The sequence below is a fragment of the Crossiella sp. S99.2 genome (assembly GCF_023094165.1).
Taxonomy (GTDB): Bacteria; Actinomycetota; Actinomycetes; order Mycobacteriales; family Pseudonocardiaceae; genus Crossiella.
Genome location: NZ_JALMDK010000026.1, coordinates 1 through 57,671, shown reverse-complemented (window position 1 = coordinate 57,671; position 57,671 = coordinate 1). Strand labels below are relative to the sequence as shown.

49 protein-coding genes are annotated in these 57,671 nt (G+C 67.5%); 38 read left to right on the top strand and 11 right to left on the bottom strand.

Features of this window, described 5'->3' with window-relative positions; all coding sequences use genetic code 11:
* Positions 1-1,241: 1,241 nt before the first annotated feature.
* A complete protein-coding gene (locus tag MZC64_RS46310; RefSeq protein WP_247766046.1) occupies positions 1,242-1,589 on the top strand; it encodes a hypothetical protein in 348 nt (115 codons plus the stop codon).
* Positions 1,590-2,060: 471 nt separating this feature from the next.
* On the top strand, positions 2,061-2,474 hold the full coding sequence (locus MZC64_RS46305; protein ID WP_247766045.1) for a hypothetical protein: 414 nt from the start codon (positions 2,061-2,063) through the stop codon (positions 2,472-2,474).
* Positions 2,475-2,688: 214 nt separating this feature from the next.
* Here the strand turns inward: MZC64_RS46305 and MZC64_RS46300 are convergent, their stop codons facing one another.
* Together MZC64_RS46300 and MZC64_RS46295 are read right to left on the bottom strand one after the other, a co-directional pair.
* On the bottom strand, positions 2,689-3,138 hold the full coding sequence (locus MZC64_RS46300; protein ID WP_247766044.1) for a hypothetical protein: 450 nt from the start codon (positions 3,136-3,138) through the stop codon (positions 2,689-2,691).
* Complete coding sequence (locus tag MZC64_RS46295; RefSeq protein ID WP_247766043.1) at positions 3,135-3,392, bottom strand: hypothetical protein; 258 nt, start codon at positions 3,390-3,392, stop codon at positions 3,135-3,137. Before MZC64_RS46295 ends, MZC64_RS46300 begins: the two co-directional genes overlap by 4 nt.
* 572 nt (positions 3,393-3,964) lie before the next feature.
* Between MZC64_RS46295 and MZC64_RS46290 the strand changes: the two genes are divergently transcribed.
* A complete protein-coding gene (locus MZC64_RS46290) occupies positions 3,965-6,139 on the top strand; it encodes a hypothetical protein (protein ID WP_247766042.1) in 2,175 nt (724 codons plus the stop codon).
* Positions 6,136-6,606 (top strand): hypothetical protein, encoded by a 471-nt coding sequence (locus MZC64_RS46285; protein ID WP_247766041.1) that lies wholly within the window; start codon positions 6,136-6,138, stop codon positions 6,604-6,606. The genes MZC64_RS46290 and MZC64_RS46285 overlap by 4 nt, the downstream gene beginning before the upstream one ends.
* 207 nt (positions 6,607-6,813) lie before the next feature.
* On the opposite strand, the gene MZC64_RS46280 is transcribed toward MZC64_RS46285, so the two are convergent.
* Complete coding sequence (locus tag MZC64_RS46280) at positions 6,814-7,458, bottom strand: GNAT family N-acetyltransferase (RefSeq protein ID WP_247766040.1); 645 nt, start codon at positions 7,456-7,458, stop codon at positions 6,814-6,816.
* A 158-nt stretch (positions 7,459-7,616) separates the two neighbouring features.
* On the opposite strand from MZC64_RS46280, the gene MZC64_RS46275 reads away from it, so the two are divergent.
* From MZC64_RS46275 to MZC64_RS46245, 7 genes are all read left to right on the top strand, one after another.
* On the top strand, positions 7,617-8,975 hold the full coding sequence (locus tag MZC64_RS46275; protein WP_308301144.1) for a helix-turn-helix transcriptional regulator: 1,359 nt from the start codon (positions 7,617-7,619) through the stop codon (positions 8,973-8,975).
* Between the two features lie 61 nt (positions 8,976-9,036).
* Positions 9,037-10,281: a hypothetical protein gene (locus MZC64_RS49045; protein WP_247766038.1), complete on the top strand. Its 1,245-nt coding sequence runs from the start codon at positions 9,037-9,039 to the stop codon at positions 10,279-10,281.
* Positions 10,278-13,601 carry a hypothetical protein gene (locus tag MZC64_RS46265; protein WP_247766037.1) on the top strand — a complete coding sequence of 1,108 codons (3,324 nt, stop codon included), beginning with the start codon at positions 10,278-10,280 and terminating at the stop codon, positions 13,599-13,601. The genes MZC64_RS49045 and MZC64_RS46265 overlap by 4 nt, the downstream gene beginning before the upstream one ends.
* A gap of 29 nt (positions 13,602-13,630) precedes the next feature.
* The gene (locus MZC64_RS46260) at positions 13,631-16,435 is read left to right on the top strand and encodes an RNaseH domain-containing protein (RefSeq protein WP_247766036.1); all 2,805 of its coding nucleotides are present in this window, start codon (positions 13,631-13,633) and stop codon (positions 16,433-16,435) included.
* A gap of 142 nt (positions 16,436-16,577) precedes the next feature.
* Positions 16,578-17,453, top strand: a complete 876-nt coding sequence (locus tag MZC64_RS46255; RefSeq protein ID WP_247766035.1) for a hypothetical protein — start codon at positions 16,578-16,580, stop codon at positions 17,451-17,453.
* Entirely contained in the window at positions 17,450-18,058 is a 609-nt protein-coding gene (locus MZC64_RS46250; protein WP_247766034.1) for an AAA family ATPase, read from the top strand. Before MZC64_RS46255 ends, MZC64_RS46250 begins: the two co-directional genes overlap by 4 nt.
* Positions 18,058-19,530, top strand: a complete 1,473-nt coding sequence (locus MZC64_RS46245) for an ASCH domain-containing protein (protein WP_247766033.1) — start codon at positions 18,058-18,060, stop codon at positions 19,528-19,530. The genes MZC64_RS46250 and MZC64_RS46245 overlap by 1 nt, the downstream gene beginning before the upstream one ends.
* 270 nt (positions 19,531-19,800) lie before the next feature.
* On the opposite strand, the gene MZC64_RS46240 is transcribed toward MZC64_RS46245, so the two are convergent.
* Entirely contained in the window at positions 19,801-20,484 is a 684-nt protein-coding gene (locus tag MZC64_RS46240; protein WP_247766032.1) for a hypothetical protein, read from the bottom strand.
* Between the two features lie 702 nt (positions 20,485-21,186).
* Between MZC64_RS46240 and MZC64_RS46235 the strand changes: the two genes are divergently transcribed.
* The gene (locus MZC64_RS46235; protein WP_247766031.1) at positions 21,187-21,591 is read left to right on the top strand and encodes a hypothetical protein; all 405 of its coding nucleotides are present in this window, start codon (positions 21,187-21,189) and stop codon (positions 21,589-21,591) included.
* A 68-nt stretch (positions 21,592-21,659) separates the two neighbouring features.
* On the opposite strand, the gene MZC64_RS46230 is transcribed toward MZC64_RS46235, so the two are convergent.
* The 3 genes from MZC64_RS46230 to MZC64_RS46220 form a co-directional block, all read right to left on the bottom strand.
* Positions 21,660-21,962 (bottom strand): hypothetical protein, encoded by a 303-nt coding sequence (locus MZC64_RS46230; RefSeq protein ID WP_247766030.1) that lies wholly within the window; start codon positions 21,960-21,962, stop codon positions 21,660-21,662.
* 96 nt (positions 21,963-22,058) lie between these two features.
* On the bottom strand, positions 22,059-22,778 hold the full coding sequence (locus MZC64_RS46225; RefSeq protein ID WP_247766029.1) for a GntR family transcriptional regulator: 720 nt from the start codon (positions 22,776-22,778) through the stop codon (positions 22,059-22,061).
* A gap of 30 nt (positions 22,779-22,808) precedes the next feature.
* Positions 22,809-23,342: a GntR family transcriptional regulator gene (locus MZC64_RS46220; protein ID WP_247766028.1), complete on the bottom strand. Its 534-nt coding sequence runs from the start codon at positions 23,340-23,342 to the stop codon at positions 22,809-22,811.
* 425 nt (positions 23,343-23,767) lie between these two features.
* Here MZC64_RS46220 and MZC64_RS46215 point away from each other — a divergent pair, with 425 nt between their 5' ends.
* From MZC64_RS46215 to MZC64_RS46105, 23 genes are all read left to right on the top strand, one after another.
* Positions 23,768-24,064: a hypothetical protein gene (locus MZC64_RS46215; protein WP_247766027.1), complete on the top strand. Its 297-nt coding sequence runs from the start codon at positions 23,768-23,770 to the stop codon at positions 24,062-24,064.
* Positions 24,065-24,643: 579 nt separating this feature from the next.
* A complete protein-coding gene (locus tag MZC64_RS46210) occupies positions 24,644-26,692 on the top strand; it encodes a radical SAM protein (RefSeq protein WP_247766026.1) in 2,049 nt (682 codons plus the stop codon).
* Positions 26,693-26,718: 26 nt separating this feature from the next.
* Entirely contained in the window at positions 26,719-27,753 is a 1,035-nt protein-coding gene (locus MZC64_RS46205; protein WP_247766052.1) for an aldo/keto reductase, read from the top strand.
* Positions 27,754-27,769: 16 nt separating this feature from the next.
* Positions 27,770-28,324 carry a class IV adenylate cyclase gene (cyaB, locus tag MZC64_RS46200; RefSeq protein ID WP_247766025.1) on the top strand — a complete coding sequence of 185 codons (555 nt, stop codon included), beginning with the start codon at positions 27,770-27,772 and terminating at the stop codon, positions 28,322-28,324.
* 647 nt (positions 28,325-28,971) lie between these two features.
* Positions 28,972-29,631 (top strand): HAD family hydrolase, encoded by a 660-nt coding sequence (locus MZC64_RS46195; RefSeq protein ID WP_247766024.1) that lies wholly within the window; start codon positions 28,972-28,974, stop codon positions 29,629-29,631.
* 38 nt (positions 29,632-29,669) lie between these two features.
* Positions 29,670-30,845 carry a helix-turn-helix domain-containing protein gene (locus tag MZC64_RS46190; RefSeq protein ID WP_247766023.1) on the top strand — a complete coding sequence of 392 codons (1,176 nt, stop codon included), beginning with the start codon at positions 29,670-29,672 and terminating at the stop codon, positions 30,843-30,845.
* Positions 30,846-30,942: 97 nt separating this feature from the next.
* Positions 30,943-31,254, top strand: a complete 312-nt coding sequence (locus tag MZC64_RS46185; RefSeq protein WP_247766022.1) for a hypothetical protein — start codon at positions 30,943-30,945, stop codon at positions 31,252-31,254.
* Positions 31,255-31,409: 155 nt separating this feature from the next.
* Complete coding sequence (locus MZC64_RS46180) at positions 31,410-31,883, top strand: hypothetical protein (protein WP_247766021.1); 474 nt, start codon at positions 31,410-31,412, stop codon at positions 31,881-31,883.
* Positions 31,841-32,458 (top strand): RNA polymerase-binding protein RbpA, encoded by a 618-nt coding sequence (locus MZC64_RS46175; RefSeq protein WP_247766020.1) that lies wholly within the window; start codon positions 31,841-31,843, stop codon positions 32,456-32,458. The genes MZC64_RS46180 and MZC64_RS46175 overlap by 43 nt, the downstream gene beginning before the upstream one ends.
* Positions 32,452-32,844: a hypothetical protein gene (locus tag MZC64_RS46170; protein ID WP_247766019.1), complete on the top strand. Its 393-nt coding sequence runs from the start codon at positions 32,452-32,454 to the stop codon at positions 32,842-32,844. The genes MZC64_RS46175 and MZC64_RS46170 overlap by 7 nt, the downstream gene beginning before the upstream one ends.
* A gap of 323 nt (positions 32,845-33,167) precedes the next feature.
* Positions 33,168-36,284: a hypothetical protein gene (locus MZC64_RS46165; protein WP_247766018.1), complete on the top strand. Its 3,117-nt coding sequence runs from the start codon at positions 33,168-33,170 to the stop codon at positions 36,282-36,284.
* Positions 36,275-36,817, top strand: coding sequence for a hypothetical protein (locus MZC64_RS46160; RefSeq protein WP_247766017.1), 543 nt, complete (start codon positions 36,275-36,277; stop codon positions 36,815-36,817). The genes MZC64_RS46165 and MZC64_RS46160 overlap by 10 nt, the downstream gene beginning before the upstream one ends.
* Positions 36,818-36,966: 149 nt before the next feature.
* Positions 36,967-37,788, top strand: a complete 822-nt coding sequence (locus MZC64_RS46155; protein WP_247766016.1) for a hypothetical protein — start codon at positions 36,967-36,969, stop codon at positions 37,786-37,788.
* Between the two features lie 230 nt (positions 37,789-38,018).
* The gene (locus MZC64_RS46150; RefSeq protein WP_247766015.1) at positions 38,019-39,338 is read left to right on the top strand and encodes a hypothetical protein; all 1,320 of its coding nucleotides are present in this window, start codon (positions 38,019-38,021) and stop codon (positions 39,336-39,338) included.
* Positions 39,339-39,629: 291 nt separating this feature from the next.
* Positions 39,630-40,439 (top strand): hypothetical protein, encoded by an 810-nt coding sequence (locus MZC64_RS46145; RefSeq protein WP_247766014.1) that lies wholly within the window; start codon positions 39,630-39,632, stop codon positions 40,437-40,439.
* 69 nt (positions 40,440-40,508) lie between these two features.
* Entirely contained in the window at positions 40,509-41,240 is a 732-nt protein-coding gene (locus tag MZC64_RS46140; RefSeq protein ID WP_247766013.1) for a DUF3558 domain-containing protein, read from the top strand.
* The gene (locus tag MZC64_RS46135) at positions 41,240-41,833 is read left to right on the top strand and encodes a DUF3558 domain-containing protein (protein ID WP_308301143.1); all 594 of its coding nucleotides are present in this window, start codon (positions 41,240-41,242) and stop codon (positions 41,831-41,833) included. The genes MZC64_RS46140 and MZC64_RS46135 overlap by 1 nt, the downstream gene beginning before the upstream one ends.
* 309 nt (positions 41,834-42,142) lie before the next feature.
* A complete protein-coding gene (locus MZC64_RS46130) occupies positions 42,143-45,085 on the top strand; it encodes an ATP-binding protein (RefSeq protein WP_247766012.1) in 2,943 nt (980 codons plus the stop codon).
* Positions 45,086-45,323: 238 nt separating this feature from the next.
* Positions 45,324-47,510, top strand: coding sequence for a tetratricopeptide repeat protein (locus tag MZC64_RS46125; protein WP_247766011.1), 2,187 nt, complete (start codon positions 45,324-45,326; stop codon positions 47,508-47,510).
* Positions 47,511-47,515: 5 nt separating this feature from the next.
* Positions 47,516-49,735: an ATP-binding protein gene (locus tag MZC64_RS46120; protein ID WP_247766010.1), complete on the top strand. Its 2,220-nt coding sequence runs from the start codon at positions 47,516-47,518 to the stop codon at positions 49,733-49,735.
* A gap of 156 nt (positions 49,736-49,891) precedes the next feature.
* On the top strand, positions 49,892-50,392 hold the full coding sequence (locus MZC64_RS46115) for a hypothetical protein (RefSeq protein WP_247797803.1): 501 nt from the start codon (positions 49,892-49,894) through the stop codon (positions 50,390-50,392).
* A gap of 185 nt (positions 50,393-50,577) precedes the next feature.
* Positions 50,578-51,216, top strand: coding sequence for a DUF3558 domain-containing protein (locus tag MZC64_RS46110; protein WP_247766008.1), 639 nt, complete (start codon positions 50,578-50,580; stop codon positions 51,214-51,216).
* Complete coding sequence (locus MZC64_RS46105) at positions 51,216-51,815, top strand: DUF3558 domain-containing protein (protein ID WP_247766007.1); 600 nt, start codon at positions 51,216-51,218, stop codon at positions 51,813-51,815. The genes MZC64_RS46110 and MZC64_RS46105 overlap by 1 nt, the downstream gene beginning before the upstream one ends.
* Before the next feature lie 244 nt (positions 51,816-52,059).
* Here MZC64_RS46105 and MZC64_RS46100 read toward each other — a convergent pair whose 3' ends face one another.
* Complete coding sequence (locus MZC64_RS46100; protein WP_247766006.1) at positions 52,060-52,902, bottom strand: hypothetical protein; 843 nt, start codon at positions 52,900-52,902, stop codon at positions 52,060-52,062.
* Positions 52,903-53,172: 270 nt separating this feature from the next.
* Between MZC64_RS46100 and MZC64_RS46095 the strand changes: the two genes are divergently transcribed.
* The gene (locus MZC64_RS46095; RefSeq protein WP_247766005.1) at positions 53,173-53,751 is read left to right on the top strand and encodes a PolC-type DNA polymerase III; all 579 of its coding nucleotides are present in this window, start codon (positions 53,173-53,175) and stop codon (positions 53,749-53,751) included.
* A gap of 200 nt (positions 53,752-53,951) precedes the next feature.
* Here the strand turns inward: MZC64_RS46095 and MZC64_RS46090 are convergent, their stop codons facing one another.
* Together MZC64_RS46090 and MZC64_RS46085 are read right to left on the bottom strand one after the other, a co-directional pair.
* Positions 53,952-54,362, bottom strand: coding sequence for a hypothetical protein (locus MZC64_RS46090; RefSeq protein ID WP_247766004.1), 411 nt, complete (start codon positions 54,360-54,362; stop codon positions 53,952-53,954).
* Between the two features lie 508 nt (positions 54,363-54,870).
* Positions 54,871-56,154, bottom strand: coding sequence for a hypothetical protein (locus tag MZC64_RS46085; protein ID WP_247797802.1), 1,284 nt, complete (start codon positions 56,152-56,154; stop codon positions 54,871-54,873).
* 233 nt (positions 56,155-56,387) lie between these two features.
* On the opposite strand from MZC64_RS46085, the gene MZC64_RS46080 reads away from it, so the two are divergent.
* The gene (locus tag MZC64_RS46080; RefSeq protein WP_247766002.1) at positions 56,388-56,729 is read left to right on the top strand and encodes a hypothetical protein; all 342 of its coding nucleotides are present in this window, start codon (positions 56,388-56,390) and stop codon (positions 56,727-56,729) included.
* Between the two features lie 69 nt (positions 56,730-56,798).
* On the opposite strand, the gene MZC64_RS46075 is transcribed toward MZC64_RS46080, so the two are convergent.
* Complete coding sequence (locus MZC64_RS46075) at positions 56,799-57,314, bottom strand: DUF6283 family protein (protein ID WP_247766001.1); 516 nt, start codon at positions 57,312-57,314, stop codon at positions 56,799-56,801.
* On the opposite strand from MZC64_RS46075, the gene MZC64_RS46070 reads away from it, so the two are divergent.
* A complete protein-coding gene (locus tag MZC64_RS46070; RefSeq protein ID WP_247766000.1) occupies positions 57,300-57,479 on the top strand; it encodes a hypothetical protein in 180 nt (59 codons plus the stop codon). The genes MZC64_RS46075 and MZC64_RS46070 overlap by 15 nt on opposite strands.
* The last annotated feature ends 192 nt before the right edge of the window (positions 57,480-57,671 follow it).

The window sequence follows — 57,671 nt, the reverse complement described above, 5'->3', positions numbered from 1 at the left end:
GCGCAGGTTGCCTTGCATGGCTGGCCTCCTGCTTCCTGCAGAAGAAATCGGCCGTCACTCGCTACGCTGAGGGCGGCAAGGGCCAGGACACCATTCCGACGGTGAACACAGCGGTGATCTCCCGCTTCTGGGGAGCGGGAGATCACCCTCGAGTGCCCATGCACCGAATTGTGGCTCTGGTACTCGAATGCCTGGTGTTGAGGATGGCGGGGCTATCGGAGAATGCCTGAAACCGGTCCAGGCGGCCCAGCCTGATACCAATGCCACCAACGGTCCTCACGTCCAGCACCTCGGCAGATTCGGATGATCCGCGCCAGCCGCTGCTGGCGCGGTTTGGCGTGCAGCGCAGGGCGATCAGACAGTCAACCACGTCTGCTCCTACGCCGCCGCGCTGCGGTGTAGGAGATCCACAACGCCAAGAAATACGCTCCCCCGAGCATCAGGACGGTTACGCCGAACAGGACAGTGGTGGCGCCCACCGACTCCAGCAGCTGCGGCAGCGCCCGACCGCTCAGCGACTGAGGAATCAGCATGAGGGCCGATCCGCACAGTGTCCCGCACAGCAGCAGGCCTAACGGCCTGCCGACGAGGTCGGTGCGGGTCTTGCTCAGTGCCTGGCGCGCTAGTGAGCTTGTCCTGGTCACCACTGGAGCAGTGTCGCAGATGGCCCCAGCGAACTGGCCGCACCAGCGAGCCCGTGCGCATGATCAGCTGTTGCCGCCCCAGACCTGATCTGGGCGCCTGCACTCGCGCGCACCATGTCACCGTCCAGCTGTCGGCACCACCCGGCCTCACTGGTCGAGCATCGCGGGGGCACGGAACCTGGGGCCAGTGGTGGGTGGGCACGTGTATGGCCTGGCCGCTACTGTCCCGTGCGCCTCCCGCAGGCCCGGGGCATGCTCGGCAGCGGCCGCTGCCGTTACCTCGTCTGTGGAGGCATCGAGGGTAGGCGGACCTCATGTACTCACAGAGGTGATCAAGTCAGTCTGGCGTTGGCCTGTGATGCCGTGCCCAGCCGCACCCGGGCCAATCCTGCGACGATGTCCACTGCTTCGGGCAACCTGGGGCCTGCAGGTCCTGTCGGTTCCTGACACCTCGGATTTGGCGAGGCTCTGAATTCTGTTGTGCGCCAATGGTGTCGCCGCCTGCTCCGCAATGCGGTACGCGGCGGTGCGCAGCGCGCGGGCGTGAGCCGCGGTGGCTTCGGGGAACGCGGCCGGTGCCGTGCCAGGATGGCCGACATGATCGTGGTTGCTCTCCTCGGCCTGGTGCTCGGCCTGGCCGCCATGGGCGCAGGATGGTGGCTGGACCTCGCCGACCGCCGGGCGCGGCCGTTTCCGTTGCTGGACGCGCTGCGGAAGCCCGCCGCAGCGCGGGACTTCAGCATGATGCTGCGAGGGGGCGGCCCCATGCTGGTGCTGCCGCCGGTCCCCCTGGTGGTCTTCTGGATCCTGGATCTCGCCGTGCCGCCGGAGCTAGTGGAGGTGGTGTTCTACGCGGTGCTGGCCTTCGCCGCCCTGATCCTGGTCAGTACGGTCGTGCTGGCCTTCCGCTGGTGGCCTCGCCCAGGGATGCCGGGCCGGCGGTAGCCGAGGCGCGATTCGCGCACTAGCCAGCACGGTCGCCGTGTCGTCCTTCACGGTGGGTCTACGCGGCGGCTCGCTGCTTTCCCTGCTGTGGTGCCGGTGGTGGCCGGTACTGCGGTCCAGGTGGCTGCCCGGGTTGGAGCGGGCTGTAGCCAGGCCAGGTCGTTCGTGTTCGCCCCGTTCACTCGGCGACTGCTCCGGCACGAGTGGGCGACCCGCTGTGGTGAACTACGCTGGATAGTGCCCGGGACCCACCTCGGCCCCGGGATCTCTGCTGCGGCGGGCGCGCGGCGAACGTCGTGACAGGTGGTTCCGGATCGGCTCCGGACTCACCGATCTCGGTGCTGGTGCGCTCCTGCCCGCGGGACAGGTTTGCACATGGCTCGCTTGCCACCCTGGAGCACACGAGCACGACCCGGCGCGGCGTGGTGTCTGCTTTCAGTCTGCACCTCGAAGGCGCATAGAATGCCAGATGTGACAACGACGTTGAGCGGGGATGACCACAGCCGTCGCGCGGTCCGGGATCTCCTCGCTGATCGCCTGCAGTTGCCTGAACAGCTAGTCGATGGCGACTGTGCGGTGTGGACGCCGAAGGTCATTGACGTGTTGCGTTCGGTAGGACATGAAGCGGACGAAGCGACTGTGGTCGGTTGGCTCGATGTGTTTTCCACCAGGGCTTTGGCGTTCATGCATCGCGCGGTGCTGCTGGAAGGCAAGTTGATCGTGGATGTGACGGCTCGCCAGTTCGCCGCGCGGTTGGCGCAGATCTGGGTAGTGGGGGTCGACGACTATTGCGCTGCGTTGGCGGCAGCGACTGGCGTTGCTGAGGTCACCGTCGGAGACCGTGGTTTGGCCCAGCTTGGGCAGATGGATGGGGAGGGCGCCTGATCAGCGAGACTCGCGTGGCCTGTCTTCGTCTCGTCAGCACGCTGCGATAACGGTGCGGGTGCAATCAGGGGGCTGGTGGCCCGGCATCGACCACGCAGCGGGGTGCCAGGGTGGCGGGGCCCACTGCGTAGTGTCAGGGACCGGCGTTGATATCCGTCCCCAGGACCGCGTCGGGGTTCAGCCGATCCCGGGTGGCCGGTTGGTCACGTTGCATTCAGCACCGGCTGCCCCGTCTGGGTTCGGCGTTGTCCGTGGTGACCCAACCAGCCCGCGCCCGCGGGAGCGGGTCGCTGAGGGTGAACTCATCGGCGTTCAACGGCGCCAGCCCCAGACAGAGGGTGTAGTAGGCATCCCGCACCGCCCTGACCTTGCCCTTGCTCACCGCACAGAGCGCGGCGATGGCGAGCCCGGTGGGCGCCCCGGTCCACGCGCCGCCGGTGTGCACGCGCAGCTGTCCCGCCCTGTGGGCCTGGTCGATGCGAGCCAGCAGCCCGCGCAGCTCGCCTTCGGCGATCAGTGCTGGCCGCCGGGTCAGCAGGCGCAACTCCTCCAGCGCCGCTGACAGCGATGTCCCTCGGTGCCGGAAACGCAGCAGTAGTTCGGTGAACTGCTCCTCCAGCAGGCTGTCCCCGTGGGCGGCTTCGGCGCGCTCCGAGGCGGTCACGAGCAGTCCCGGCCGCGCTGCTGGGAGGCGCGGCGGCTGTCCGCGGCGGCCAGCAGTTGCTGGAACTGCTCGGTGTTCTCGATCTGCTCGACCGTGGTGATCAGCCAGTAGCGGATTCGTCCGCCGGCGCGACGGCCGCGGTTGGGTGTGGTGTGGTCGGGCTCGCCGAGAAGCTTCGTAATCATCGTCTCGGTCCAGCCGCGCTGCGTCAGCTCAGCTGCTCCGATGTAGGGGCCGCAGCCCAGGTTGCTCATGTTCCCGCTCCTGTCGACGTGGTGATCAGTGTTGGCACGCCAACCGGACCCTAGCTCTGTGACCTGCTGTTTCGCGTCCGCGGAAGTAATGCATAGGGGCACCCTTGAATTCACTCCGCCAGGTGACCTCTCGCCAGCCGCTCGGGTCACTGAGCAAAGACCGTAAGGGCGCGAGCGGACCGGCTGTGACTGGTCCGCGGGCGACGAGCCGAGCCCCGCCCCGCCGCTTCCGGGGCAGGACCTGACCGGGACTACTCAGCGCGGGCTGTCGGTGACCGGGAGTACAGTGCTGTTCACGCATCGAGCCTGATGCCGTGAACTGTCCTCATCCTCCAGTGGCCTGTCCAGCAGGTCGGGGGAAGTCCGCAATGCCGGGACCCCTGGCGCGGCGACACGACGGTGAGCGGAACAGGATCCCGCCCGGCCGTGCCACACCATGTGGAAGGCCAGTGCGGGTCGTGAGCACCCTCGCGGGGGTGGTCGGGCTTGTGCCCGTTGGGACCACCAGGTCACAGCGACACCAGGCCCACCGCCACCTGGCCGGTCGGCCATTCCGCCTTGAGGACAAACCGATGCCTACCGACCCCATCCCCGCCCTGCCCGCTGATGGGGACACCATCGCGGTACGGGGAGTCAACCCGTATCCCGGCGCGGACACGAAGTCCTGGACCGCTCGTCTGGCCCACGCACTGGCCGAGGAAACGGGCTGGCCGCTCACGATCGCCGCCGACATCGCCCCATTCGTCACTCGCCCCAAGGACCATCTCGTCCTGGGCAAGAACGGTGCTCCGGACCGGCTCAAGCCCAGCCTCTGGTCCACGACCGACTACGGCGAGTGCATCCTGACCTTGAGGATGCACGGGTTCGCTGGCAACGCCGGTGAGTACAACGAGCGCATCCGCAGCGCCTTCAGCGCCCCGGTCCACCCGCAGGTCGACCCGGCCAGGGTGCTGCCGTGCCTGGTCACCGGCAGAACGCTCAGCGGGGCGCTCGCCCCGTTCATCACCACCGCCGAGGCTGTGCCGCATGAGAGGGTCATGAGGCTGGTGGGCGCGATGAAGGCCGCGCTCAAGGATGCCAACGGGGACCGCAACTACGACCTCGCCCAAGATCTCGCCCTCCATGGCCAGCAGCAGCCCACCACGCACGTCCCGCTTCTGCGCAAGATCCAAGAGCCGACCCCCAGCGGTGGTGTGCGCATGAGGGAGTTGGTCGAGCTAACCGCGACCAAGGGCGCCAACCGCACTATGGGCCGCTTGGAGCTGTTCGGGCTTACCCCCGCCGACATGATCTTCGGTGTCAGACCCAACACCGTGTTCGCCGGGGAGCCCACCTCCCAGTCGACTGAGATCCCGATCGTAGATCCGCAGCACTGGGTTCCGGTGTTCGCCGACCTTCTGCGGCAAGCCTTCGCCGACCCGGACCATTCCGGCCACTCGATGGCGGTGCACGCGGCGAAGGTCGCCACCGTCGAGATGCACATCGTGGCCGGCGCGAGGGACCTCACCGGCGCTGATGTCCTCGATGAGGACTTCCACGGCATGGTCTTTGACTCCAACCGTGTGGACCACCGCCGGCCGCCGCTGGAGTACTCGCTCCTCAACAAGTCCGCCTCCGATCTGCGGGCATTGCTGCGTGACTACAAGACCCACGGCCTGATCACCGAACAGGTGCGCGCGTGGCTAGCCGGTGAAGGCCCGGACCCGGACCCGCGCCCCAGGGAATCCACCGTGGATGCGCGCGATCGCCGCGACCACGCACTTTTCGACGCCGTCTTCCCGCCCCAGCCCAGCGAGCGCGACCAGCGGGCCCTGCGGGCCCGCACCGTGCTGGGCGAACCGGCGCCCTCCCAGACCCAGGGCAAGCACGTCCAGAACCGCCTGCGCATGTTCTCCGCCGGTGCCAGCGACGGCTACAGCTACCGCTGGAACCCACGCCTGCTTGACGGCGCGCTGGGTGCGGGTGCTCTCAAGCCCAAGGCGATCCGGCCGGTGCTGCCGACCTGGCGCGAGGTCAAAGACGCGGCACAGCGCAAGGACTTCTCACTGCTCGACGGGTTCCTGCTGATCCACGGTACGCACTGGCTGGCCGAGGCCAAGCTGATCGAGGCCGACCGCGGGTCCATCGCCGCGCAGGCCGCCGACCCTGACTCCGAGGAGGCCGGGCGGCTGCAGCGACGGTCGGTGACCAACTTGCGCACGGCGCTGCTCCAGAATCCGCAGGCCGCCTACGGCCTGCTCTGCGAACTGGCCCACGCCACCGAGACCAGAACTGCGCCGCGGCAGGTCGGTGAGGACGGCCGACCGATCGACGGGGCTCCGGCGACGCGGGCCTGGATCAACACCGTCTTCCCCAAGGTCAACGGCCGCGCCACCCGTGCGCGTACGGTCGTGACCGCCGGGGGAACAATCATTCCGGCGGCGCAGCCCACGCCCGATCCCGGCATCCTCCGTGTGCTTGCCCAGAGTCGCTTCCAGGACACGGTCACCCGGGACATGATCGATGCGTTCGTCCGGGCCTTCCAACGCGCTGAGGATCTCGTGCGCACGGCGGCGGAGGCGGAGGCCAGGCCGCTGGCTGACAACACCGCGGACGCGGTCGATTCGCTGGAAGGCGCGCTGCTCGCGGTAGTCGCCGATGGTAAGAAACTGATCGAACTCCTTCCCAGCCTCAAACGCGGGGAGGCCACACCGGCGGACTTTCAGGAGTCTCGCTCAGCCCAGTTCGCCGTTGAGGTCGCCGAGTGACGCGCGGGAGGCTGGTCGCCGGTCCGTTGCTGTATCGCCGCAATCTCGCCCGGCTGCCGCTAGTTGCGGGCCCGCTGTTGGTCCGCGCTGAGCTGACCGGGATACCGTTTTTGGACTACCAGCTCCAGGTCGGCCCGGACATCCTCAGCGCGATCTACCTCATCACCGATCTGCAAGAGCGAGTGGTGTGGCTGGGGCAGGCCAGCCGCGTAGGCGGGTTGCTGGCGCGGCTTGCCCAGCACGAGCGGTTCGCGGTGCGCCGCAGGACCTTCGCGCGCCTGAGGTATCTGCACCTGCACGATCACATCGCGCACGCTGCGCTGGATGCGATCGAGGGCCGATGCTGCGACATTCTGGGCTTGCGCGGCACGATGGGATCGCGCCGATGGCCCTCCGCGCGGGGCTGGCCTGAGGATATCGCGGTTCCTCCCCAGCCAGCCGAGCCGCCACCGGCCGTGGCTTCCTAGCCTTGCGGCGGCCTGAACCCTGGTGAAGCAGAGGCCCGGCGCGATGGCTGCGCCGGGCACCGCCAGCTGGCGCCCCCTCCTAGTGTCGTGGCGCGCAGGGGCCGATCAGGGCCGTTGGTATCGCACGAGGACGGCGCGTCTGCGCACTGTGGCTCCACACTGTGCTGCCGCAGGGAAAGGCAGCGGACCGGCGAGTCAGGGGCCGGACTACTGGCGGCCGATCGAGTTGCCGAGCGTGGTGATCGCCAGTCGCCAGGGCCCGTCGGCAGGCCCGGCGGTGATGCCCGCCCGCCCGTCCGGGGTGTTGATCACACAGCTACCGCCAGGGGCGACCACTGTGAAGCCGGCGCGGCGGTAGAACCGGTGGATCGCCTGATCCCTGGCGTCGATCTTTGCCAGCGCCAGGCGTAGCCCACCTCCGCCGAAGAACTTCGTGGCGTACTGCAACAGCGCCGTTCCCACACCGGTGCCGCGGAAGGCCTCTTCGACCGCGAGGATCTCAATCTCAATGAGGGTTTCCGTCAGAACCTGGTGGTGCTGCACGGGGAACTCCCGGATGAAATCGACCGGTGAACAGGCATAGAGCAGGCCGACGAGGCGGCCGCACACCTCGGCGCCTAGACACCAGCCGGTGCCTCCAGCGACCTCGGTGATCTGAAGCCGACCCCCGAACCGGTCCAGGGCCTCCTGCAACGGGCCGCCATCAACGACCTCGAGCGCTCCGGCCCCGGCCGCCAGCGCCACCACTGCAGCCCCTTCACCCTGGTGTACCAGCCGCACCAGCACCTCACAGGCATGCTCGCCTGCGGCTGTGTTGAGGGGCGGGCGGTTGGGCTCGGCTGGTGTGATCACGTCCAGACTCCGGTCGTTAGTCGGGCGCCGCGGGCGCCGTCGTCCGCTCTGCTGCTCGCTACTCATCGTGGCATCCCGACCTCTCACGGCGGGACACCCCGTGCTGGAAGGGTTCCGGCCACAGCGCGTCGAGAGACCCTCGGAGCCTCTTCGCCGACATGTCAAAGCAATCATCACCACGGCGCCACAACACACGCCGGACACGATCTTCGGGTGCTGTTGTTGTGATGAAGTCTTCATTCGTCTTGTATGGAGGTATGCCTCTTCCCTTGTGTGGGGTCGACCCGTCGCGGCTCGTGGCGCGACGGGTCGAACTGGGGCTTACCCGCGAGGCGTTGGCTGTGAGAGTCGGCGTCTCGTCCAGGATGATCTTTTTCTACGAGGAGGGCAGGCATACGCCCACGCCATCACGCCTGGAGCGGTTGGCTACGGCGCTGGACTGTGGAGTGGATGCGCTCACGGGTGCCGCCCGGGGGCAGGAGACGCTCGTCGATTTGAGGTATGCGGCAGGGCTCACCCTGGAGCGGGTTGCGGAGTTGCTGCGAACATCGCTGGCGGGGCGCGAGCTGTGCGTGTCCGCGTCCAAGGTCTCCGCGCTGGAGAACGGGCGGGTGGTCCGTGGACGGCACTGGCAGGACCCTGAGGTGACGGGGCGGCTTGTTGATCCGCTGGCCAAGGCGTACCGGGTCCCGGTACGGATGATCATGGATGCGTGGATGCGTACCCGCCCTGGCGAACAGGTCCCGATTCTGGCGGCACCGCGGAGGCCGGAGGCATCTGGTCGGGCGTTGGCAACCTGGGAGGCGTTGAACGAACGTCAACGGACCTACCTTGGTGAGATCATGCGGGAGGACCGCATGATGGCGACCGAGATGTGGATGCGCCGGGTTCAGCGACTGACCGTACAGAAGGCGGCGCAGTGGCGGAGGTTGCCGTTGGCGGTGCACGCCGCGCCGTCAGCAGTCGGGTACACCCGGCTGCAGGAGCGGTTGCGGCGGCGCGGTGTGCACGACCCCGGTGCCGGGTCGACGGTGCACGCATTGGAGCGGCGGGGCCTGGTGGCGGTCTCCGAGGACTCGGTCGAGCACACCGCTGTGGGTACGGTCGGACGGGTACTGGTCGAGATCACGCGCCGTGGGCGGGCCGCCGCCCGAGCGGGGCTGGGGGAACCGCGTGATCCGGGTCCGGCGGCACACCTGCTCTCTGAGTGGCTCTGGGGGGTCGTGGTGCGCGTCGCCGCTGCCGGGCCTGCCGGGCTGGAGGATGATCGGCTGGCTGGCCGCTCGCTGTTCTTCATCGGTGTGGGCTACCGCGGCAAGGCCGGAGGGCGGCCGAGTCGTGGCCTGGTGGACTCGGTGCCTCTCATGGCGCCCTGCGGGACGCATGTCGCCGAGTACCGGTGGCGCCTGACGCGGCTGGGCCGACGTCATGTCGCGGAGTATCTCGATATTTATCGCGAGCTTTATTCACATATTGAGACCGCTGGGCTGGACGGCATCGCGGAGGAACAACCGTAGAGACGGGTCTCTATTGTGCGGTCACGGGTTTTGTCAGTGGGGCCCTCTATGCTCCCGGCCCGTGACGAGCTCCACGGATGATGGCGCGCAGGCGCTCGATGATGTCCGGGTCCGATATCTGGTGACCCGGGCCGCTCTGCGTGCGGCGAAGGCGATGACCGCACCGGAGGTGAAACCCGAGAAGCGCCTGGAAACCTTGATGGAGTGCCACGGCATGATGCAGGCGGCGCGCGGTCCGGGCAGCCCGCTATCCTTCGGTGAGTTCCGACGCGCGCTCAGGGGTGACCTGGGCATTCTGCTGCCTGATGGTGTCACGCCACTGGACCTGGAAGGCACTCGTCTCGTCGACCAGGACGGGCGGGTGAGCGAGGGTGCCCTCGACCTGGACTTCGAGCAGGAGATGCTGCTGCGGTTGCTGCACAAGACCGGAAAGACCGCGGCCGTGGTCAGCGACCGGGAATTCCAGTCCGAACTCGACCAGGAAACGGTCTTCACGCTGTTGCGCAAATATGGCGAGCAGGCCGTGTACGAGGCCGGTCGCAGGGATCTGATCCGCTCTCCCGCGGGTTCTGTGCATGAATTGGCCGATCTGCGGCTGCCGCCGCTGGTCGCGGACTTCTATAGGGAAATCCCCTACGACTCGGCCTATCGAGGCTGGTGGTTTGCCTGCCCGATCTGCCGGTGGCCTATGCGGATTACCGTCCGGCGCAACGCGGGAACCACCGTGGGTGCGGCGCGGTGCTGGCACGCGCCCCACGCGGAGATGGGGGCCTCCTACCTGTTCGGTCTGCCCACGAGCGCCGGCGCACCGCAGTTGCTGCCCGAGCCCGCGCCACCGCGGCCTGGCGGACGTGAGGCGGTGCTGTACCCGGATCTCGGCGAGGTGCCACCGGCGCTGCCCGCCGAAGGGCATAGGTCTCTCACGCGGGGGATCTGGCGTTACACGACCATTCCTGGTCTGCCAGAGCTGGCGCTGCACGACCAGCTGGCCGCACGGGGGCTGGAGGTCAGCCTGTGGCCGGGTCTGGACGCCTTCGACCTGCTGGTCGAGGTGGGCTCGAAACGGGGTAGGAAGACCTCGTTCAAGGTCGACATCAAGGACTACACCTCGGCGATGACGTTGGCTGAGCTCATCCACGCCCAGGAAGGCGATCGGGGCGGAGCGGACTGGCTCGTGCTGCCTGACTATCACGGCCGGCATGTGCCACTGCTGTCGGGAGTGTGCGCGAAGTACGACATGCAGGTAGCCACCGCGTCGGAGTTCGGCGAGATGGTCTGTGCGAAGGCTGGGGTGAGCTGGGCGTGAGTGACCTGCCGATCGAACAGACCGCGGTCTATGCCGCGTTGGCCCTTGCGACCCACTACTTCCCCCAGGCCGTCGAGGGAGATTCCCGCGGCGCCGCGCCGTTCACCGAAGCCGCTTTCCTGCTCTCCGGGAAGTACCGGGCGTGGGACCGCTGGAGCCGGCTGCCCCACGAGGAGAAGCAGCGGATCGCCCTGGTCTGCTCCATCGCTCCCGGGGAACTCGCCGATGTCGCGAAATTCTCGGTGGCGGCCCGCTCCCTGCTGGCACGGCTGAACTCTGAGGAGCCAGGTGACTCCTCGATCATGGCGCCTTTCGAGTTGCCGGGCGACAACCCGTTCACCGCCGGTGCCGCGCTCCCCAGGCTCGGGGGCGACCCGCTCGGCTACGTCGACCGGCTGACCGCGCGGTTCCGGCGTCCGAGCGCGCGCACCAAGCCTGCGGAGTTCGCCGGCCCGGGTACGTGGAAGACCGGGGAGATCTTCGTCAAGGACGTCGGAGAGGTTCACGGACAGGTGCGGATCCCGGCCTATCCGCAGTTCACCGAGGCCTTCGGCCACGACCGTCTGCCCTGCGTCTCGTCCGTGCCGCATCTGGCGGAGGTGCGCATCCCCACGCCGGAACTGCTCGACCTCGCGGAGAAGATCGACTCGCGCTACCCGGAGGACAAGCGCTACCTGTGCCGCGTCCTCGCGCAGCTGTTCACCGTGCTGAACACCACCGACACCGTGTCACCGGCGGAGGCGCTGACGCTGACCGCCGGGGGCATGGAAATTTTCAACGCGCCCACCGGCACTGGCAAGAGCGTGCTGGTCCGTGTCATGGCCGCGTGGTTCGCCGCGCGCGACTTGCGCGTGGCGATCGTCCTGCCTGACATCAAGGCATGTCTGGCCCTGACGTGGAACGTGCGTGAAGATCTGGCCCATCTGCACCGCAGCGGGGTCATCGAGCACAAGGCCACCTGTGCGCATCTGATGTCCTCCTCGGGTATGCACGAGCGGGCGGTCAAGCTCGCCTCCTTGATCAAGGAAGATCCGGAGGAGCACGGGGAGTGGGGCGAGCGAGCCGAACGCGACGTGGACCCCCTGGCCTACGGATGTGCCCTCAAGACCTTCCTCGACGCCACCGGTGACTATCCGCCGGGCCGCGAACCTTGCCTGTCGCTGCACCGCCAGGGCGTGGGGAGCGCAGCCTGCCCCTGGATCCCCACCTGCGGGAAGTACACCCCCGTGTATGAGTCGGCCGAGGCCAACGTCGTCATCATGAACCACTACGTGTTCATGCAGGGCAACCTGCGCATCGGGGTCAACCTCGACGGCCGTGCCGTGCGCGGTATGACCGCCGCGGAGTTCGCGCTGCGGACCTGTCACGCGGTCCTGGTCGACGAGGTCGACCAATTCCAGTCCCGGGCGGTGGACAAGTGCGCCAGCGAGATCGTGCTGCACTCCCGCCGGCACTGGTCGGCCACGCCGCAGGAGATTGATAGCGACGCCAAGCGGCTGCCCCTGGATGACGAGCACAACCTCCTGCCCGCGGTCAGCCATGTCCGGCTCATGGCCGAATTCCTGCTGCTGAGCATCTGCAAGAACGCCCTGAGCCTGCACGTGATGGAGGACGACCGGGCGCAGACGCGCGTGCCGGACCAGACCAGCACCCGCTGGCACCTGGCCCGTGGACGCGACCGCATGCTGCTGCGGCTGCTGTGGCCGGCCGAGTGCGGGGAGGAGGAGGCCTCCGTTCCGGTCGAGCTGTTCCAGAAGCTCAACGCCCTCATGCCCGCCCGGTATAGGCGCCTGGATCCGCTCGGCGGACAAGCCGGCCTGCTCGAGCCGGACTGGCAGGAGGTGCGGGAGGCGCTCAGTGCGCTGGTCGCCCCCCGCGGCGAGCACCTGCTCGACCAGGTCAAGATCGAACTGCACCGCCTACTGGAGGACAGTGTCAAGGAGCCGCACCGGCGCGCGCAGGCCATCAACCTGCTGGTCACCCGGACAGCCATGATCGAACTGGATGAGGCGCTGGCAGTCCTGCAGGGCAAGGCCCACGACTACCGATCCTCGGGCCTGCGTTCGGCCCACCGGATCGTGGAAGGCTTGCAGCCCACCGCTGTCTCCGCGGTCTTGCCGCTGGGCATGCTGGGGCGCTCCATCACCGGCTACCGCGTCACCGGGTTCGATGACAAGGAGAGGAACGCCGCGCTGGTCGCCCAGACCATCGGCGGAGACCCGCACACCTTCACTGCCGAACTGGGTGGCATCGTCTCGCTTGTCCTGGCAGGCCTGGAGCGGCCGGTGATGGGGCTCTCCGCCACCGCCTATTTCCCGGAGGCGGTGCGCGAGCATCTGCACTCCCCTGTGCGGTGGTGGATGACCGATGCTCAGGCCAAGTCCATCCGGGCCAGGAAACACCGCATCGACTACGGCGAGGGCCACCCCCTGTTCGGTGAGCCCATCAAGGTCTCCGGAACCCACCCCAGTCGCAAGAAAGACGCGCTCATCGAGCTGGGCAGCAACTTGTACGACCAGCACATCCACCGTGAGCTCAGCCGCGCCAGCAAAGATGACCGGGGCCGTGTTCTGGTCGTTGCCAACTCCTATCAACAGTGCGCGTGGCTGGCCCGCGGTATCGCCCAGGCCGGTCGCTACGAGGGTGGGCTGTGCCTGGCCGTGCGTGCCGAGGATCTGCACAGTGCCAATCCCGATTTGCCCAGGCAGAACGTCGCCGTTCGTCTGACGGCCGAGGAGTTCGAGGACTTCCCGCGGCACGGAAAGATCCTGGTCGTCCCCTTGTCACTGATCGCTCGCGGACTCAACATCGTCATCGGCACCCGTTCGGCGGTCCGGTCGGTGTACTTGTGCGTACGTCCGCTCGCGCTGCTCAATGATCCCGCCGAGATGTACGGCAGCATCAACGCCGCCGGTCTGCGCGCCTTGCCGCCAGGCGGTACATCCCTCCCGTCCCAGGCCCTGGCCGAGGCCAGTGCGGCGGCCTGGGAACGGCTGGCGCTCCTGCTGCGCACGGCCCCCCAGTTCACCGCGATGCACAAGTCGCTGCAGGACGAAGTCGTCGCAGGCATGATCGTGGATCTGATCCAGCTCGCCGGTCGTGCCCGCCGCGGCGGCACGGATGCTGTGCTGCACATGGTGGACTACGCCTTCCACGAAGACACCTGGAGCGCCGATCTGGAGACCGTCCTGCGCCGCATCCACTCACTGTGGCCCCCAGAGGTACGGCAACACATGAACGACCTGTACGGGGAGGCACTCAACGCCTTCCTCTCCTATGCCGGCATCGAATCCCCGGCTTTCGGAGACCAGGGCAACTGACGGACAAGTCCGAGAGAGAACGAGAACACGTGACCGAGCACGACCTCGCCCCCGGCAAGTACCTCAATACCCTCGCCTTCCGGTGCAGCCCCGAACTGGTCGGCAGCGCCGTGGTCCACGTGCGGCACTTGGATGAAGTGACCTGGAAGTTGTGGGATGACTTCAGCCAGCAGTGCAGGAAGAAGTTCAACAACGACGACGCCCAGGCCCCCTACTCCATCGCCACCACTGTCCTGAGCATGATCAGCGGCGGCTACGTGCACTTCGACCCGGACCGCCGCGCCCCGTTCCTCGCCTCGCTCAACCCGATCGAGAGCACACTGCTGCGCCGCGTCTTCACTCTCACCCACCACCTGGCGCTCGGGCAGGACGTCGGCACGATCGACCTCACCACACCACCTGAGCTGGCCAAGCGGATCGCCGGCACAACCGAGCAGAAGTACCTGCTGGCCGAGCACCTCCAGCCCGCCCGCGCCAGCCAGCTCACGGCCCCCACCTGGCTGTACCGCACGGTCGCTTGGGAGCTCTCCCAGCGCCTGGCCTGCCGTCCCTGGTCGATCTCGGAGAACAGGACCATCACGCTGCGGCCGGACTCCACGGGCGGCCTGGTCGCGTTCGAGGATCCCTGGCAGAACGAACAAGGCGGCCGCTATGCCCTGTCCCGGACCGCGCTGAGGCTCAAGACTGTCCCCAACATCACCAATCCCGTGCTGCTGCTGAGTTCCCGGGTGACCCGCATCTCTTCCTCGCTGGTCTTCTCCAGGACCGCTCTCGCGGAGCAGCCCGGTCGAGGGCGTCCCCTGCTGGAGGTCAGTCTCAACGGCCGCGGGGGTGCCCGCACGATCAACCGCTTGGCTCTGCAAGCCCTCGGCCGACTGGAGATGGACTACTCCATCCTGCGCGCCATCGACGAGCGGTCGAAGCGGGAACAGAGGCTGCTGGGCGAGGCGAGGGAGAAGAAGGAAGCGGTCCGCTTCCCCCGCGAACATCCCGGGCAGGTCTGGCCGATCCTGCCCAAGAACTACTCATTCCCCATCGGTACCGGCACCGGCATGCACCACCTCAGGCTCCTGCACAGCCACTTCACCTGCGTGTTCGCCGATACAGCGGCGCCGCTGGAGGTTCGTGAGGTACGGGTGAGCATGCCGCGCCGTCCCACCGACCCGGAGAACATCTCCAAGCAGGAGTATCAGCGCCGCAAGGAGGAACGAGACCGGCATCCGGAGCCGAAGACGCTCGGCCCGATCCGTGCACGCGGCAGCCTGTTCCCGTCACCGGAGTCCATCGTCGCCTCTGTCGAGACCGCCGGTTTCACGAAGCTGCGTATCGCCTGCTTGTGGTACCGGGACGAAACCCGCCTGCGGATGCTCGACACCTTCTGCAAGACTTTCGACCTCGATCCCCAGGGTCTGGACCCCCACGACGGCACGGAGTTCAGCCTGCACGGCGACCGCGTCACCGCGGTGTTCCACCACGCCGAGGACTTCCTCAAGCCCGGCCCCGCCGGCAACCGCACCGCGGCGCTGGCCGGCACCGGAGCGTCACTGCGCTCCCTGGACGGGGTACTCGTCGGTGCCTGGTGCGAAACCGAGATTCCCACTACCGCCGAGAGCAGCGACGGCAGCGGGGCAAGCCTTGAGGACCTCGATGCCAAGCCGCAGACCAAGAAGATCCTCGCGGAACGCGGGGTGCCCGCCCAGTACCTGCGTGGCAAGGACGACAAGGGCGTCATCACACCTAAGGCCAAGGACCACCCCGCCGAGATGGCTCTGCTGGACCTCTACCGCTCGCTGGGCATCATCGACGATCGGATCGCCAACGCTCTGCGGCCGGAGAAGGCGGGCTATCAGGTCGACCGCATCGCCCATGTCGGCATCTACGTGCGACAGCAGAACAAGCGCAAGGGAGAGTTCGGCCAGCCCAAGGTGATCATCACCGCGGCCGCCCTCGTACCCCCGCAGGAGGATGGCGAGACGTGGACCATGCTCGGCTGGAGCTGTGTTCGACCGGAATGGCTGCCCTACCGCATCGCACAGCCTGCTTTCCACTCCGGTGCCTACCCCGAAGGCACCGGCGACAAGAAGTCCTACCGGCAACGCTGGGATGATGCGGCCGAAACGGTAGAACGTGCACTTGCCGACCTGGCTGATGAGTTGGACGGCGTTTCCTATGCGGTCACCGTGGACGCGCAGTCGGCGCGGCGGATGTGGGACGGGCTGCAGAACACGCACCTGGGTGGCTCGCCCGAGAGCAAGAAGTGCCGCTATTGGCTCCCTGGATGCACCCTGGTTCCCCAGGAACGGCCTCGCGCCATCATCCGCGTCAACATCGACGACGAAGAGGTGCTCCAACCGGTTGGCGCCACTCACGTCGCCAAGGCCAATGGCAAGGGCGGCGAACCCAAGGAGAAGGAGACCGCGACAACGCTCTACGAAGTCACCACGGATTTCGGGACCCCGTTCTGGGTCCTGTGCAACGTACCTCGCGCCTTCGACGGGGACGGTGCAAACCGGTTGGGGTCTAAGCACACGAGGTGGGACGCCAAGCCCTCGGTCTCCTCTGAACGAAAAGAGGAACGACGCAAAGGCGAGATGCCGCAGAACTGGTATTCCATGACGGCCAACGAGATCTATCCCCTAGCGTGCGCCGAGGACGTGTCCGCGGAAGCCCTCGCTGTGGCCGCGGCCAAGCTTTGCCATCAGGCGCAGTTCTGGGATGGCCGCGCTCGCTTTCCCGTCCCGCTGCATGCGGCGAAGCAGATGGATCTCGACCATCCGCAGTACCGGCGTACCACCGCCCCGGAAGAGAAGTTGAGCGCCGAACCTGGAGCCTAGGACATGCTGGTTGAAGACAGGAGAGGCCAGGCCGAGGAGCGCAGATAGGGATCTGCGGCGCGACACGAACCGAACACTGGGCTTTTTGTGGGCATCGTGCTTCACTCGACGCATGCCCACAAAAAGCCCAGCAGAGGATGAGGTGGTCGCCGCAGTCGGACAGTTGCTGCGACGCGGGCTGCCGGTGACCCTGGCGACAGTGGATCCGGTCCTGCTGGATCTGCGTGGTGTGCTCGCTCGAGCGGTGGATCCCGCCGACGAGTCCAGCCGCACAGCGGCTCTGGATGGCACGTTGCGTGGCCTGCTCGCGCGCTTCCCCGACGCCCGTTACGCGGCGGCGGCACGCGCGTTGTTCGGCCTGCCCCCGGCCACGACTGGTCAGAACCTCACTGTGCGGCGCGAGCTCGCCGCAGCGCAAGCCGGCCACGAGGTGCATCATTTCCGCAAGCGGGTCGAGCCCAAGCTGATCGAGGCACTGGCCGGGGAGCTGCTGGCAGATGCCGACCGGTTCACCCGCTCCCCACTGATCGCGCCCAGGCTTGCTCCGGTGGCCAGGCGGCAGCCGGTGATCGCGGATCCGTTCGCGTGGGAGGTCGCCGAGCAGGAGGAGCAGCTGTCGCTGCTGTGGTCGGCGATCTATGCCGCCCGCGCCGAGCTGCTCGCCGTCGAGCGGCTGATCAGCCTGCGTGCAGAACGCCCCGATCTCATCCGCGCCGCGGTGACCTCCGCGTGGCGGTGGGCCGTCGCACGTGCCGAGGCGATCAGCTACACGACCGCCTTCGCCCCCGATCTCGACGTGGACGGGCTGATCGCGCTGGCCGGATGGACCCCGGTACTGACCGCCGCGCAGGCCGCCCGGCTGACTGGGGCCGCCGCTGGTGGTGCCAGTCGAGAGCAGTTCGTCGCGCTCCTGCACGGCGAGACCGGCCTGGGCAATGCCTGGACCGAGGGTTTCCTCGCCCCACCACCATTCCCCAATTCCAGCCCCGACATGAGCTCTGACGAGCAGGACGGATGACCGTGACCATCAACCTTGACCTGTCTGCTGCACTCGCGGCCGCCGCGACCGGCGACCCGCGCCGCTACGTCATCACCGGCGGCCCGTCCTCGGGCAAGGACGACCTGATCGCCGCGGTGCACGCCGCAGGGATCCCGTGCATGGTCGACGAGCCCGGCCGCGAGATCTACCGCAAGCACCGCGAACGCCTCGGTCGTCACTTGCTCAAGGAGGATCGGCGGGAATACTCCCTGGAGGTACTGGAGGCGTTTGTCGCCGAGTACACCGCGCACATCCACGGGATCCGCTTCTACAACCGGGGCATTCCGGACGGTTACGGCTGGGAGGGCTTCTTCGGTCTCAAGCCGACCGCCGAACTTGAGGAAGCGACGACGCGGTACCGCTACGACACGGTGTTCGTGCTGGATCCGCTGGACACTTTCGAGGACCCCGACGACATCGTGTGGGCCAAGGATCGCGAGATCCGCCGGGTGCACGAGCTGATCGTGCAGGGCTACTACGACGCAGGCTACGAGCCGGTGTTCGTCGCCGCTGACGCGGCGTCGGCGCGACTGGACTTCATCTGTGCCAACCTGCGCCTGCCCAAACCCAGCCGGGGAGTGTGATGGTGTTGTCCCGCAACGAGAAATCGGCGCTGCTGGTCTCGCCGAACAGCATCCTGGCCAACGCGTTGCTGCGCTCGGTCGATCTGTTGCGCCCGCGTGTGCTCGCGGCCCGGCCCAAGCGGATCGAGTTCGTGGTCGGCACCCAGATCAACGGTGCTCCGCACCTGGGCACGAACCTCGTGCAGACCGCGGCGTTCCTGCTCGCTAAGATCGCGCGGCGGGAATTCTCCGTCGACACCGTCGTGCGGTTCGGCGCGCTGGACAACGCCCCGTACGCGGTCGATCTGGACCCCGAGACCCATCACGCTTACCAGCAGACGTACTTCCACGCTCTGGGCAAGGACAAGATCGGTGAGCTGATCGAGGGCTACTACCAGGCGTTCTTCCGGTCGTTGTCCGAGGCGACCGATACCGAGTACGTGCTGGAGACCTACACCGACCAGCAGGCCTCGCCGGGGTTTCGGGCAGAATTTCTCCGCACGCTGGAGCGGTTGGAGGACATCCGTTGGTGGATGGCCCCATCGCACGGCGTGGTGCATGTCCGGGTGCCGTGCTCGGAGTGCGGATGGGCGGAGAAGCGCGCCGACCGCACCAAACTCGCCCACCTCGACGAGGACGGCGCCATGTTCACCGCGGTGTGCATGGATCACGGCGTCTACGAGGTGCACATCGACCCCGAGGACGACACGCCCTATCTCGACCTGGCCACGCTGTACCGGAACCTGGTCAAGGAACGCGCCTTCGGTCGCGACCCCGACGTGCTGCACGTGATGCTCAAGGGCGGTGACTGGACGTTCGGATGTCAGCTCGTCGACGGCGCGCTCGGCGCTCTGGGCACTCCGGCCGCGCAGATGCCGATCCGGGTGTTCACGCCGCAGGTGCTTGCCCCTACTGGGGCGAAACTCTCGAAGTCCCTGCTGCGCGAACAGGGTCACGGCGCGCTGCCCGCCGACGTCGAGCCGTGGATGCTTGACACCACGGCCTGGCCAGGGTCGGTCGATGACTACGTCGATGCCCTGGTGTGGCTGGTCGGCGAACTGCTCACCGACCCCAAGCACTTCTTCCGCTCGTTCACCGTCAAGGAACTCGGCCGACTCATGATCCTTCGCCCCACCGAACCCGCCGTCCGCGCCCACGAGATGGGCATCTACAAGCGCTATTTCGACCTCATCGTCACTGGACGCAAGACCACCGAGGTCCGCGTCAACGACTCCAGCCGCCGCAACATCAGAGTGGGGTCGCTGATCCGGTTCAACTGCCAGGGCGATCAGGTCCTGACCCGCGTCACCAAGGTCAGCCGCTACCCCAGCTTCGAGGAGATGTTCGATCACGAGCCCGTTGCCTCGGTCAACCCGACCGCCACCCGCGACGAACAGCTCGCCAATATCCGCCAGATCTACCCGCCCGAGCGCGAGGCTCTTGGCGTAGTCGCGATCGGCATCGAACTGGTCGACCCGCCCCGGTCCGCCTGACACCACCACCAGGCGCTCGCTGAACGTGGCTCCGCCGGAGTCTGGCGGGGTCACATCATGTCCAGGGCCGGAAGAGCCCGATCAGGCCCGCTCCGGTTCTTCCGGCGGCGGCTGCTCGCCGGCCAGTGCCATCCGCTGAATGATCGCGCCGCGATCCTACCCAGTCGCTGCGGTCAGCCAGTCGATCAGCGGATCGTGTTCTTCGGCAGGCAGCCCTGGGACTTGGTGCTGGGCGTGGCGTTCGAGGCGACCTTCCAGCCGAGGTCACCGCTACTGCGGCTGTTTCGGCCACGTAGAGGACTGTCGAAGGGCGACTTTCGCCAGCCTGCCGCCCAGCAGAGCGAGGGAGGTCATCTCGATCGCGTTCATGAGGATCTCTGTCCAGTTGACCGGCGGACGCAGCGGCTGCTCACGGATGGCAACATCGATCATCTCCGCCACCGGCTGGAAGACGGGTTTCCCGTCGCAGAGCACGGTGTAGCGCAGGGCATGCCGCTGTGTGATCAGAGCTGGACCTAGGTGCGGCGCGCTGCCCTGGACCACGACCTGCGGTGCCCGCACGGCCGGACGGCCCGCCTCGGATTGCTGGTCGAGCAACGCCACCAGCGGCACACCGAACTCCAGTTCCAACGGCTTCTCGCTGAAGGCCGCAGGCGCGATGTCCAGGGCGCTGCGGCTGATGACATCCACCGTCACCACGTAGGGACTGGTCAAGGTGTGCCCATCCAGGATCACCTGGATCTGACGTCCTTCCAGCCCCGGAGCGGTGGTTACCAACGGCACCGCGGAATCCACTGAGATGTGCAGGATCCGCCGCGGCCGCGCTGAACGGAATGCCGCCCACACCGCCCAGGTGCCCAGCGACACCGCCACCACGATGCTCGCCAGAGCCAGTGCCCACCCTGAAAAGTACCAGGGATCCTCTTCGGCCAAGATCTTCTGCGCCACCGTCATCGGCCCATCCAAGCAGGCCCACCGGCTTGTCCCGGACCGTTGTTACCAGCTCGCTATCGTCCTGCGGTCGTTGCGCTCCAGGAAAATCCGGGTCACCCGCAGGTCAGCTAGCTGCCCTTTCTCTGCTCGCACGCTGCCTGAGAGGGCGACTGTCCCAGGGTGACGCCACCGCCCTCAACCACCCATGCCACCCGATCGTGTCGACGTAGGGGCTGTCAGACAACCCGCCTCGCGGCCTTCCGCCTGGCCTGATTGTCCCGGTGGTGCTGTAGACAGTCAACGCGAACTCCTCGGAGAGGAAGCGGGCGAAGACCTTGTCGCAGACGTCGTTCCAGTACTTCTGCACCTCGATGCCGCGCGTCACGTTGTTGATCGCCAGCACGACCCCCCACCGCCCATAGTACGCGAGATCCTGCTGTGGCTGTTGCAGGCCAACGTGATCCACTGGTGCGGGTCCGCCGCTGTGAACGAGTTGGCTGTGCTGTCGCCGACCTGTTGGAGCTTGAGTGTTCCCGTTACGAAGTGACCTGGGTCGTTGCCCTGTAGCTGCCCGAGGTGCTGTTGGCGTCGCCGGTGGCCTCCGGCGTTCTGTCCGTAGGCAAGAACTCAGCCAATTACAAACGGTCGATGAAGGTTCACCCCTCCGGGTGTCCCAGGAGTCGTTGGGCACAGCAGGCGCCAGGAAACGCGGCACACTGCCCCATGTCCAAGACGATGCTGCAGAACGCCGAAAGGCACTTGAACTCTCTGGTGGGCCGGTACCAGTTCTTCATGCCTGAGCCCGATGTCTCCACTCGGCGGGGTCGGTCACTTGCCCACCTGCTGGCCCAGTGCGACTTCGCCCGCGAGGTCGCCCACCGCGTACTTGCTCAGCCCGTGGAGATCAACGACGCGCGTGCGCGTGTGTTCCTAGAGCTGGCCGACCTCGCGCTGGAGACCGACCATCTGCTCACGCTGGCGGCCCGGCAACGCCTGATCCCCAGTCCCAGCAACGAGGAGCAGCGGTGGGCTGAGGTCGATCAAGCAGTGCGGCGGTGCAACGAACTCACTGGCCGCATCGCGGCCATGACGCAGAACCTGACACGCCTGGTGTTTGCGGGCGTGTAGTGGCTTTCGAGGCGTGGGCTTGGCAAACCCCTGGGGCAGCCGAACCCGCTGGGCGACACAGCCGGGGCTCACCGCGCCGACAGTCTATTGACCTCCCAGAGCGCCTCCTTCGGGTCCGCGTCGGTCTGTGCGCGGTAGAGCAGGACCGCCGCGGCCTTGCGCCCGCGAAGTGCCAGGGTGCGCACGGCATCGAACTCAGGCTCGGGCAAGGGGACTCCGTGGTGGCTCAGCAGAGCGTTGATCTTCACTTCTAGGTCGACCAGTCGGCGGTCCATGCGCCGCGCGCGACGTTCCTCGGCCGCGCCAGCAAACCCGATGACTACCATCACCAGGATGAACCCGGGCACTAGCACCAGCAACAAATTCTCCACAGTGGACGATTCCTTCTTCGTTAATCCTTCGATGTCCTGCGCACCATGCAGTTCCCGACATCGCTGCCATGATGGATGTTGCCCAGGAACCATTCGCTAGATCAAAATGGTCTGGCGGTACTGCAGCTCGAAACGGTGGCCGCCCTTGATCAGGACCGAGGCCTCGACGGGCCGGTCGTTGTCGCTGTAGATGACGCGCAACTGCCGGAGCACCGGCGTTCCCTCCGGCAGATCCAGCAGCTCGACTTCTTCCGTGGTCGGTGGTCGTGCCGAAATGCGATCCACGAAGCTCCGCTGCGGAAACCCGAGATCCGCCAGCACCTGCGGAGCGCCGCTGCGGATCTTCGCGGACTTCACCAGGCTGGTGCCGGCCGCGATCTCCGTGGGGTAGTACGAGGCGGACAACTCAACAGGAAGCCCGTCGTGCAGCAGGACCCGGCGACGCAGGACCGCGGTCACACCCGGCGCCAGCCGCAACCCCTCGGCGATGTCCGCGGGCGGGGTGACTGTCTCCACAGCGACCAGGTCGTAGCGGAAGCGGCCATCGGCGGTCGGGATGAAGGCGGCCGCCTCGACGACGAAAGGCTGCCGATCACGCACGTAGACGCCCGCACCGGAGCGACTGTGCAGGAACCCCTCCTCCTTCAACACCCCCTGCGCGCGCTGAATCGTGCCGGACCCCGCGCCGTGCTTCTCGATGAAATCCACGGTGGAGGCCAACTTCTCGCCCGGTTTCAGCTCGCCGCGCATGATCAGATCACGCAGCGCCGCAGCGATCTTCTGGTACGGGGGACGCGTGTCACGTGCGGGAGGCAAGGCCTGCTCCTGGTGTCTGGCTCCGGGCGGTCATGGCGTGAGCTGGTAGCGCAGCCGTCTGCCCTCGGCCACCATCGTCATCACGCTGGCCTCCACCGCCCGGTCCTGGTCGCTGGTGAGCGTCCGCGAGAGCACCAGCACGCAGGCCGGGTCGGGAAGTTGCAGCGCGGTCCGTTCCTGCTGGGTAGCCAGGCGCGCGCGCACGTCTTCCCGGACCTGGCGAGGCGGATACCCGAGGCCGGCCAGGAAGGCGACCGCGCCACCCGGGATCTTGCGGGGGTCGGCCAGTCTGGTGTCCCGGGCGAGGTCCGCGGGGTAATAGGAATCGACCAGTTCGACAGGGTGGCCGTCGACGAGCATGAGGCGCCTGCGCACGATCACGGGTTCGCCCGGAGCCAGGCCCAGCGCGCTGGCCACCGCGTCGTTGGCGGCCACTTCCTCGACGCCGAGCAGCTGCTGGGTGCCCACCCCGCCGTGCTCTGCCGCCTCGGTTGCCCAGTGGTCGCCCGCTGTGCCACGCACGTAGGGCATCGACACGCTCGTCCATGAGACAGGGCTGGTCATCGCCGGTGCTCCTCACTGTTGACGGTGGGCACAATTCCCGCCAGTTGACCTTAGCCGCAAGGCGGCACGCGGCTACGGATCCCCTCACCTTAAACCTTGTCACCATGCCGGTAGGCAGATAAGGTTGCTGGCAGTCGAGTCGTGATGTCGGTCGACCCGGCGATCGTCAGTACCTACTTGGCGGCGCCGCGCTCACACGAAGGAAGAGGTCCAGAGATGCCTTCGCCAACAACCCACCGCTGGCCAGCTTCCCAACGGGAGGCACCGGCACGGCGCACCCCGGTCGGGGACAGGCCGGGCAACAACGCGTTCCGTTCGCCGGCGGAGCGCTCCGGCGCCCACGACGAACTGGTTCGCGAGCTGCGCAGTGGACCTAGCTGTCTGCCGCAAACCCAGCTCTCGGCTGCCTCGCTTGTCTAGCCGTCGTGTCCGAACAGTGGCGGGAGACGGTGGCCGTGGGCGTCGTGGTGGACAGCGTGGCAGGCCGGGTCGTCCAGGCTCTTGACCTCGTGGCCGCGCACCTGCCTCCGCCCGGCCAGGACTGGGGCTGTCGCCTGTGCTCGGTCGAGTCGTGGCCGTGCCCGCCGTTTGACGCCGCCGCCCGCCAGGTGGTCGCCGGCGGTCTCCGGCTGGCCGAGTTGGTGCCGCCGGACCTGCATCATCTGCTGTGGACGCCCGGTGCCGCACGGCCCGGCTTCGACGAGGGCCACGCCGATGGATGAGGTCCTGTCCGCCCTCCTGCGCACAGCGGTCCTCGGGCGCCTGGACCTGTTGCGGAACCTGGCGACCAACGCCGACGACCCGTCGCGGGCGGCGCTGGCCTACACCGAGATTCCCCGGCTGGCAGAAGGCTGGCGAGAGCTACTGTCCGCGCATCAACCCGATCAGCGCGGCCGATGCCCTGAATGCTCCGGGTGGTTCCGCGCCCGAACCTTCCCGTGCTCGGTCTGGACTACCGCCCACACCCACCTAATCGCCGCCGCCCCGCTGCCGACACCGGCCCAGAACAGCCGGTAGACCGACCGGACAGCCCCGTCCGGCCAGTCGGCGCGCCCCGGCGGCACGCCAGAGCGCGGGGAACGCGCACACCCCCGCACGGCGCGTTCCCCGCCTCCCGGTCTTCCCCACCACCCACACCCACGGGTGCCGCTGCGGCACCCGGCGATCAACGCTGCCCGGATCCCCCTGCCACCTGGAGGTTTCCCGTGCCCAGAACGATGTTGTCGCCTCATGACCGGTTGCTCTTCGCGCTCGCCCACGCCACCGGAGCTGCCCCCGCACTGGCCTGTCCACTGTGGAGCGTGCCGTTGTCTGACCCGGGGCAGATCCACCACGCCGTGACCGAGCACGTGGGCACCGAGCGGACGGTGGTGGTCACCGGCACGCTGGAGCGGCGACTGCTGCTCATCGAGAACAGCCCGGGTGAGCCCTGGACCGCTGCGGACCTGTCCGGACGAACCCACGCATCCCGCACCTGGCCCGCATGGGTCCGAGGCAACCTGGTGATCACCGAACCGAACGACTGGCTTTCCCCTGTCGAGGTCACCGACCAAGCCCGCCACCGACTGCTGCGCCCGCGATTGCTGCTGACCTCGCTGTATCACCCGGAGCACTTCCCGCTGCCGCGGTTTCCGCTGGCCATCTCCGATCTGGCGCGCGCCGCCCGGCTGAGCCTGCTCGGCCAGGTCGAGCTGATGGACATGCAGCTCGGCGCCACCTTGCCGGACATCCTCGCTCGGGTGGCCTCCGGTGAGGTCGACATCCTCGGGATCTCGGCCACCTTCGGCCAGCACGACCTGATGACCCGGCTGCTCGATGAGGTCACCGTCGCCGACCAGCCGCCGTTGCTGGTGGCCGGGGGCAGCCTGACTGTGCGCAACGAGCGCGTTCTGCTGGATCGCTACCCCAACCTGATCATCGGTCGGGGCGCGGGCGAACCCACGATCGCCGACGTGCTCGCCCACTGGCATGGCGACCTCGGCCGCGAGCAGATCCGAGGCGCGGCCTTCCGGGGATCGGCCCGCGGCGAAGGCACGCTGACCATCGGCAGGGCACGGCGCACCGCCACGGTGGCCAACCGGTCGCAGACCGACATCTGGCCCGAACTGGACCTGCTTGATGCCACCTTCGCCCACAACGGTGTCGCCCAGCTCGAACTCTCCCGTGGGTGCACCAGCACCTGTTCCTTCTGCCCTCGAGGCCACAAAGGACAGTGGGCCGGCGCCGACCCGGACGGCACCGGCTGGATGCTGGCCGCCCTGCGAGAGGTCTTCGACCGGCATCCGCGGATCAGCCGCACCCTGTACGTGGTCGACGAGGAGTTCATCGGCCGCGGCGCCGACGCCGTGCCGCGGGCGCTGGCCACCGCCGACCAACTCGCCGCGGCCGGCTTCACCTGGGAGACCTCCTGCCGCATCGACCAGGTCGTACACCCCGGCCAGGACCATGACTGGCACCTCGATCGTGCCCAGATGTGGCGGGACCTGGTCCAGCGGGGCCTACGGCGCTGCCTGTTCGGGGTGGAGTCCGGTGTCACCACGATCCTCCAGCGCTTCCACAAGGAGACCACCGGCGAGCAGAACGCCCTGGCCATCCGCACCCTCACCGCCCTGGGCGTGCCGCCCCGCTTCACCTACCTCACCTTCGACCACCTGATGACCGTGGAGGAACTCCGCCAGACATATGAATTCCAGGGCCGCACCGACCTGCTCCTGGCACCCCGGCCCAAGCTGAGCGTGGCCGAGATCGTCGACGGCGTCCGCGACGCGCAGTGGGTCGCCGCCCACACCACCGGCCGCCCGTTCTACACCGCCATCAGCTACCCGCTCGTGGGCATGGAGTGCCTCATCGGCGCCGCCTACACCCGCCGGGTCGAAGCCGCGGGCCTGGCCGGGCAGCCCGACCTGTCGATGGGCCGGGTCCAGGCCCGCTACGCGGACTGGCGCATCGGGGTACTCGCCGACTGGGCGCAACGCTGGATCGACCGCAACTTCCCCCTGGACTACACCCTCAAGTCCCTGGAGAAGATCCTCACCGGCCCCGCCTACCACCGCGTCAGGGACCTGCGGCAAGTGTTCAAGAGCACCGCCTACCACCTCCTCGGTGACCTGCTCGCCGTCTTGGCGGAGACCGACCCGGACACCAGCGACCGGTTACGCCTGCAGCAGCGGTGCGCCGCGGTGGTCGAAGACCTGATCCGCCAGCTGCACGCGGCACTCGACCCGATCATGACCACCACGGTGCTCGACCTGCCGCCGGAGCATCGCGACCTGCTGCAGCGGGAGTACGACCGCTGGAGTGCTACCCACACCTGGCAGCTCATCAACGCCGCCGACCCCTGCGGCACTTGAGAGAGGACAGCCACACCGTGGACACCATGCAACACCGGCTGCTGCCCGGTCTGGGCCGCACGGTCTCCGTGCTCGGCGCCGGCTGCTGGACCGTCGGCGGCCCCGCCGCCAACAACGGGATCCCGATCGGCTGGGACGACGTCGATCCCGACATCGCCTACGCCGCCCTGCGGCGCGCCCACGAACTCGGCATCACCCTGTTCGATACCGCCGACGTCTACGGCCTGGGCCGCTCCGAACGCCTGCTCGGCCGCCTGCTGCGCGAGATCGACCGCGACCAGGTGATCATCTCCAGCAAGGTCGGCTACTTCGCCGGCACCGGAGCGCACCCCTATCACCCGCGGCAGATGTGCCACCAGCTCGCCACCACGCTGGACAACCTCGACACCGACCGACTCGACGTGTACTTCCTGCACAGCACCGACTTCGGCGAGCATGACCGGTACCTGCCCGGCGCGATCAACCTGCTGGCCGCCTGGTGCGAGCAGGGTCTTATCGGCGCGGTCGGGATGCGCGCCCCGCACGCCTTCGCCGAAGAATGGGCAGCCTGCCCCGGCCCGCGGCAGGCCGAGACCGCCCGGTTCCTGCACCTGTTCGACCGCATCCGCCCGAACGTGCTCACCGCCCGCTACAACCTGCTCAGCCCCCTCTACCGCCCCGACGAGACCGACATCTTCACCTTCGCCCGCCGCTACCAGGTCGGCGTGCTCATCAAACAGGTCCTCGCCCAGGGGCTACTGCTCGGCGCCCACGACCCCGACCGGCCACGCCGCTTCAGCGCCACCGATCATCGCCACACCGACCCCCGTTTCGCCCCCGGTGCACTGCGACGGCTGGCCGACACTCTGGCGCCGCTGCGTGCCCGCCATGGCGATCACCCCGCCGCGCTGGCCCGCATCGCGCTCCGTTACGCCATGCAGCACGCCCCCGACTCGATCGTGCTCACCGGCTTCCGCAACCCTGAACAGATCCAGACCAACATCACCTGCCTCGGCGATCCACTCACCGACGAGGAGATCACCGAGATCCGCGACCTGCTCCACCCCCGTTCGCCAGCCTGACCCGGAAGGACAACCCGTGCAGCACATCGAGATCGAGAAGAAGTTCGCCCTGCCCGACCCCGCGGCGCTCAAGGCCGTGCTCACCGAACGGGGATCCAAGCCCGCCGGCCCCACCCACCAGATCGACGCCTACTACAACCACCCCAGCCGCGACTTCACCGCACCCGCGGCGATCTCGGAGTGGCTGCGCATCCGCACCGAGGCCCGTGGCAGCTCCGTCAACTTCAAGCGCTGGCACCCCATCGAGGACCTGATCAAGACCCATGCCGACGAGTACGAGTCCACCGTCGGCGACGTCGAGGCCATCCGCCTGCTGATCGAGGCCTTGGGCTTTCACCCGCTGGTCACCGTGGACAAAACCCGCGAGGAGTGGCGGCTCGGAGAGGCAGAGGTCGTCTTCGATCACGTTGTCGGCGCCGGCGACTTCGTCGAGTTCGAGTTCAAGGGCGCGGCGGACACCGTCGCGGACGCGACCGCCCGGCTGGACAAGTTCATCGCCGAACTCGGGGTGGAGCTGGGCGCACCGGTCAACCGCGGCTATCCCCACATGCTCCTCGGCCGCGAACACTGACCAGGCGGCGGTGGTTGGCGGCGGCGACCCAGTGCTGCACCGGGTCACCGAACTCACCGGCGTCCGCACCGACTCCGCACAGGACGTCCCGACAACCGCCAACTGCTCGGTCCCGCAGGTGCAGCCACACTGCCCGTCCCTACCAACCAGCTGCAGATGATCGATCAGTTCACCGAGTCGCTACTCATGGGTTATACAGATGGCTCTGGAAAAGCACTACAGATAGCCACGTCGACGGTAGCGCTGTACTGGTGATCACCGAACAAAGTCGCGACGAACTAATAATGCGGACTATCCACGGTGAACGTCTCATAGATGACAGCCGAAAGCTCGTCGTGAACATTGCAGAGGTTGAACTGCCGGATGGAACGCGTTTCACGCAGTTCCATGCATGCCTGGCCGAGTACCTCAGCCAACATAACGGGGCTCGGTCAACGCTGCTGCGAAGTCGACGATCCCGCTCACCTTATGCCACCAAGACCGGTGGAACCTAGCCACGCCTCGCCGACACTTCTCGTGCCCGTCACAGCAAACCCCAGTCGACCCTCTAGACCAACCACGCCATGAGCGGCGTTAGCCACCGACTCTGCAGGCTCCGCCTGCGACACCGTAGAATAAGCGAAAGGCGGCGACTATACGGAGATTAGATGATATCGGCGGTAGTATTCGATGTTGGCGAGACGCTAATCGATGATACTCGCGAATGGAATCGATGGGCCGACTGGATTGGGATTCCACACCACACACTGTCAGCACTAGTGGGAGCCGTCACCATGGAAGGACGTGACAATTCTGACGCATTTCAAATAATTCACCCCGGCTTCAACCTGGCATCAGAAAGACTACGCAGAGAGGCGGCAGGTCGGGGCGAACGTATCGAAAAATGTGACCTCTACGGCGACGTGCAGGAGACGCTAGCGGAGCTGCGCCGCCGAGGGCTTTGGGTAGGCGTCGCCGGCAACCAGACTGCCCGCGCCGGAAGCATGCTGCGAAATCTCGATCTAGCCGTTGACGGACTGGCTACTTCCGGAGAATGGGGTGTAGCCAAACCTGACCCACATTTCTTTTCAAATGTCATCAAGATGGCTGGCAAGCAACCATCGGAGATCGTCTACGTCGGCGATCATCGCGACAACGATCTCATACCGGCTAAGAGAGCAGGGCTGCGCACAGTCCTGATCCGGCGCGGTCCGTGGGGACTGTACTGGGGGGACGACCCGAGAACGCGTGCCGCGGCGGACTGGATCCTGGATTCTTTGAGCGACTTGCCGGACGTTGTAACCAGAGATCACGACAGCGTATCGTAAGGTATCCCCTTCGCCAGACACAGCAGAAGGAGGCGGTCATGCCAGAATCGATCCATTCAGACTTCGGTGACCGCCTCCGGATTCATCGCAATGCCGCCAGGCTCACTCGCAAGACGCTCGCGCAGCGCGCTGGCATCTCGTTCAGCTACCTCGACAAGCTTGAGTTGGGCGAGCGGAAGCCAACCGCCGCCACTGTAGATCTTCTCGCACGAGAATTGGGAATAGACCCAGACAAGCTTGACGGCGACACGGCACGCCGCAAGAACAAGGTTCACGATCAGATCCCAGCATTGCGCACGGTACTCGACTTCTACGATGACCCTGACGATGGTCCGGTGCGACCACTTGCCATCCTGCGTTCGGAAGTAATCGAGTGCACGGCGCTCCGCATCGATTCCAGGTATGGCCATCTGATCGACAAGCTACTTGGGTTGATCCCAGAGCTTTCGCGAGCCAGACAACAGGTGCCGGAGCGACAGCGCGAGCAGGTCGAGTTCCTCCTAGCCCATGCCTACCGATCAGCAGACGGCGTCGCATACAAGCATGGATATATTGACCTCTCGGGAAGAATCCTCGAAGTAATGCGGCGCCCCGTAGAAGCAGCCAACGACCCATTGCTCCAAGCCTCAGCAGCTTACGTTCGCACGGAAATCTACTTCGCAAACAAGAACCTTAGCATTGCTCAAAGCAGGCTTGAAACCGCTATTGGCACAATGCCGAAAGCTACTTCCGAGCTAGCTACAGCCATTCGCGGCTCTCTGCACATGCGGGCCGCAGTTGTCGCCGCTCGCGCAGGTGAGCCTTCAGATGCCGACCTTCACATGGACTACGCACGACGGTACGCCGAGAACACCACAGAGGGAATCTACTACGGAACGGCATTCGGCCCCTCCTCCGTACATACACACCATGTTGCCACCGCTATCGAGCTAGATGAATTCGATAAAGCGGTCCAACTGGCGAGGTCTTGGACGGCATCTGAAGACATCCCCGCCGAGCGCCTCTCCCATTATCACATCGACCTAGCAGTCGCGTACCTGTGGACGGGCAACCAAGTGGCCGCAGTCCAGGCGATTCAAGAGGCGAAAGCGGTTGCACCCGAACACGTGAAGGAGCACCCGCGTGTCAAGGAGGTGCTGACGCGTCTAGCACGAGGTCGACGGTCTCTCGATGGAGAACTACTCACCCTAGCTAGATGGGCAGGGATTGTATAGCCCTTGAACACACACAATTTTGTGTGTGTTAGGGGGATTGACAACCTCGATGATCGATCCACTCAGGTAACCAACGTGCGAGTGGAGGATGGCCGAGATGACGACGAGCAAGCATCCTGCAAGCCTCTGGCGAGAGGTGTCTGCCCTGGTGTTGGCCCTGTTCGGCGGCGCTGTGGCCAGTGCCATTGAGCCGGTTGGGGCGCCGGAGGCTGCAGCTGCGTGGCTACTTTCCATCGCTGCCGCCGCTCTCATCGTCGAGGCGCTCCTAGGTTTCATGCGGCTGGTGGTTGCTGACTGGGCGACGCGCCGCCGGGCCACCGGGCCGATTGCGATGCTCCTTCTTAGCGTCGCGATCGTGATCAGTGCCGCCTACCCAGCGGTCTCCGTCTTGGCTCATCACAGCGGATGAGTGCCACCCCAGCGCGCCGCACTACTTAGGCGTCGGCCGACGTCGTGCTGTCCCTCACAGCGCATCTGTCTGGCCGTTCACGGGGGGCGCGGGCCATGGCCCCGGTCCGCGCCCCCTCCTTCTTCGACACTCCATGGTGGAGGAACGACTCGCCCGTGTACGAACGTCGACGACTACCGAATGCGCCTGATCCGCTGGAAAGCGTTCTGTTGCAACGGTTCTGCCGCGGTCTCAGGACCGACCTTCCGGATGACCCGGTGGAACGTGCCACTCTGCGCTGCAAGGTGGAGGAGCTGATGTACGAATGTCACCTCAGCCTCGCTCAGGCTGCGTTGGTGCTCGGCTACGACGAGTTCGCGGCGGGACGACTGGGCGTGACCTCACCGTCTGATGTGGAACTCAGCCAGCGCGAGTGGGACCTGCGGCGGGCGAAAATCCGTGCGCTGCACCGACAGCAGCGCTCGGTCGCGGAGATCGCCGTTGTGGTCGGGCTCCCGCAGCCGCTGGTGCGGCGCATGCTTCCTGGCTCACCGAGGCAGCCCGCGTCGCAGCTGCCTCAGCAACGCGATATCTCACCATCGCCGTCGTGGCACACCTCAGTTTCCGCCGAACCGACCTGCTGGATCTAGGACAACCGTTGCCACACAACAGAAACATCGCCAAGACAGCCATCGCGCGGGATCACGCCGGACTTGATGGACAGCGCCCGGACGGCGCCCGGACACGGCTCGCAGTCATGGGTGCCCGCCCGGAGCACACCCGACGAAGTCGGGAGAACCCGGATCGGCGCGAACTCGCACCCCGAAGCACGGTGACCTACTTCTGCCCGCAGGGACACACCTTCGAGCTGAACTTCGCTGAGGACGTGCCGATCCCGCAGGCATGGGAATGCCGCGGCCACAGCGTGGAAGCGGCGCTTGCAGGGAACGTGATGGCGGCTGCGGCGAAGGTCAGTAGGCAGTCCTCGGCGGCGGGTAGTCAGGTCCGGGCTCATGACGGAATCGGCCCGTGGTGGCAGCTGAGGGAGCGCCGCACGATCTCGCAGCTGGAGCGAGGTGTTGCAGAGATTCTGGTCGGTCTCGCCGCCGAGCGAGATGAGCAGCTTGATCCGGATGAGGTGGAGCGGCAACTTCGTGGGCCGGGCCCGCACAGCCCGGTTCGGGAAAGGCTGATCAAAGCCCGGAACAAGGGGGCTCGATGGTGATCTCCAGTGTGGTGTGGCCGTTGGGCCTCAGCGACGTGCAGCTGGCCCGTGTGAAGGGATGGACCGATTGTCAGCTGCGGAGTACTGAGGTTGATGAGCGTCTCCGCACCGCCATCGCGGCGTTGACTGCCATCGAGTCCCAGCTTCGCGTGCTGAGAGCTGAGCCGTGCCCTGATCCGGCGAGGTTGGCTGCGGTGGGCGACGATCATGCCGCGATCTGCCAAGCCGTGGCCGATGCTCAGCTCGCGTTGCGCCGCGAACAGAAACGGGTATCGCAGGAACATCCGCTGGTGGGCACAGCGTCGCAGAATAGCGCTGTTCCCGTGCGTGAGGCCAACGGCACGGTGGTGCGTTTCCCGGGCCGTCTGGGATTGGTACAGCCATGACAGAGGCCAACGAGGCTCGGCCAGGCAGCGCCACCCACCAGGTGCCCGAGCGCGTCCCCGACCGTGCGGGCACAGCCCGGCGCGATAACACGGCCGTTGCGGCGACCGACTCCTGGGACGGGATGTGCCAGGGCCGCCAGCAGGAGACTGCCCCGCTGCTGGATACCGGCAACAGCGGGAGCCACTGAACCATGGCCCGACAAAGGAGAACTCTCCCCACGAGTGCCCAACGCCGCGCGGAAGTGGCGGCCGGGCTGCGCGGCAGCCTTGAGGCGGCGAGGGCCGCCCTCGACGTCCTGGCTCCCCGGTTGGGACTTGACGAAATGCCGGCGCCGCTGGCTGATCGTGCCGCCGCGGCGGCGACGTTGCGGCGGTTGCGTCCAGACCTGATCGTGGCTGTCACTCACGCCGCCAACGCGGGTGACCACCCGCTGGTGGTGGAGCTGTGTGAGGTGCTGCGGCTGGAGGTGCTCATCGAGCACTGCGAGGCCGCGGAGTGGATCAGCACCATGCTGATCGGCATCGGTGCGGCCAGGCAGCTGGGCGACTATGCCGCGGAGGCGCGGCTGCGTGGGTGGCTCGCGTTGGGCTATCTGCACACTGCCCCTGGTGCTGGGATGGATGCGCTGGCCGAGCCGGAATGTGCTGCGGCGCTGGCGTTGTTGAGCCCGGTCACCGACCCGGCGGTGCGTGGTGAGGTTGAGGGGCTGGTGCTGGAGGCGCGGGGCCTGTTGGCCGCGCGTGCTGGGGACCTCCAGCAGGCGGCCGAGTCCATGTCGCTGGCAGTGGAAGCGGCGGTGCGCGAGCCTGGCCGGGCGCACGGTCGGCGGCTGTTGCTGTTGGGGGAGTTTCTGGCCGCCAGCGGCACTCTCGTCGTGGCGGAGGATCATCATCGCTTGGCCCCGGTGACGTTGAGGGTTCACCGGGACACGTTGGGCGCGGCGCGGGCTTCGATCGCCGCGGCTTGCTTCCTCCTGTGTCAGCCAGGGCGTGCCGGGCAGGCCCGCAAGGACGCCTCGATGGCGTTGGCGTTGCTCACCGGAGCCGGATATCCGGGCGATCTCGCGGTGGCGCACGCACTGCACGCGGTGATCCACCATGAGGCCGGGGAGCCGGGCCTGGCCGCGGGACACCGTGCCGCCGCTGAGTGGTGGGCGCCGCCGGGTTCGCGGGGAAGTGGCGCGGTGCAGGTGGTTCTGGCGTTGTGTGCTTCTTCGACGCGGGTGCGGGTGCTGGCGGGCTTGCGTCGGCTGGATTCCTGGATCGCGCTGGGCGAGCAACCGGAGAACGCTGGCACCACTGCGGCTTTGTGCGCGGCACCGCCTTCCGCAGACCGGTTTGTCGGGCGGGAGCAGGTGGTGGAGGAGCTGGGGCGGCTTCGTCCGTGCGCGCTCACGCTGCGCCCGGCGGAGGTCGCGGTGATCGGGCCACCGGGTATCGGCGTGACGGCCACGGTGGCGCATTGGGCGGGATTGCCCGCCACTGCGGCACGGTGGCCTGATGGTGTGCTGTGGCTGTCCCTGGACAGGTCGGAGGCTGAGCCTGCAGAGCAGGTTCGCTGGGCCCTGATCGAGGCTCTGCGCACGCTGGCTGTCTCGCCGGTGGACATCGATACCGCGGGCAGCGTCGCGGAACTGTCCGAGCTGTGGCACCGCCACACCGAGCACCTGCAACTACTGGTGGTCATCGAGGGCGCCGCATCGCTGGAGCAGGCGCGTGCGCTGGCTCTGCGGGCGCCGCAGTCTGCGACGGTCATGACCTTCCGGGGATCTGACTTGCCTCAGGTCGGGTCTGCCGTGCCGGTGGTGCGCCTGTCGGGGCTGCCGGAGGCTGGGGCCAGGGTGGTGCTGACTGGGCTGGTCGGACAGCTCCGTGTGCACGCCGAGCCTCAGGCATGCGCGGACATTGTGGCCGGGTGTGGGGGCGTGCCGTTGGCGTTGCGGATGGTGGGATCGGCATTGGCGGCCTGCCCAGAGCTCTCGCTGTGTGTGGTCGCCGAGACCCTGCACGCACGCTTGGCCCACCCGGTTGAGGCTGGCACCGTCGGAGCGGGGGAGGCCGAGCGGCAGGTGGCCGCGGCGCTGGCGGTGGCCTGCGCGTGGCTGCCCCCGGTATCGCTGGGGCAGCTACGGCGTCTGGCGTTGCTGCCGGGCTGGATCGTCACCCCCGCGGTGGCTGCGGCTGCTACCGGCGCCGCCACCCTTGAGGAGGGTGCCGATCTGCTGCGGCTGCTGGCCTCCCGTGCTCTGCTGGTCAGCTCCGACGGCCTGCACTACCGGATCCAGCCGAGCCTGGCCGGTTTGCTGCGCAGCCAGGCTGTCACCGAGTTGACGCCGGCGGCGCAGGACGGGGCGGTGCGCCGGGCGATCTGTCAGCTCACCGCCCAGGCCACCGTGGCCAGTGCGGTGGCCACCGGCGGCTACACCCAACTCCGTCGGCCCCAGTTCAGGCGCCTGGCCCCCGAACGAGCCGGGGATGTGTCCGCGGCGACCGTGTGGTTGGAGCGGCATGCACCGACCCTGGCCGTTGCCCTGCGGCAGGTGGTGGAGGTCGGACTCGAGGGGGAGGCGCGGCATCTGGTGGAGGTGCTGGGCCTGCTCGCGGTGCAGCGCGGCGGCGTGGCCCAGGCCCGGCAATGGCTGGAGGTTGGTTTCAGCCTGACCCAGATCAGCGCGGCCGCCCAGGGCCGGCTTGTGGCTCTGGGGATCGCGATCCTGGCCTGTCACCCTGATGGGACCGTCCCAGCAGGGTGCGCCGGAGTGGTGGAGCATGCTTTGGCCGGTCTGAGCGAGTCCATCGGGCCACGGCGGGCGTCCCGGGCGGTGCTGCGTCATCTGATCCGGATCGTGGACGGGGCGACGGCCCGGCTGGCACATCCGGCCGCCGCTCAGCGGCTCTATCAGGCTGTGCTCACCGCTACCGGGTCGGTGCTGGATCCCGGTGTGCGCGGGCAGTACCTGTGGCGGCTGGGCATGGCCATCGCTGCCGAGGGTGATCTCCGGCGGGCGCGGGAGGTGCTGGGCCAGGCGCAGGAACTGCTGCCCGGTGAGGACGAGCCGTGGGCCGCCGCCGGGGTGTTGCTCTCGACCGCGGTGCTGCACGCCCACCGCGGCGCCACCACCGAGGCTCAGGAAACGTTGGCCCGGATCGAGGACCTCCCGGATACCGACGGGGTGCGGCGGGTGCAGACCGCGGCCCGCGCCGCCGGCGCGCTGCTGCTTCTGCTCTCCGGTGCCCCCACACAGGCTGCTGTCCAGCGGAAGGAGTTGATGAAGGGACTGCCGGAGAGCCCGACCCGCCGGGTGCTGACCGCGGCCCTGGACCCCGCGTGGCAGTCCCGCACTCCCCCGCAGCATCACCGCTGGGCTCTGCCCCCGGCGCCGGGGCGTCCAGTACCCGGGCCGGGCGCGCTTCGGGAACGAGAGCGGGGGTGCGGATGATGGCGGGGACTCCGGATCCGGTGACCGATGCCTGGTATGTCTGGGCGGCGCTGCTGAGCCGCGGTGACTCGTTCATGTCGGTGGTGGCTGAGATGAGCGGGCTGACCGTGGCCTACCAGCTTCTCGCCGCGGTGGAGCGGACGCCCAGAGATGTCGCTCCCGAGATTGCGTTGGCGCTGAGCCTGTCCGGTGATGAGCAGCTTCAGGTACGCGCAGGCGAACTCCGGGCAGCCAAGTGTGCAGGCGGGTCGCTGCTGGCGCACGTCGCGGCCACAGTGGTGCTCTCCCGGCTGACCTCTGAAGAGGAAGCGCAGCTGCTCGCTGGATCCGCGTTGGGAGTCGTGCTCTATCCCCACGGAGTGCGGCGCTACACGCGATTCCTGGCAGGTCCCCGGGACACCAAGAACCAGGTGGGATTGTGGGTGGAAGCGGAGTTGCGCCGGGGCACCGTACCGGTGGCGCTGACGACTGAGGTCGTGCCCCTGTCGATCTTCACCACGCTGGCCGCCCGATCGGCTGGGGCAACGTCATGAGCGCACAGCGCCCCGCCGATCCCCCACGGACGGCTGTGCCCGCCGGTGACCCTTGCGTGCCTCCGATCGTCGGCGCGTCACCGCCCGGCGGTGAACCGCCGCTCTCGGAGGTTCTGCTGCCGGAGTGGGTCCGGGGCACGGCGTGGACGGTGACAGCCAGCATGCTGCGGCTGGGCGTGGTGCTGTGCGCCGCAGCACTGCTGCTCTCCCATCTGCTCGCGGTGCCCCGCCCGTGGTCGACTCCCGCACTTGCGGTGCTGGCCGCAGTCGTAGTCGCCGAGCTGCTGCGCCCCGTTCTGTGGTGCGCTGCCCCGCGTGCCGGCCGGGAGCCGGTGGTACTGACTGTGGTCGGCGGAAACCCGTGCGTGGAGGTGCGTTCAGCGCCGCGCGCGGTGCTGCTGCACGCGGTGCGCCGGATGCTGGCATGGTCGCTGCTGGTCGCTCCGTCCACGGCGCTGGTGGTCGCTGTCGGGCCTGAGCTCGCGCGGGCCGCACTGCACGATCCCGGCCTCTACACCGTGCTGGCCGTAGCCGGTGTCGTTCTGTTCTGGCTGATCCCGATCACGTGTGCAGGAGTCAATCTCACCGAGTTGTACCAGGCCAGGCACCGCTACATCACGGTGAGACTGAACCCGCGCGGACTGGTCGTCTGCCGTGGCGGGACCGAATTCTCGGTCCTGTGGGACGGCGTGGAGGAGTTCCGGGAGCTGTGGCGTGGCCTGCTGCCCGGCCATGCGGTGGTGCGGGTCCACGCGTACCGCCCGATGCGTGCTCACCGCATCACCGACGACCACTGGTCGAGACCCACCGAGCACCATCCGCCGTTCATCGACATCGCTCTGGACACCCTGGCTGTCCCTCCGGCTGTGCTCGCCGCCGCACTGGAGCACTACCGCAGCCACAGCGAAGCCCGCGCCGAACTGGCCACCGAAGCGGCACTGGCCAGGCTGGAGGCGCGCCCATGCTGCTGAGCCAGCCCCACACCAGGTCCCCGGCCGGCGCACCCGGACACCGCTGCTGTGTCAGGCCAGCCCCGGCAACTCACCCGACCAGCCACCGCGACCGCCCAAACGCCCTGCTCCTGCGGCGGTGTGTCTGTGGCCCGCCATCCGCCCTCAATTCGACACGGCGCCGCCTCCTCCCAGTGTCGCACTCGACTCGACACCAGCACCGCTACAGCGGTGAGACAAGGACCCTTCCCGTGACTGGCTCGACACTGCGGTTGGCGGCGGAGCTGCCGGAGCAGGCCGCCACCGACTGCGCCCTCTTGGGTGTTCATCCCCATTCGCCGATGGTGCCGGGGGTGGTGGCAGCTCTGCTGGGCTGTCCCCGCGATCAGGTCGGCGAGCGGCTGGAGCCCTTGCTGCGCAGACACCTCCTGATGGCTGACCCCGAAGGCAGCCACACCTTCGCCTCCCGCCACGTCCGCGACAAGGCCAGGTGGCTCGCTAACCACACGTTGCCGGCGCAGGTACTCTCGGCCACGAGACTGGCCCTGCTGGAGTGGTACCTGGCTGCCGCGCGTGCCACCTGCGTTCTCCTGTTTCCCCTCGACGCACACCCGGCACCGCCTGCGGGCACACCTGGTCGCCAGTACTTGCGCGATGTGCCCGATAGCGCGTCTGGGGCTCTGGAGTGGCTGGCCTGCCATCGCCAGCCGTTGCTGGAGGTACTGACCATCGCAGCGGAGCGCCGCGACTGGATGCGGGTCTGGCTGCTGGCATACGCGCTGCGGTCCTACGGTCTGTGCCTTCGTGACACCGCTGCCGCGCTGGTCATCGGCGAACTGGAAGTCAAGGCCGCCGAAAACTGCCGGGAGCTGCGCCATCAGGTCTGGGCGCGGCTGCGGCTGGGGAACACGTTGCTGGACAACCGAGAGCCGTCCGCGGCGATGGCCCAGGCCGAGACAGTGGAAGAGGAAGCTCGCGCCGCAGGGCACATCTGGGCACAGGTTTCCGCACTGGGCTTGAAGGCACGGATCTTCGTGGCGGACAACGACAGTGCCTCCGCCCGGGAGGTGCTGGGAGAAGGGGAAGCGCTACTCGCCGACGCCGATGGGGACCCTCGGCGGCACTTGGCGTTGCTGTTGCTGGAGCGATCCGCTCTCGAACGTGCCGACCAGGCTCCCGGAGCGGCCCGGCAGCTGGCCAGCCGCGCCAACAACCTGCTGCGGCAGGCATGCCCGCGGGATTGGTACAACATCGGCAGGGCCTTGCTCCTGGATGGCCAGGCACGCCGGGACCTGGGCATGAACGCCAAGGCTGCGGAGAAGCTGGCCAAGGCCGCGCATCTGTTCTCTCGCGCGAGTGCACTGTATGAGCTGGCGGAGACCTACCAGGCTTGGGGTGAGCTGCGTCTGGGCGAAGGCAAGAGCGAGGGCGCCTACAGCTGTTTCCAGAAGGCAGCGAGCTGGTATTCGCTCACCGACGCCGCAGCAGCGAACCGGATGCGCATCAAGATGCAGGAACTGCGCTCCGCAACAGGATCCAGCGACCACACTGCCGGGGCCACGGAGGACTGACCATGTCGGGTGTTGCTGACGCCGTGAAAACGGTGCGTCCCACGGCGCCTATCGGCCGCCTCCGTGGCCAGGTGGCCGGCGTCGAGGATTCCCAGTGGCACCAAGGCATCCACTCCATAACCTCCAGAGGAACCCAGCTGCATCGGGTTGCACCGCAGCCACTGTCCTCGGGCGATGGCACCACAGAATCCCAGCGGATACCTCCGTGAACCCTCGGGCATCAGCACACCACGGCCGGCCACACACAATTCAGACACCATCGAAAGTCTTACCAGGCAAGGACATTCTTCTGTGACCACCATGCCTTCCCGCCCGTGGAACAAGCCTCCCCGTCGCGTGATTGCCATGTGCGTTCTGGCCATCACACTGATCGCGGGCGGTTGTATGCCGGTTGCCGCACCGGATCAGGACAGCCGTGTTGACCGGGCTCCGCACTCGGTCGGTCAGCCTGATGTGCGGGCGTGTGAGCATCCTCGCGCGGTCACCGACGGCTGTCAGCCGTGGGCGCAGCCGGAGCAGCGCCCTCTGGCAACGGTGCTGCCCTATGTCTCACAGCTTTCCGAACATGGAGCGCAGTGGGGGGCCGTCTATGCCTGCGACGCGCTCGCCGGGGCTCGCCTCGCATCGATGATGACCGACGGGCTGGTGGGCGATTCGGCCTATCTCACCGTGACCCACGGAATCCAGTGCAGCGTGTTCGCCACGAGCCATCCGGCCTACCCGCGGCTGGAGGTCATGTTGGGGCGTGGCCCGTGGGCCCTGAGCCCGCAGGAGGTCCAGCAGGGTGGTTCGTGCTGGAGCTGCCCCAATCCCGGGATCCCCGACTCGACTGCCGAAGTGGTGGAGATCGGTGGGCGGGAGGTGGCCTTCCAGACGGTGCCCCTTGCTGAGGAATTCGCCAAGGTCGACATGCGGATCCGGATCCCGCATCTGGGTCAGGGCGACTGGGTGTGGCTGGTGGAGTACCGGACCCGGGAGTACTGGGACCCGGAGGAGCGGAAACACGCACGGCTCAAGGACGTCCCTCCTGACCGGGCCCGTGTGCGCAAGCTGGCCGAAGAACTGGTGCCGGTGCTCATTGCCTACGACCAGCGCACCTGACCGTTCAGGCTCGACACCGGCCTCACAACCGCTACCGCACAACCGTTCTCACCCCCTTGGGACGATGTCATGATCACCGCCTTCGATCACCGCGCTGCCTTCGGTGACCACGCCACAGTCTTGTCCACGGGTCTGCGCCAACGGGCAGGGTCACCGACCCCGCCGACCACCGCGGCGAGGCCGATGCGCTGGCGCCCGGCGTTGACGCTCTCGCTCTGGATGCTGGGCCTGTGCACCATGCTGCTCCTCACTGGATGCGCCGCGCCGCAGCAGCTCGCAACCACCACCCCTGCTCCGAACGCTGTGCTCAGCAGTGCGAACAAGCAGGGCGCACCACCACTGACCCAGCCTGAACTCGACGTCCGGCCATTCGCCGATGATCGCTGCGCACTGCTCACCTCATCCCAGCTGACACAGCTCGGCATCGCTGTTGCTGGCCAACCTGGTGACAGCCCTCTCGGTAAGCGCTGCCGCTGGAATGCCACCGACACTCCGGCCAAGGTCGACTTCTTCCTCAACGTCAATACCCAGCTCGGTGGTCTCGACCAGCTCTACCGTCTCAAGAGCGGGTTCCAGTGGTGGGAACCACTGACCATTTCCGGCTACCCGGCAGTGATCCACGATGACATCTGGCTGCCCGGGGGATGCCAGATCAACGTGGGGGTGTCGCCCACCGTTCTGCTTCGGGTCGGCCTGTCTGTCAAGAGTGGGGCAGAGCAAGCTCACGACTACAACGCCCCCTGCCCACGCGGCGTCGCGATCCTCGAGCAGGCCATCCTCACCCTCAAGGGCGGTCGGTAATGCGCCTGCCGCTGAGCCTCTCGCTCCTGCTCTGCACCGCAGTGATGGTTCCGGGATGCACTGCGCCACAGCAATCCCCGGTCCTTGCTCCTGCTTCCGGCAGCACGAACAGATACGGCGCTCCCGTGCTGACCCAGCCCGAACTCGACGTCTCACCATTCGTCGATGATCGCTGCGCTCTACTCACCCGAACCCAGTTGAGACAGTTGGGCATCACCGTCGCCGGGCGGCCTGGCGACGGTCCGCTGGGCAAGGACTGCAGCTGGCGTGCCTTTGATACCCCGGCCAGGATCGCGTTGTCACTCACTGTCAACACCGAACTCGGCGGCCTGGACAATCTCTACGCCCGCAAGCACTGGTTCCGAGTGTGGAAACCTCTGGAGATTTCCGGCTACCCCGCGGTGATTGCTGACGACCCCGTTCAACACCTGGGTGACTGCCAGATCACCCTGGCGATCTCCCGCACCATCATGATCCCGGCGAACATGACATTGAATCCTGGCGTGGACAAGCCGAGCGACTTCACCGACCCGTGCTCCCGCGGTGTCAAGATCCTCGAACAGGTCATCATCACGCTGCAAGGCCGACGCTGATGCCGCCGCCAGCGCACGTCCCATCGTGCCGCACCACTGCACGACCTGCCGGTCAGCGTGCACAGGCGTTGCTGCAGAACAGAATTCCGCGGACACACCACGACCAGGGTCGGCCTCAGTGTGAATACCGCCCGGACAGTCGATTCCGCCCCACCGCGGCGCGCGCCAGCCGCACAGTGCAGTACTGCGATCAGTCCCAGCCGCGGCCCGCCATCCCTAGTCGATCCACAGTGGACACACCGGGGTTCTGCCATCCCACCGTTCGCGTGCTCCGCCACCTGATGCTGTCTGTGCTGTGAGGGCCTGCCGATGACCATCCCGCCGCTACAGGAGTCGCGCGCTGTGCAGTCCAGAGTGCGTCAGTGCCTCAAGGCTGTCGAAGCGAGTGCCTGGTGGATCCCGCCGTGGCAATCGGATCTGCGCTGCCCAGACACCCGGATCCTCTCGGGAACTGGCGCTGGCACCGCTCCCGCTCTGCTGCCTGCCGCCGCGCCGCAGGCTGAGCTGCGGTCGTGGTGGACCCGGCTGTCCGCCGCGATCAGCGCCCTGGCCGCGGCTGGGCACAACGATGCCGCATCAGTCGACGGCGCTGTGGCGGCCCGGGTCCGGGAGGCTTTGGGCATTGTCGCTGTGTGGCAGGGCGATCCGGTCGAGGCCGCACGGCAGTTCACCGCCGCGGTCACCGCCGCCGAGGCAGCCGGGAACAGCGCGGCGGTGGGCCGTTACCAGGCCCGGTGCGCAGAGATCCTGCTACACCAAGGCCAGCACGGCCCGAGCAGATGTGCATTCTCCCAAGCCGCCAGCATCCTGGAGCAGGCTGGGGAAGCCGAGTCCTGTGCCCGGGTGTGGGCGGCGCTGTGCCGCCACTATCTGGTGTACCACCGCGGGCACGACGCGCTGCTGTGGGCACAGAAGGCCGATGACGAGCTGACGCGCCTCAGCTCGGTCTACCGTGCCGAGGCGCTGGCATGGCGCGTGGTCCTGCTGCAGGCGTGCGGGCAGGCCGAGGCCGCCGAAGCGCATCACCACGAATTGACCGGGCTGTTGCCGGGACTGATGAAGCAGGGGCCGGAGACAGCGGCGGTGGCCGTGCAGGCTCAGGCGATCCTGGACTACCCGTCGATCCTGCCCGCGGCTGCCATTGAGACAGGGCTGCTGCGGGTGGGTCAGTTCCTGCAGGGGCAGTGCAGCGACCTGCCCGCACCCCGGGCTCCGCAGCCGGGATGGCGGGCCGCACAGCCTCAGCCACCGCGGCTGTTGCTGGGCCGCGCGGCGGAGATCGCGCGGCTGGATGACGTCACTGGCCCAGTGGGCAGACGGGGGTGGCCGGTGGTCGCGATGCTCTCCGGCGAGCCTGGAGTCGGCACGACCGCGCTGGCGTTGTCGTGGGCTGTGCAGAGGCAGGATCGGTTCCCCGGTGGGGTGATTCACCTCGAGGTGAGGTGTCCGCCGTGGCGGGAGCCCGGCGAGCACGCCCAGGCTCTGATCGAGTATCTGCTGTGCGAACTCGGGGCGCCGGAGCTGGCCAGCTCTGCGTGCCCATCGCAGGGGCGGGCTGCTCAGTTGGCTGCCGCGGTGGGGCGGCGGGCCGCGACGGCGGGCGGTCCGGTGCTGATCGTGCTCGACGGCGCCGAGGATCCGGCCGCAGTCCACGCTCTGCTTCCTCGTTCCCCGCACTGTGCGGTCCTCATCCTGACTCGCCATCGCCTGTCCCTCGAGGCAGGTCAGGAGGTGGTGGAGTTGCCGGTGGGACCGATGCCCGCCGAGGCCGCCCTCGAGTTTCTCACCAGATCCTGTGGCCGGGCCGATCCGGCGGTGCTGCGGAAGCTGGCGGCGCGCTGCCACGGCAATCCATTGGCCTTGCACCTGCTGGCCGGGACACTCGCGGCATCCCCGCACCAGGATGCCTCCGCGGTTCCTGCCCTGTTGAGGTCGCTGACCGCCCTATCGAGCACAGGCCAGGATGTGCACGCCCCTGCCCACCTGGTCCTCGCGGGAGTGGTTCAGGTGGTGCTGGACCGGCTGCCCACCGACATCGCCCACGACCTTCGTCTACTGGCCTGTCTCCCTTATCCGGTGCTGACCGCCACCATCGCCCAGCCGGCCTTGCAGGCCCAGACACCGAGGGAGGCGGTGCTACGGCTGCACGGGCTCGCCGCCCGGTCCCTGCTCGCCGAGTGCGGCAGCGACCGCTTCTGCCTGCCGGCAGCGTTGGTTCCTCATATCCAGAGCTGGGCTGGGCCCGGGAGCGACACCGAGTGCGGCCGGACCCGCCTGGCTGTGCTGCAGTCGCTGCGCACCGCTGCCCACCAAGCCACCACAAGCCTGCTCCAGTCCCTGCCTCAGGATGCCCCCGCCACGGAGGCCGCCAGCGCCCGCGCAGCCCAGGAGAGGGCGCTGGGCTGGCTGGAGGATCACCGGGCCGCTCTGCTCCTCGCCGTGGCCGCAGGCGAGGGCGAAGCCGTTGTCCTGGGTGCACTGGCCAAAGCTGTGGCGGTGTTGTCTCTGGTGCGCGGTGGTGCCACAGACTGGGTGAGCAGCCTCGAACGCACTCTGGGGTCCGCGCGGGTGCGAGCCCATCCTTCGGTGAGGTTCGTGCTGCGGGTGTGGCTGGCAGTGGGTCAGGTGGCCGCCAGCCTGCACACCGACTCCGAGCAGGCCCAGCAGGCGCGGTCGCTTGCTCACGACGCCCTGGTGGGTGCGCTGGCCTCACCCTCGGGTCGTAACGACCATGGTGCGGCGCAGCCAGCGGTGACGCGGATCCTGGAGATCGCCGGTGAGGCCCCGGCAGTCACCGCGCTGCTGGTGTGGTCTTTGGCGCTGGCCGAGCGTAGCCGCCAGTACCTGATGGCAGGCCTGCGGGCCTGGCAGCTCGGGCAGCTGCTGGCCCGCACCGGAGAGACCGCGGAGGCGATCACTCACCTGGACACCGCCGCACAGCTGCTCAGCCGAGCCCAGCAGCGGCAGCAGACGCTGGTCGGTGTGCTGGTCTGCGCCGCCGCACAGCACATCCGCATCGGTGCCGCTGCACAGGCATTCGAACTGCTGCAGCGTGCCTGGAACGCCTGTGAGGAGGACGATCCGGTGTGGTTGCGGGCCGCGGTGGCCACCGCGCAGGCGTGCGTGTTCGCCTTGTATAGCCTGGTGATTCCGGCCCGGGACGCCATTACCCGCGCCCGTGCTCTTCTGGAGGCCCCGGGCGGGGAATGCCCGCCGCTGGCCGCGGTACTGGATGCGGTGAGCGCCTGGTGACCCGCGCCCATCCCACCGAGCACAACCGGCCGGCACGGCAGGTGATCGTCCTGGCGTTCCCGTCTCACCCTCGCTCCGCTTCCCGCGCTGCTGAAGGTGATCGCGGCGCGCCGATGCGGATCCTCTCCAGCACCCGCGGCACCGGCAGCGGCGCCGATGCCACTGGGCACACCGCGACTGCCTGCCTGCCGGCCACCCGGCCGTCAGCACCGCGCCGCAGGTCACCGGGCAGGCCACAATGACGCACAACCACCTCAGCGGCGCGGCAGGGCACAGCGTGCAGGCCGGGCAGATCCACGGCGGCGTCCATCTGCACACCACCGCCCCTGCCGCCCCGCTGGTGCCCCACCAGATCCCGCCGGTGCCCTCGCTGGTCAACCGCCGTGGTGAACTCGCGCGTCTGGATGAGGTGATCACCCAGGAGACGTCGGCGGAGGTACCGGTCGTGGTGCTCACCGGTTCTCCCGGGATCGGGACCAGTGCCCTGGGCTCCCACTTCCTGGCCTCCCGTGCCTCCCGTTTTCCTGGCGGACTGCTCTATGCCGACCTGGCCCCGGTCGAGGGCCGCCGCGCCGACCCCGTGGCTGTGGCGGCGGCGTTCACGCGGGCACTCGGTGTGCCAGCTGGCGCGCTGCCCAGTGATCCGGGCGACGTGCTCGGGCTGTACCGGACACTCACCGCCAGCGCTTGCGGTGTGGGGGTGTTGCTGGATCACGTCACCGACCCCGAACAGGTCTCGGCGCTGGTGCCGGCCGGGGCAGGCAGTGTCCTGGTGGCCACAACCAGCACCCTCACGCCTGGACTGATCCGGATCTGCACCGGTTACCTGTCACTGCCGCCGCTGGACTTCGAGGCCAGCCTCGCCCTGGTTCTCCAGGTGCAGGCCCGAGGCGGCACCCAGCCGCCGGCAGCTGGGTCCGTCGAAGCGGGTGCTGAGCTCGCGCTCCTACGCCGGTGTCATGGGCATCCGCTGGCGCTGATCCTGGCCGCCGCCCGCCAGCACCTCGCCACGGTGACCGACGGTCCGGGTCGGTGCCATCCCGCTGGGGATGATGTCCTTGCCAGAGACGAAGACCCCATTGCCGATCGTCTGCGGGAGACGGTGGAGTCCCTGCCGAAGGCGACGCGGTCGGACTATCTGGTCCTTGGCCTGCACCCTCGGGTGCCCGTCACCGCCGGGCTGATGGCCGCGCTGCTGGACTGTCCGCTTTCTGCGGTACCCAGGCACCTTGAGCTGTTGCTTGCCCTCAGCCTGCTCAGCGAAGAGCCCACCACCGAGAATCACGGCGGTGTGTTCTACCGCTTCGCCTCGGCGCAAGTCCACGCCGACGCCCACGCACGCGCACACCACGAGCTGGGTCCCGCTCGCCTCGCCGCGGCACAGAAGTCCATTGTGGACTGGTATCTGGCCGCGTCCCGGCGCGTCTGTGCGGCCCTGTTCCCTGCCACGGCACTGCCGATCTGGCCCGATCAGCCGCAGCAGCCACTGCACGTCCCGGACGCCCTGAACGACCCGGAAGAGGCGTTGACCTGGCTACAAACTCGCCGTCAGGTGGTGCTGGCCGTGCTGCGCCTGGCGGAGAACGCCGGGATGTGGTGCGAGGTCGGGCTGATGGCCAGGGCGGTGCGCGCCTACGGCCTGCGGCTCAAGGACGGTGCGGCCGGAGTGCAGATCAGCCGCAGTGAGTTGCGCACTGCCCGTAGGCTCCAGAACCGGGAGCGGGAGATCAGAGCGCTGATCCGCCTGGGCTACTGCCTGCTGCGCACCGCCCAGTTCCTGCAGGCCCGCAGGCACGCCGCCCACGCCGCGCGTCTGGCCAGGAAAGCAGGGCACCTGCGTGAACAGGTGTCGGCGCTGCGGCTGCGCGCGCACATCGCCACGAAACAGGGCGCGTGGAGGGTTGCCCGGAGACGACTGGCCACCGCCGAGAAGCTGCTGCGGCACCGTAGCACCGGCGGTGTCTGGACGCTGGCGCTGGTACACCTGGAACAGGCCACCCTCGCCTTGCACACCGGACAACCGGCTCGTGCCGCAGAACTGGCCCGCACAGCGGGCGACCTGTTGCGGGCCGAACGCCCGCAGGACTGGCACAACGCAGGCCGCGCCGAACTTCTCGCCGCCCAGGCCTGCCATGCCCTGCACGACAGGGTACGGGCGCGAACCCATGGGGAGCAGGCGGTAGCCCTGCTGCGCACAGGTGGAGCGGGGCAGGAACTGGCCACGGCGTATCAGGGACTGGCTGAACTGGAGCAGGAAGCCGGGAACCGCGACGCCGCCCACGCCTGCTACCAGCGCGCTCTGGATGCCTACAGATACACCGATCACGCGGCAGCCACGCGAATCGGGCTGATCCTGGACAACCTCAGCGACGCCCTCCCCAGCGACCCGGCACAGCCATCATCCACAAAGGACACACCATCGTGATCATCGTGGCCAGTGACAGCGTCCCGTCAGGGCCCTCTCCCGCGGAGACAGAGGTCACCACCGACGCCCCGGCACTGCTGGCGATCCTGCACGCGGTGGATTCCTGGTCGGCCTATGGCCCTCCGTCACCACCGGCTCCGCCGGTGACAGTGACCGGCCAGGCACCGCAGCCGCCGGTGTCCCTGGTGGGGCGCCAGGCCATACTGGAGGATGTCGAGCACGCCGTGCAGCAGGCCCGCACCGGGCGAAGACCAGTAGTGCAGGTCACTGGTGCGGCGGGCATCGGCAAGACCGCAGTCGTGGCGCAGTGGGCACATCAGCACACCGCGGTCTCGGGCGAGCGGGTGCTCTGGGCCGGACTTGGCCAGCCCGGGGTGGATCCCCAGACAGCCGCGGCGATGGCGGTCAACGACTGGCTGTGCGCGGCCGGTGTCCCGCCCGCGGCGATCGACAGTGTCTGCGATGAGCAGGAGAAAATGGCGCTGCTGGAGCGCACTGTGTGTGGACCTACTGTGCTGGTGCTGGATCACAGCGAGGCTGTCCACGCCGAGCACCTCCGGGCGCTGGTGCCCCAGGGCCGCAGCACCGTGCTGGTGGTAGTCACACGCTCAACGCTGGACCTGGGGGTCGAGCACACCGACCCCGTCCGTCTGGAGGCATTGAACGAAACCGACGGGCGTGCGCTGCTGGCCGGAATGCTGGGAGGGTCCCGGATCGGGGCAGCCTCCGCAGCCTGCACCCGGCTGGTGCGTCAGTGTGTGGGAAACCCGCTGGCATTGACGGTGATCGGCGCCGGACTGGCCGCCGCACCGGATCGGCCGCTGACCGCGGCCACGGCCGCCCTGGACCAGGGGTTGCGCCGTCCCGGAACTCACTCACTGTTGGCCGCGGTGGTCGAGGTAGCCCGCGGGTGGCTGCCGCCTGTCTGGGACCGGGGGCTGCCGGCGCTGCTGTGTCACGGCCTGCCTGTCTCTCCCACGATGGCCGCCATCGCCTGCGGACTGGCCACAGTCGAAGAAGGCTATGACCTGCTGTGTGGGCTGGCGCAGCGAGGCCTGATCGAGGTTGTGGATCCGGTGCACTACCGCGCGCACCCCGCTCTGGCGCCGTACCTGCGCATCCTGCGCGCGGGTGCGGCCACCCTCGATCGGGATACGCGGCGCGCCATCCTGGTCCAGTACGCCGAGCAGGCCATGGCGGCCTGCACAGTGATCGGGGCCGGTCACCTGGCCGCCCCTCGACCGCCTACCACCCGCTTCGTTGTGCTCCCACCGCAGAGCACCGACGGCGCCTACACGTGGCTGCATACCCACCAAGCCGCGCTGCACCACGCGGTCAGTCACGCTCTGACTCACCGGGAACACAGTCTGGTGGCGCGCCTGCTGGAGGCGCTGACGGTGCTGTGCTTGCACCGAGGCGGCGTGCACCAGGTCGTACCGCTGCTGCAGACAGCCGTGGCCAGCTGCGGCGGTTCGCCTGTCTACCGGCTGCGACTGGAGGTGCTGCTCGCCGTGGCTCAGCTCTGCGGCGCCTGCTGCCGTGGAGGGCATCGCCACTTCGGGGACCCTCGACACGCCCTGGAGTCGCTGCGCATGCCCGAGGTGTCGAGCCGGCGGGCGCCCGGCCGGGTCGCGGGCATGGTGCAGGCGTTGCTGGCCGGGATGGCAGTGCGCATGCAGGATCCGGTCACCGCGGCGGCGCTGCATCAGCTGAGCATGGCTCTGGCCGCGCGTGCCGGTCATCCCGATTCCCAGGGCAGGCACGGCTGGCTGCTGGGCCGGGCCCTCGCCCATCCCGGCTCGCCCGCAGCCATGCAGCGTGCCCGTGCGCTCTGTGACAGCTACGCCCGGCTGCTATGCAAGGAGGGTCACTGGGGTACCGCGGCCCGGGTGGCGATCTCCACCGCGGTCGTGCTTGCCCGCCAGGGGCAACTCGGCGCCGCAGCGGAGCATCTCAACCAGGCTCTGCTGCCCTTGCGCGCCAACCGGTACGTACGGGATCGGGCCGTGGTGCACGCGGCCCTGGCCCTGCTGTATCTGCTGCGCGGTCACCGAGGGTGCGGTAGGGCCTCCTATGCCGAGGCATTGCTGGCGTTGCCCGCTGGCGATGAGGAGCGCACCCAACTCCAAGTCCTGCTTGGCTCGGTCTTCCCTCCGGATACGACAACCGGATCCCCATGCGCAGACCCCGACCCGGCAATCGAGGAAGGTGCGGCCCGGCAATGACATACCCGCCCAGCCTCGGACCCGGCCCCACCGCCGACAACACCAACGGCCCCACGACAACCATGATCGGACCCGGAAGGCAGATCAACCGTGTCACCCACATCAAGCAGCGCGCGCAGCACCGCCTGTCCGTCTGGTGCCTCGCGGGCAGGACCGATGCCCACACTCACACCTGCCCTGGCCAACCAGGTACCGACCAGGTCACTGTCCGCTCAGAGTGATCAGTCCGAATCGTCCAGGGGCGCGGCCGCTGTCCGGCTCTACGCCGAAGGCGTGCCGCTGGACACGATCCTGGACGTGTGCAGCCTGACCAGAAGGAGCCTGTACAAGCAGGTAGATGCGGCGAATGTGCCTCGACGCAAACGATCGCCGCGCCGCTACACCGGTCTCGACAGGCTGGCCGCGGCCATCCACGCCCAGAGGTTGCGTGACGAATGCGGCATGAACGCATCCAAAATTGCCCGGGACACTGGCCGGACACGATGGGCTATCCGTCAGTTCCTGAGCCTGGATGTCAGCCAGTACAGCGAGGACCACCGTGCTGAGGCACTCCGCCGTTGTCCTACACCGTTCCCCCCGCACTGGGCCAGTCCGGAGGAGCTTTCGGGCTGGGCAGCGGTGGCTGACCTCGACAGGTCCATCCGCGAAGCTGTCTAGCCTCGCGGTCTCGGCGGTGGTGAGCCCGCTGCACCAACGCCCTGCTTGAAATCAGCCTGCACCTGGACAAACTCGGTCGCGGTGCACCATGGGCAGCCGGAAGTGCCTGTCCTCACCAACTGCGAGCAGTAGTGCATGCACCTTCTCACCGCAATGTGTTGCCAACAAAGGAAATCATGAGCACTGTGCACCCCTGGCACTGGAGCAAGCACCTCCGCCACGCCGCGATGATGGCGGTCGTTGCCACAGCCCTCATCACCAGCGCCTGCACTGGTTCCAGCCCGCCGACTCCGCACCCGGCGGCGAAGTCCGAAGCCACCACGACCTCCTCCCGCACGAACAAGTACGGCGCACCACCACTGACCCAGCCCGAGCTCAACACCGCGCCGTTTGCCGATAATCGCTGCGCGCTGCTCTCCCCAGCTCAGCTCGCCCACCTTGGCATTACTGTCACAGGCCAGTCTGAGCCGGACACCCCACTTGGCCTTGCCTGCCGCTGGATCGCCACAGATACCCCGGCCAGGATCGACTTCTCGCTGGACATCAACACCCAGCTCGGCGGCCTCGACCAGCTCTACGGCCGCAAGAACATCTTCAAACAGTGGGAGCCAGTGGAGATCTCCGGCTATCCCGCCGTGAACGCCGCCGACATCCCCCTGCCAGGCCAGTGCCGCACGAACGTGGCGGTGTCCAACACCGTGCTTGTCGCGGTCACCCTGCAGCTCAAGAGCGGGGCAGACCAAGCCGCTGACTACCACGATCCCTGTCCACGCGGTGCCAGGATCCTCGACCAGGTCCTCATCACGCTGAAGGGTGACCGCTGATGCGCCTTCCCTTGCCAGTCCTGCTAATGGCGGTGGTGGCCCTCACCGGGTGCGCGGCTTTCCCAGGAGACTCGGCCATCTCCCCTACCTCCACCGCAACCACCTCTCATGTGAACAAGCATGGCGCACCGCTGGTAACCCAGGCCGAACTGGACATCACGCCGTTCGTGCCTGATCCCTGCCGCCTGCTCTCGCCAGCCCAGCTGGCACAGCTCGGCGTCACTGTCATCGGCCGCCCCGGCGAAGGCAGGCTCGGAAAATTCTGTCGCTGGATCGGCACCGACACCCCGGCCAGGTCAGACTTCTCGCTCAACATCAACACCCAGCTTGGCGGCCTCGACCGACTCTACGGCCGCAAGCGGGAGTTCCCGCTGTGGCAACCATTGGAGGTCGCCGGATATCCGGCGGTGATCGCCGACGACGCCGACAAGGAACTCGGCCAGTGCCGGATCAACCTGGCGGTGTCCAACACCGTGCTCGTCGCGGCCGGTCTGCAGCTCAGGAGCGGTGTGGGCATGCCTGCCGATTTCACCAACCCTTGCCCACGCGTTGTCGCGCTCCTTGACCAGGTCCTCGTCACTGTGAAGAGCAGCCGCTGAGGTGACTGCGGACGCAAGCTGCGGATGAGTCAGGGAGATGATCTGTGGTGAAGCCTGGTCCTGCGGCACGCCACGGCCACTGGGCTCCACTGGTTCACCTGGGTACACGCGTCCTGGTGTCGCGGAGGACACCATGGCAGCAGGCGGGTGGCCGCCACCTGGCAGGAGGGAGCCGCTGCCAGATGCGGATCTGGTTCTCGTTCCGGGTTGGTCGGCGGATCGTGGCTACGTCCGCCAGGCGCGGTCAGAGCAGGGTCGTCTCCGCATGTGCCGATGCTGCAACGGTAAGAGGGTCCGACATTCGCAGCGGTGCGATTGCGGTCATCTCCAGGTGGACGCAGAGCCCGGAGTGGTTGCTCAGGGCTGGCTGGTCGGCTCCTGGATGCCGGGTGGAGTGGTCGTAGAAGCACTCCAGCAGCTGCTGGGTGAGGCTGGGGCTGCCGTGGGCGTGGTCGTAGCGGTAGCCGTTGCGTATCTGCCGTCGCTGGGTCCAGCTGTGTTCGACGCGGTCGGGGTGTTCGCACCGGTAGAGATCGTCCAGGTGGTGCCTGGTGGTCAGGCCGCTATAGAAGTCGTACTCGAAAGGGGCGAACTCGCCACGGTGGGCGGGTTCGTGGCCAGGCTCGATCACGCGAAGAGTGCTGAGTAACAGCAGATGCCTCTCCGAGTCGGTGCGCGCCAGAGCTTGCTCGAACGCGGCGATCCAGCGCTGTTTCCGTTCGGTCGTGACCGCGGTGGCATCCCGGGGAGGCAGGCAGGCCCCGGCGATGCGCAGTGGCCCGGCGGTGGTCTCCACCACCACGGCGGTCGCCCGCGCGGGCAGGTAGTCCAGCTCCGTGCCCAGTGCATCGGCGGTGACGGCCAGCTTGCTGATGATCATCACTCCACGCTCACCGGGAGCGGGTACGGGGTTGGTGACCGCGTAGCCGGCGGCGGAGAACTGTGCGGCCAGCCAGGTGCTGCCCTCTCCCGCGCTGGTGTCGGTGAGCACCAGCACGTCCTCGCCTCGGGCGGCCAGCCGGGGCAGTTGCAGGCGGGCGTGGGCGAGTGAGGGGGCACCGAGGTTGAGAGTCAACAGGCTCACCATGCCGCGCGGGTCTCCTTCGCGGATGTAGGTGGATGCGGGAGGATTCTGGCAGCAATCATGCCCGGCGTTGCCTGCGTGGTCACGTACATCGTGGCCACCCGTCCGCCGTGCACGGACTCGTCCCACAGTGATGAGGTGGTCCGGAGGCTCCTGGTCGCGCTCTGGGCACCTTGTGCAGGGTGGTGTGGGATTTCTCTGGCCGGAGACCGGTGCCGTGTGCACCGTGTGGCGTAAGACAGCCGCGCGGACATCAGGTGAAGGGACAGCGGCATGACGCACTGGGGCACGTTGGACTATGTTGTGGTTGATCTTGAGGGCAACGGTGGCCAGCCGCCCGATCTGGTGGAGCTGGCTGTCGTGCCGATCATCGGCGGGATCGTCGGTGAGCCGTGGTCGTGGTTGGTACGGCCATCACAGCCCATCACCCGGTTTGTCACAGGGATCCACGGCATTAGCAATGAGGACGTGATCGATGCGCCCCTGTTCGCTGACGTTGAGGCCGCGGTGCGCGCGGCGCTGGTGGCGTCTGCGCTCGTCGGCCACAACGCCGCTGTCGATGTTGGAGTGCTACAGCGAAAGCTGGACAGGTGGGAGTGCCCGGAGGTCTTCGACACGCTCACGCTCGCACGGCGACTGCTTCCTGGCCGGGACAGCTACTCCCTCAGTGCGCTGGTGGCTGAGTTCGACCTGGCGGCAGGCCTGGGTGGGGATCTGCGGCCGCATCGGGCCGTCTACGACGCTGTCGTAACTGCGAGGCTGTTCGTGCACATCGCCGACGGGCGAACTCTGGAACAGCTGAGGAGTCAGCCGCCAGGACGTGGACAGGATGACCAGCTCGGCCTGTTCTGACCGCAGCCTGCACATCGGCGTTGACTGGCCCAGCAGCGCCAGGAAAACCGTGATCGTCCACCGCTCGGTACAGGCGCATGCCGGATCGAAGCCGCAAGGAGGCAGCGTGTGTGCTCCAGCGTCCCGCTGTGTGCGGACGCCGCCTGGCTTCGGGTCGGACAGGCCTGGCGTGCGGGCCGCACCAGCCCGACAGCCTGGGATTACCGGGGGTCGGTCGCCCCGTGCTCAGTGTGCCCGCCGTCGGGTCGGTAGCGTGTTTCCCGATCGTCCTCCGCTGCCATGCTCGACACAGCGAACTCCCACACCCAGGAACTGTCATCGACGTACAGGCGCGGTTCGGGCAATGTCAGGGGATTCTGGCCGGCACTGTAGTTACGAGGGACACCGAACATCTGCACCACGCAGCTGTGGTACAGGCCGCAGGGGCGGAGAAACGCCACCTCCCACGCATACCGCCCATCGCCGTAGTCCAGTTCCGGACGGCGAATAGAGGAGACCCGCTGATAGCCCCACTGGCTACAGACGTCAGCGGTGAACGCCTCGATGTTGGCAGTTGCGGTGTCCTCATGCGCGGTGGGGAGCGGGCCGCTACCGGGATTAACCAGATCCATGATCTTCGCCCTTCAGACTTCGATCAGCCTAGCGTGTGTTTCCACCTGTCAGCGGGTGTTGTGGCCTGGTTAATGTCGGTGTCGGGTGGTGACGGACCTTTCCGCCAGTCACATTGGTCACGACGCACCTGCCCTGGCGCGCGGCAGACTGGTGGATCGGGAGACTGGGGTCGGGCGCAGGCAGAGTCGGCCGCGGCGCAGGCCTGGCGGGGTGTGTGCTGGATGCGGATATCCGCGGCGGCATAGGTGCGGGTGCACGGTTCGGCGAGGCTGATCTGGTGGGCATCGCGACGCAGTTGACGTCGTGGCCGCCAGCGCAGTCTGAGGCGAACAGCTTGCCGAGTATGGAGATCTGGGTCGGCCCTCGGGCTTGTCCAGCCCGTCCAGGAACGGCTGGTGGAGGCAGGCATGGGCAGGCTCAGGAGTAGCCGCACCCACGACGCGCTGCGGGCACGCGAGAGTTGGGCCCCTGGTGAACAGACTCGCCTGGATGCGGCCACGATCGCGGTCAGATGCGGGTGGGGAGAATCAGGTGGCCGTCAGCAATGGCCTGCCAGCGGTCCTTGATCGCACCGGGCTGTACAGGCGGGCCACCGAGCTGTTCGATGAGGAGGCTGGAACAGATGTCCCGCAGAATCTCGATCTTGAGTCGGTAGGTGTGGGCGCGGTCGCCTCCGAGGGAGGTCATCCGGAGGGGCATCCCCAGGCGGGGTTCGTAGCCGTGCCGTGCGCCCTCATGGCTGGTGCTGGAGCGCTTGGGGTACATCACGATGTGCTTGGCCAGTGAGCGATGCTCGCTCGTCACTTCGTTGCCCTCGGCCAGAAACTCGGCGACCAGCCGGTGCGCGCCCTTGCGTCCGACTGCCGGGTCACGACGGTTACCGTGGATGGCGTCGTGGAGTTGTTCCAGCACGGCGACCAGCTGAACCCCCGCGGCAGAGTGGCGGCCTTCAGCCACGTCCAGGAGAGCGTTGTTGGCTGCTTCCAGCGCGAGGGTCTTCGAGTGGTGCTTCCCCAACAGCGGCCACGCATCGGGAACCCACTGTGGGATCAGCAGTGGGGCAACCGGCGGTACGGTTGGTGCCGGTTTTGGTCGCCAGCAGTGGCGCATTTCCCGTTGCCAGTTGTAGATGAAGTCGCTGTCCTCGATCTCCGGCCAGGTCCAGTGAATCCAGAGCTGAGGCAAAGCCAGGGACAGCAGCAGGCGCAGTCGATCCAGGTCATAGGCGGCAAGGTCTCTGGCGCCCTCGGTGGAGTAGGCGTTGACGGTTCCGTGAACCTGGATGGGCCAGAACGACACCGGGTAGGGACGGCTGCGGTCGCCGGGATGTGGGAGAACCTGGGTGGTCCACTCAGGGATGGCCGAGAGTGTCATGGGGCCGATGGAGATGGGCTCGTGCAGTCGCTGGGGCAGTGTGAAGCCGCGTTCGAAGGCCGCGCCTTGGTGGGGCGATGGGCCAAGAACGGCGCTCCAGGAGCGTGGTGGGGCCTGGTCGGCCTTGAATGAGGCGACAGCGGCTTCGACTACTTGCCTCCAGCGAGGGGCTTCGTGCGCGACCGTGTGAGTGGCGCCGATTATCTGGTAGTGGAGATCGTCCTTGTTCAACTCCAGCAGGAGAGTGCTGGCCATGGAGCCTGAGCTGATGCTGTCAGGACCGTGGCCAGAGAGCGCAGGAGTGTGCTGTCGGAGGTGGAACAAGAAGCGGTTGCGCTGATCAGGCGTGGACAACGGTGGCGCGCCGCAGGACCTGCTGTCCTTGGCGGCGGGTCCTGCGTGGTCGGCGTCAGTCATCTATTGTTCTCCAGCGGTGCGGTACAGCAGGCGTGCGATGTGAGCGGCCGCTGAGCATGCCAGGTGCTCAATGCGAGGACGATTCTGTTTCTCGATCGGGTGAAGGCATCCTCATGGTGGACAGCAATGGTGCACAGGCACCGGGATCGACGTGGGGTTCGAGGTGGGGAGGAAGGCGCCTGTGGCTCAGCCTCTGCTATACCTCATCGGACTAGTTTGAACAGGAGATCGCCTTGGATCCTGAGCTCCCGTCCGAGTTCTTGCCCGCACCCGAGTCCTACAGTCGACTCGACGATGGCCGATTCCGGGTGAAGATCACGGAGTTCGGCTACGTCGATGTCTCCACTGACTTGACTGGCGCGAAGATCACCGACTCGTCCATCGAGGACGGCGATACCTACCGGCGACACTGGAAGTACTACGGACACAGTCGCCAACTTGCATTGCTGCAGGCTTTGGCGGCGGCAGAAGAATGGGACGGGCAGCCAGGTACGGAGCCTGATGGGTGGGTGACGGCTTCGGATGGACGGCGCAGGCTTGACGGCACGTCCGGGTCCGAGTGCTATGCCCCCTGACCAGACTGTGTGCACCGGGGTGAGCGGTGTGGTGCGACGGCGAGAATCCGTGGGGCGCCGCGCACAGCGTCATCCCTGATCGGGCGCGGCACTCTCCGGCTTTCCGTTGGCGGGGCCGCTCCCCTTGAGTCGCTCGAGTTTCGCGATCATCCTCGCGGCGTCGGGACCAGGGTGTGCGAGGTCTTGCATGCCATGCGCGGCCGCCTCGGCGCCACTGGTGAACAAGGGCACCGGTGTGGTGTAGTCCACCACACGTTGTGCCGTCTCCGGGCTGATCCGCCCTTGGAAAACGCCGAGGCGTAGTGCGAGCAAGTTGTCGCCGTCGTGGCATCCTGCCCACCCAGCGCAGATCCGTGGCTTCGAGTTCGGGCCATCGGTCTGATGGCACTGCCACACACCGCGTGGCTGCATCCCAGTCTCGGCGTCGTAACGGGCCAGCTTGTCGTATTCGCTGGTGTCCCAAATGCCTGAGGGCACATCCTGCCGGTAGGGACACAGCGCCGCGCTCTGGATGAGCTGGGCATGATCTGGTGTGTCTACACCCACCAGGCACAGACAATGCTGGCCTTGGTGATCGAACACCACGAGCGCGAAGGCACCCTCGACATTCCTTTCAAAGCAACGTCGGCTGATGGGCTCAAGTACGGCGCGTGGCTGTCGCGGTGTAAGCGCGCACGCAACAAGGGCACCCTGGATCGGGTGATCGAAGCTGAGCTGACCCGCCGGGGCATGAACTGGAATCCCCGGTAGTTCAGCTGCGGTCCGCTCTGCTGATCATCACGTGCACGGTGGGCTTGCCCTCGTGGCGAAGCGGGCTGGCTTTGTGGCCATTCCATCACGTCAGTAGTACCCGGACTGACCCCCGCTAGTGTCCTGCGCCTGAAATCCGCTATCTAATTGTAGGATTCGGCGATGGCGGGTCGTGGACGGTCCAAGGTCGAG

Coding starts and splice junctions, on each gene's coding strand:
- MZC64_RS46310 (WP_247766046.1), top strand. CDS start 1,242: ATGATCGTGGTTGCTCTCCTCGGCCTGGTGCTCGGCCTGGCCGCCATG.
- MZC64_RS46295 (WP_247766043.1), bottom strand. CDS start 3,392: ATGAGCAACCTGGGCTGCGGCCCCTACATCGGAGCAGCTGAGCTGACG.
- MZC64_RS46290 (WP_247766042.1), top strand. CDS start 3,965: ATGCCTACCGACCCCATCCCCGCCCTGCCCGCTGATGGGGACACCATC.
- MZC64_RS46275 (WP_308301144.1), top strand. CDS start 7,617: ATGTCAAAGCAATCATCACCACGGCGCCACAACACACGCCGGACACGA.
- MZC64_RS46250 (WP_247766034.1), top strand. CDS start 17,450: ATGACCGTGACCATCAACCTTGACCTGTCTGCTGCACTCGCGGCCGCC.
- MZC64_RS46245 (WP_247766033.1), top strand. CDS start 18,058: ATGGTGTTGTCCCGCAACGAGAAATCGGCGCTGCTGGTCTCGCCGAAC.
- MZC64_RS46240 (WP_247766032.1), bottom strand. CDS start 20,484: ATGACGGTGGCGCAGAAGATCTTGGCCGAAGAGGATCCCTGGTACTTT.
- MZC64_RS46235 (WP_247766031.1), top strand. CDS start 21,187: ATGTCCAAGACGATGCTGCAGAACGCCGAAAGGCACTTGAACTCTCTG.
- MZC64_RS46220 (WP_247766028.1), bottom strand. CDS start 23,342: ATGACCAGCCCTGTCTCATGGACGAGCGTGTCGATGCCCTACGTGCGT.
- MZC64_RS46205 (WP_247766052.1), top strand. CDS start 26,719: ATGCAACACCGGCTGCTGCCCGGTCTGGGCCGCACGGTCTCCGTGCTC.
- MZC64_RS46195 (WP_247766024.1), top strand. CDS start 28,972: ATGATATCGGCGGTAGTATTCGATGTTGGCGAGACGCTAATCGATGAT.
- MZC64_RS46190 (WP_247766023.1), top strand. CDS start 29,670: ATGCCAGAATCGATCCATTCAGACTTCGGTGACCGCCTCCGGATTCAT.
- MZC64_RS46185 (WP_247766022.1), top strand. CDS start 30,943: ATGACGACGAGCAAGCATCCTGCAAGCCTCTGGCGAGAGGTGTCTGCC.
- MZC64_RS46170 (WP_247766019.1), top strand. CDS start 32,452: ATGGTGATCTCCAGTGTGGTGTGGCCGTTGGGCCTCAGCGACGTGCAG.
- MZC64_RS46165 (WP_247766018.1), top strand. CDS start 33,168: ATGCCGGCGCCGCTGGCTGATCGTGCCGCCGCGGCGGCGACGTTGCGG.
- MZC64_RS46140 (WP_247766013.1), top strand. CDS start 40,509: ATGATCACCGCCTTCGATCACCGCGCTGCCTTCGGTGACCACGCCACA.
- MZC64_RS46135 (WP_308301143.1), top strand. CDS start 41,240: ATGCGCCTGCCGCTGAGCCTCTCGCTCCTGCTCTGCACCGCAGTGATG.
- MZC64_RS46130 (WP_247766012.1), top strand. CDS start 42,143: ATGACCATCCCGCCGCTACAGGAGTCGCGCGCTGTGCAGTCCAGAGTG.
- MZC64_RS46125 (WP_247766011.1), top strand. CDS start 45,324: ATGACGCACAACCACCTCAGCGGCGCGGCAGGGCACAGCGTGCAGGCC.
- MZC64_RS46115 (WP_247797803.1), top strand. CDS start 49,892: ATGCCCACACTCACACCTGCCCTGGCCAACCAGGTACCGACCAGGTCA.
- MZC64_RS46105 (WP_247766007.1), top strand. CDS start 51,216: ATGCGCCTTCCCTTGCCAGTCCTGCTAATGGCGGTGGTGGCCCTCACC.
- MZC64_RS46100 (WP_247766006.1), bottom strand. CDS start 52,902: ATGGTGAGCCTGTTGACTCTCAACCTCGGTGCCCCCTCACTCGCCCAC.
- MZC64_RS46095 (WP_247766005.1), top strand. CDS start 53,173: ATGACGCACTGGGGCACGTTGGACTATGTTGTGGTTGATCTTGAGGGC.
- MZC64_RS46090 (WP_247766004.1), bottom strand. CDS start 54,362: ATGGATCTGGTTAATCCCGGTAGCGGCCCGCTCCCCACCGCGCATGAG.
- MZC64_RS46085 (WP_247797802.1), bottom strand. CDS start 56,154: ATGACTGACGCCGACCACGCAGGACCCGCCGCCAAGGACAGCAGGTCC.